Here is a 57112-nt window from a genome sequence, read left to right as displayed (position 1 = left end):
ATCGAGCACGTCCGCCCAGCGCTCGCGGTCCATTGAAGATGTGCCAATGTTGATCTGTGGCGCCTTTTCGAACGGCATTTCAGGGCCGTCCGCCCCGTCGCGGCGGTGATTGTAGCTGTGCATGTCGAGTACAACGAAGGAGCCGAACTGCTGTTCGACGCCGCGAAAATAATTCTCCAGCATCGCATAATAGGCATCATGTACGCCAAGCGAGGCCGCAATCGCGTCCTCCGGCAGCGGCCTTGACCAGACCTTCAAACCCCAAGCCTGTTCCGGAGTCAGATAGATTGCGCCGTCACGCGCCCGGTTGAGATCGATTTCGAAACGGGAGCGATGAAAGACGATGCGGTTTGGCAGGTCGCGGATGAAAAATTCGGTGAACGGGTCTTCCTCACGCAGCCGCTCCGCGTCGCTGAGACCAAGATGGTCTCCAAGCGCGTTGCGGATATGATGGCCGTTGTGGATGGCCGTGCCGACGATCGGCGAGGAGCCACGATGGGCTGTCCACCAATCTGCAGGGTCCGGAGTGACGGTGAAGTCCTGTATGGGGGACATGCTGTCCTTCTCGTTGGCGTGCGCCGCAGGGCTGCGGCTAAAGGCGCAAAGGCTGCGCTTTCAATCAATGAGTAAATGGGCACGGGGCCTTATTGTTCCATCGAAAGCTTCGAGGGTGACAACAATCAGCCTATGCGAGCAATATCCGACATGCCACTAGGCAGCTGTGAATTCAGGCGACTGTTTCGGCAGCTACCTTTGCCGGCTGGCGGAACGAGGCGATGGCCGCTTCGCAAGCCCGCATGAACCGCATCGACGGGCCTTCGCTGCCGGTGGCAAGCTTGCTCACCTGCGCGCCCTCCATCAGCATCGACAGCGTGTCGGATAGCAGCTCCGGTTCGCTGACGCCGGCATCGCGACAGAGCTGTTCGAGACGGCGGCGTTGCGCAAGCTTGAAGTTCTCGATCACCACATGGGCCGGATGCCCCTGCTCTTTCAGTTCGACGGCGGCATTGGCCAGGTCGCAACCATATTTGTTATCGGCCAGACATTGTGCCCGGGCTTTCACCCAGCTCTGCAGCTGCGCCATCGGATCCTTGGGATGGTCGGCTTCGAGCTGGTCCCAGAAGGCCGCCGCTTTGTCGGATGTGAACCTGAGTGTCTCGCAAATCAGGTCGTCCTTCGAGCCGAAATGACGGTACAGCGTCATCTTGTTGGTCTCGGCCGCCTCGGCGATCGCATCGACGCCAATACCGCGGATGCCGTGTTGCCGGAACAGCTCACAAGCCGTTGAAACGATACGGTCCCGCGGCGCCGGACGCGCCTGCACACAGTCACCTTTTTCCAGCCTTACATCGGCCGGTTTCGGAGACGATACGGATTTCGAATTTTTATCGGCAAAGCTTCTTGACATAGGTGTGACCGGTCGGTAACTATTCAGGTGTTACTTACTGGTAACACCACATGAAAACGATGTCAAGTTTGAGACACCGGATGGGACCCGCCCGCCGGAAAAGACGACGAACCCGAAGGAATACCCCAATGCACCAGGCAAACAGCGATCTGACGATCCACGAGGTCCTGACAGACCCGATGATCCGTGCCGTCATGCGTGCGGACGGCGTCACGACCAATGAAATGAAAACGCTCCTCTACTCCGCTGCCAGCGCGCTGCGCGAAATGCAGCCGGGAACGGTGAGCGCCAAAAATCATACGACCAACCTGCTTGCAGCGCCCAAGCGCCGCCTGCTGTCGATGGTACACCCGCTCGCTTCGCGCTCCGACTGCCTCCGCATGAGCGCGTAACGGAACTAAAGTTCTCCCGGCGCATCCCCCAAGAATGCGCACGCAAACCCAGCCGGGCACCTCCGCCGGCTGGGTTTTTCGTTATGAAGGGTTGCCGCTCAGACCTTGACGGCCAGCTCGGCAAAATCTTCCGTTCCGAAGTACTTGAGATAGCGTTCGACCTCGGAAGGCTCACCCGTCGCCTTGCGGGGATTGTCCGACAGTTTGACCGCTGGATGGCCGTCGGCATCGATCACCTTGCAGACGATGGAAATCGGGTTGAGGCCGCTGATCTGGGTCGGCGCGCATCCGGCAAAATCATTGGTCAGGTTGGTGCCCCAGCCGAAGCTCATGCGCACGCGTCCCTGAAAATGCTCGTAGGTTTCCAGGATCGTTTCGACATCCAGGCCGTCGGAAAAGATCAGCAGTTTTTCCTTGGGGTCGCGTCCCATCTTCTTCCACCAGGCAATGATCTTTTCGCCGCCCTCGATCGGCGGCGCGCTGTCCGGCCGGAAACCGGTCCAGTCGGCGACCCAGTCGGGCGCATTGCGCAGGAATGCCGCCGTGCCGAAGGCGTCCGGCAGGACGATCAGAAGGTTGCCGCCGTAAAGCTGGTTCCAGTCCTGCAGAACCTTGTAGGGTGCCGCCCCAAGCTCTGCATCGGTGCGGGCAAGCGCTGCCGCCACCATCGGCAGTTCGTGGGCGTTGGTGCCGAGCGCTTCCAGATCGGTATCCATGGCCAGAAGCACGTTGCTGGTGCCGGAAAAGGATTTGCCGATGCCTTCCTTCAGCGCCTCGACGCACCAGCGCTGCCACAGGAAGCTGTGGCGACGGCGCGTGCCGAAATCGGAAATCCGCAGGTCTGGATGGGTCTTCAACTGCTCGACCTTGGACCACATCTTGGCTTTGGCGCGAGCATAGAGCACATCCAGCGCAAATGGCCCCATATCCTTCATCGCCGTGCGGGAGCGCAGCTCGTTGATGATCGCCAGCGCCGGGATCTCCCACATGGAGGTGTGGGTCCACTTGCCGGGAAAGGTCAATTCATACTGACCGTGCTTGCGCGAAAGCTCGTAGTCCGGCAGCTGGAAATCGGCGAGCCAGGCGAGGAAATCCGGCGCGAAGATCTGCTTGCGGCCATAGAAGGTGTTGCCGGCGAGCCAGATCATTTCCTTCTTGGTAAACCGCAGGCCGCGGACATAATCCAGTTGCTCGCGCAGTTCCTGCTCGTCGATCTCGTCGGTCAAGAGAACCGTTTTCGTCCGGTTGATCACCGAGAAGGTCGCATCGACATCCGGATAGAGCCGCCAGATCATCTGCAGCATCAGGAGTTTGTAGAAATCCGTGTCGAGCAGGCTGCGCACGACCGGATCGAGTTTCCAGGCGTTGTTATAGACCCGGCGAGCGATGTCGGTCTTGGTCATGAATGGTCTCTCCCGCTCCGGCACTGCGTCCGGTTCTCCGCAACAGTCATGGCACGGCATTCGCCCCTGCCGCAACAGGCTGATGCAACAAAGCAATTTCCCTCAAGCCGTAAAAACCGGCCAGCCCTGATCGGACGCCGCAGCGCCGTCCGTAAACATCACATTGTAACATTAAAATATCACAAAATACCATTTATACAGTTGAAATTCTCACAGATATCGTTATATCTCACGGGTGAATAGGCCACGCGAAAGCATCCCGATGAAGCCCGAAGACCGGCGCCAGGCGATCATGGATATCCTGATGGAAACGGGCTCGGCTTCGGTCGAGGATCTGGCCGGCCGTTTTGCCGTCAGCAAGATGACCGTGCACCGCGATCTCGATGACCTCGAACAGGCAGGCCTTCTGCGCAAGGTGCATGGCGGGGCCTCTATCCAGTCGAGCCCGCAGTTCGAAAGCGATTTCCGTTATCGCGAGAAGATTGCAGCGGAGGAAAAGCGGCGGCTGGCACAGCATGCCGCCTCGCTGATCGAACCGGGCCAGATCATCATCATCGACGATGGATCGACGGCAGGCGGCGTTGCCGATTATCTCAAGGAGATCCGGCCGCTGACGGTGATCACCAACAATCTCGGCGTGATCAACAAGCTGGCAACGGTCGCCGGCATCGATGTGATCTCGCTCGGCGGCCAGTATTCGAAAAAGTTCAACGGCTTCTTCGGCATCACCACGGAGGAGGCCCTGCGCTCGCTGCGCGCCGATATGGCATTCCTGTCCAGCTCGGCCATTCATGGCGCATCCGCGTTTCATCAGGATCAGGAAGTGGTCCAGACCAAGCGGCAGATGATGCAGTCGGCGGCACGCAGCGTTCTGCTCGTCGATCACGGCAAGTTCGGCAAATCCGCCCTGCACTTTCTGACTGGGCTCGATGCATTCGGCATGGTGCTGACCGGCGCCGAAATCGAACCGTCCTTCGAGCAAGGCCTCAAGGAAGCCGGGATCAAGCTTCACAAGATCAGCGGAAAGACCGCGGAGGAAACACGATGACAAAGACATCCGTCTGGGTTGGAACCAGCTGGAAGATGAACAAGACGCTCGCCGAGGCGATGGTCTTTGCCGATGGGCTGGCGGAGGCTGATGCGGAACGAGACAACCGCGTCCAGCGTTTCGTCATCCCGCCGTTCACGGCCACGCGTCAGGTGAAGGAGCGGCTTGCCGCAACCAGCGTCAAGGTCGGCGCGCAGAACATGCACTGGGATGATGCCGGCGCCTGGACCGGCGAAATCTCGCCGGTCATGCTGAAGGATTGCAATCTCGATATCGTCGAGCTCGGCCATAGCGAGCGGCGCGAGCATTTCGGCGAGACGGACCGCACGGTCGGCCTGAAGACGGCCGCTGCCGTCCGGCACGGCCTGATCCCGCTCATCTGCATCGGCGAAACGCTGGCCGAGCGCGAGGCCGGCCAAGCCACTACGGTCCTGCGCCGCCAGGTCGAAGGCGCGCTCGCGCTGCTCGACGGCGCTGACAAGGTAAAGCCGGTGCTTCTGGCCTATGAGCCGGTCTGGGCGATCGGCGTCAACGGCATTCCGGCCTCTGCCGATTATGCCGATGAACGTCATGCGGAGATTGCCGAATGGGCGAAGGCAAGCCTGGGCGTTTCCGTTCCGGTTCTCTACGGCGGCAGCGTCAATCCCGGCAATTGCGAGGAGCTGATTGCCAAACCACATATTGACGGCCTGTTCATCGGCCGCTCGGCCTGGGACGTCTCAGGCTATCTCGACATCCTCAAACGCGTCGCATCGGCGCTCTGAAACAACAGTCAACGGAAGGATTAAAGCCATGAAAATCGCAATCGGCGCCGACAGCGCGGGCAAGCCGCTTCTCGACATCATCGAAGCCCATCTCGCCACCAAGAGCGGCCTTGAAGTCTCCAATCTCAGCCAGTCCGGCTTTTATGCCGACCTGTCCAAGGGTTTGGCCGAAACCATCGTCAACGGTCAGAACGACCGTGGTATCCTCATCTGCGGGACCGGCATTGGCGTCTCGATCTCTGCCAACAAGGTGCCGGGCATCCGCGCCGCCCTCACCCATGATACCTATTCGGCAGAACGCGCCGCCAAATCCAACAATGCCCAGATCATCACCATGGGCGCCCGCGTCATCGGCCCGGAACTGGCCAAGGCCATCGTCGATAAGTGGCTGGAATCCGAATTCGATCCGAACGGCTCGTCGGCAGGCAATGTCGAGGCAATCGACCGCCTCGACGCTGGCAAGTAACGGTCTGATCACACCGCTTCCGCAGGACATGTAGATCCTCCCTCAGGTCCTGCAGAATGAACGCCCGGCGAAAATGCCGGGCGTTTTCGTTTTTTTGGCAATGAGTCTCAAATCTGCACAAAAGCTGAACTGCGTTAATCTTCCCGCGCAAGTTTTTTATTGACCCCGCCGCAACCCTCGTTTCTGATCAAATTATGGCGCACAAGCAGCATTGATCCGGAGGGGCCTATGTCATTCCTGCAGTCGATTTTTCAACAATCTCCTGAAATTGCTCTGTTTCTTTCCCTGGCCGGTGGATATTGGATCGGCAAGTTCCAATTCGGAAAATTCCAGCTCGGCGGTGTCGCCGGCTCGCTTCTGGTTGCAGTCGTGCTCAGCCAGATCGGCATCACCATCGACAACGGCATCAAGGCCGTCCTTTTCGCGCTGTTCATTTACGCCGTCGGCTTCGAGAGTGGCCCGCAATTCTTCCGCTCGCTTGGACGCAAGTCGATCCGTGAAATCGTCATGGCTGCCGTGCTTGCCATCAGCGGGCTTGTGACCGTCGTCGTGCTCGCCAAGATGTTTGGTCTCGACAAGGGACTTGCAGCCGGCATCGCCGCCGGTGGCCTCACCCAATCGGCGATCATCGGCACCGCCAGTTCAGCCATCGGCAAGCTCGGCCTTGCCGCTGACGAAACGCAACGCCTGCAGGCCAATGTCGCGATCGGCTATGCCGTCACCTATATTTTCGGCTCCTTCGGGGCGATCATCGTCTGCGTCAACATCCTGCCCTGGTTCATGGGCCGCAGCATCCGGGACGAGGCGGTCAAGGCCGAGGCCGAGATGCTGGCGGGCGCCAAGGTCTATGGACCTGGGGAAACCCCTGCCCTTCCCGATCTCGTCGGACGGCTGTTCCAGGTTCGCCAGGCTGCTGGGCGCACGATCGCGGAAATCGAAAGGAGCGCAACCGGAGCAGCACTTGCCATCGAGCGGGTAAAGCGCGCGGGCGCCATCATCGGCGTCGAACCCGATCTCAAATTGCAAACCGACGACATTGTTCTCGTTGTCGGCCGCCGCGCAGGCGTGGTCGGCATGGCAGACACGATCGGGCCTGAAACCCAATCTTCCGACGGCATGGACATGGTCGTGGCGACGCGGGATGTCGTCGTCGGCAACAAGGAGTTTGCCGGCAAAACGGTTGCCGAGATCATCGAGGCGACCAAGGAGTTGCGCCACGGCGTCTTCGTGCTCCAGGTCAAGCGCGGCGGCAACCCGCTGACGCTCGTAGCCGATACCCGCATCGAGGCGGGTGACCTCGTCACCGTGCACGGATTGCAGGAAGACCTGCAGCGCATCGCCAAGCGGGTGGGCACCGTGATCACCCCCAGCGACAAGACCGATTTCGTCTTCCATGGGCTGGGTATCGTCATCGGTTTGCTGATCGGCCTTGCGGTCATCCGCATCGGCTCCATTCCGCTGACGCTCGGCAGCGGCGGCGGCGCGCTGCTCGCAGGCCTCGCCTTCGGCTGGTACCGCAGCCGAAACATGACGCTCGGCAATATGCCGACGGCCGCCTCGACATTGCTGCGCGATCTCGGCCTTGCCGGCTTCGTCGCTGTCGTCGGGCTGCAATCCGGTCAACAGGCCGTGCACACGATCGCGGCAAACGGCATGTCGATCTTCCTGATCGGCGTCGTCGTCACCATCCTGCCGCTGATCATCACCATGCTCGTCGGCCGCTACATCCTGCGCTACGACAATACCGCCATCTTCGCCGGTGCGCTTTCCGGCTCACGCAGCGCCAATCCCGCCTTTGGCGAAATCCTCGACAAGGCAGGAAATACCGTCCCCACCACACCCTTCGCCATTACCTACGCGCTCGCCAACGTCTTCCTGACACTGCTTGGCCCGCTCGTCGTCGCCTTCGTCTGATCCTGTGACTTAGCAAGGAGTGAACCTATGACCGACTATAGCAGCTTCGCCAAACTGAGCCCGTTCGAGCTCAAGGACGAACTGATCAAGCTGGCTTCGGCCAAGGAAAACCGGACCATGCTGAATGCCGGGCGCGGCAATCCGAATTTCATGGCCACCCTGCCACGCCGCGCCTTCTTCCGGCTCGGGCTTTTTGCCGCTGCGGAGTCCGAGCTGTCCTATTCCTACATGCAGAAATGGATCGGCGGCCTACCCAATATCGAAGGCATCGAGGCGCGCTTCGAGCGTTTCACGACCGAGAACCGCGATCAGGCCGGCGTTGCCTTCCTGCAGCGGTCGCTCAGCTATGTCCGCGACCAGCTTGGTCTCTCCGGCTCGCAATTCCTGCATGAAATGGTCGAAGGCATTCTCGGCTGCAACTATCCCGTCCCGCCGCGCATGCTGAAGATCAGCGAGCAGATCGTGCGCCAATATATCGTCAGGGAGATGATTGGCGGCTCGCTTTCGGCTGGTAGCGTCGATGTCTTCGCCGTTGAAGGCGGCACGGCGGGGATGACCTATATCTTCAACACGCTGAAGCAGAACGGCCTCGTCACCAAGGGCGACAAGGTGGCGATCGGCATGCCGGTCTTCACGCCCTATATCGAAATTCCGGAACTGGACGAATACGGCCTGAAGGAAGTGGCGATCAATGCCGATCCCAAACAGGGCTGGCAATATACCGACGAGGAACTGGAAAAGCTGAAGGACCCTGACATCAAGGTGTTCTTCTGCATCAACCCCAGCAACCCGCCGTCGGTGAAACTCGACGACCGCAGCCTCAACAAGCTCGCCGATATCGTCAAGAACCACCGCCCGGACCTGATCATCCTGACCGATGACGTCTACGGCACCTTCGCCGATGACTTCCGCTCGCTGTTTGCCATTTGCCCGAACAACACCATCCTGGTCTATTCGTTCTCGAAATATTTTGGCGCGACCGGCTGGCGCCTCGGCGTGATTGCCACCCACCAGAACAATATCCTCGATGGCAAGCTGCGGGAATTGCCCAAGACGACCAAGACCGCGCTGGACCGCCGCTATGGCTCTCTGCTGCCGGATGTCAGCTCGCTGAAATTCATCGACCGGCTGGTGGCCGACAGCCGCACCGTTGCGCTCAATCATACCGCCGGCCTATCGACGCCGCAGCAGGTGCAGATGGTCCTGTTCTCGCTGTTTGCGCTGATGGACGAGAACGATGTCTACAAATCGACCTTAAAGAAGGTGATCCGCAACCGTGAGGCCGCACTTTACCGCGAACTCGGAATTCCTGTCACCGACAACCCGAATTCGGTCGATTACTATACCTTGCTCGACCTGGAAGAGATTGCGCTGAAACTTTACGGCGCGGAATTTGCAAAATGGGTCAAGGCGGAATTCTCCACCAACGAACTGCTGTTCCGCATTGCCGACGAGACGGGGATCGTGCTCCTCCCCGGCCGCGGCTTTGGCACCCAGCAACCGGCCGGACGCGCCTCGCTCGCCAATCTCAATGAATTCGAATATGCGGCGATCGGCCGTTCGCTGCGCGCCATGGCAGACGAATATTACGCGGTGTTCAAGAAAAAGAAGACATAACCGGCTTGTTACAATTGCAAAAGGGCAGCCCGGCTGCCCTTTTCTATGCCCTGACCCAAGGCATCGAAGTCTTGATGTTTCCGACCGGAGAGACTGATCAGGAATTGAGCGTGTAGCCGTCCTGCGCCTCAGCTGCCAGACGGTCCGAATAACGCCGCATCATCTCGACCTGGACCTCCGTCTGGAACGACAGGACCTGATTGCGGACAGCGTCTTCACCGACGCCGAGATTGCTCAGGCGTTCGGCCAGTGCGCGGCATTCTCTTTTCCAATATTGCAGAGCTTCCTCGCCATGGACGTTTTCAAGCTCGCGCGCGCAGCGTCTGATGGTGCTGGCCTGTCCCGACAGGGGAAACGGTACGACCCGTTCTTCCGTTTCCGAAAAACGCACATCCTTCAACGCAGCACTCATCAGGCGGTTCTCCATGTTGGTGATTCTGATTTACAAAGCATATAGTTAACGCTTGGTATCCAGCGCCTGGCTTTGCTGGTTTTAGCGGCCGAAAAAGCCCTTTCAGCCGGAATGGAGTGTTCCATCCGGCTTATCCGTCATCTTGCACATCCCATTTACAATTCAGCCCCTCCCTCACCTCGCACCTCGTTTTTCGTGCGGGCAATCGTTTTCGCCACCTGCACGCAGGCTTAAAGCGCCGGTTCACGCTTGCAAAAATCATCCATATGTGAAAATCTTCTTTACATAAGAAAATTGGAGGTACGCTTGGATATGACAGAGCGAGACGGAATTCGCGCGGCAGGAACGCCATGAGCGCGACTGCACCCACCGTTGGCGTGTCCTCCACCCACCCTTCCGACATGCCGGAAGACCATGCTTCGCTTCCGGTCTGGAATGCTGAAAACTGGTTCTACGAGGATTGGCCGGCAGGACAGCGCATCCGCTCCTTGCGGCGCACGATGGCCGAAGGCGACAGCCACATGTTCAACATGCTGGTCACCGATATTCACCCTTATGTACAGGATCAGATGTTTGCCGAGCGCGAGGGCATTTTCGGCAAGCGGCTGATTGCGGGAGCCTTCGTGTTCTCAGCCGGCCTCGGGCTTGTCGCCACCAATTGCGTCAACGCCTTTTCCTATGGCTATGACAAGCTGCGCTTTATCAAGCCGGTCTTCATCGGCGACACGATCTACGCGATCCGCACCAATTTCGAGAAGACGCCGCGCTATAAGGACATGGGACTGATCCGCGCCAGCTATGAAATCTTCAAGGGTGAAGGCGAACTGGTGCTCTACTGCGAGCATCTGCAGACCGTGAAATACAAGAACCCCGCCGATTTTGCCGGCAAGACGGAAAAACAATAAATGCCAGCCGATACCGACCTACCCCTCGCCGGCCTGATCGTCGTCGATCTCAGCCAGTTCCTGTCCGGACCCTATTGCTCCCTAAGGCTGATGGATCTGGGTGCCCGCGTCATCAAGATCGAACGGCCGGATGGCGGCGACCTGTCGCGGCGGCTTTATCTCAGCGACACCGAGATCGGCGGCGATTCCACCATTTTCCATGCAATCAACCGCGCCAAGGAAAGCCTGTCCATCGATCTGAAGGACGAGAAGGATCTGGCTGCGCTGCGGACGTTGCTTGCCCAGGCCGATGTGCTGATCCAGAATTTCCGGCCGGGCGTGATCGAACGGCTGGGGCTGAATTACGAGGCCGTCAAGGCGATCAACCCACGCCTGGTCTATGCGTCGATCAGCGGTTACGGCGAGGAAGGCCCCTGGGTCAAACGGCCCGGACAGGACCTCCTGGCGCAATCGCGCTCCGGCGTGATGTGGCTGAACGGCGATGAAGACCAGGGACCTGTCCCGTTCGGCCTGGCGATCGGCGACATGCTGGCTGGTGCAGCACTTGCCCAGGGCATTCTCGCAGCGCTGGTGCGCCGCAGCGTCAAGGGCACCGGCAGCCATGTCGAGACCAGCCTGCTCGAAGCCCTCGTTGATTTCCAGTTTGAGGTGTTGACCACCCATCTCAACGACGGAAAGCGCTTGCCGAAACGGTCGAATTTCCGCAGTGCCCATGCCTATCTCTCTGCACCCTACGGCGTCTATGCCGCAGCCGACGGGTATCTTGCCATCGCCATGACGCCGATCCCGAAACTTGCCGACCTGCTCGGCATGGAGGAACTCGCGCCTTACCGCGACACCTCATCCACCTGGTTTACCGCCCGCGACGAGATCAAGGCGCTGATCGCCAAGCGCATCGCCACCAAGACGACGGATGAATGGCTGGCAATCCTGGAGCCGGCGGACATCTGGTGCGCCCGGGTGCTGAACTGGAACGAGCTTCTGGAAAGCGAAGGCTTTCAGGTTCTCGACATGCTGCAGACCGTGACCCGCGACGACAATATTTCCATCACGACGACCCGCTCGCCGCTGCGCGTCAACGGCGTGCGCGCCAAGGTCGATCGCGCCGCGCCGCGCATCGGCGAACATAGCCAGGCTATTCGCGAAGAGTTCGGCCTATGACCATCACACTCAAAGGCATGACCTGGAACCATCCGCGCGGCTACGATCCGATGGTCGCCTGTTCCAGCCGCTGGCTTGAGGACACGGGTGTCAAGGTCGAATGGGAAAAGCGGGCGCTGCAGGATTTCGAGACATTCCCCGTCGAAGAGCTGGCGCGGCAGTTCGATCTCATCGTCATCGATCATCCGCATGTCGGGCAGATCACCCATGAGAAATGCCTCTTGCCATTGGACGTAGCCGGGCGCGAGATCGAGCGAAATGCTCTGGCGGCAGCCAGTGTTGGGCAATCCTATCCGAGTTACACCTGGCAGGGCCGCCAATGGGCCTTTCCGATCGATGCGGCCACGCAGGTGCAGGCCTGGCGGCCCGATCTCATGGACACCCCACCCAAGAGTTGGGCCGAGGTGCTTGAGCTGGCACGGGCCGGCAAGGTTCTCATTCCGCTGCGCCCGCCCCATTCGCTGATGAGCTTTTACACGCTCTGCGGCAATCTCGGGCGGCCCTGCGCGGTCGAAGGTCCGGGGGACTTGGTCGATGTTGAAACGGGGGTACAGGTTTTTGAGATGCTGCGTGAAATCGAAGCTTTGATGGATCCGGCCTGTTTTGAAATGGACCCCATCGCCGTTCTCGAGCGAATGGCAGCACCCGAAGCAACCGCTGTCGCCGCGCCACTGATCTATGGTTATGTCAGCTATTCGGTGAAGGATTTCCGCCCACGCCTCATCCGCTTCGGCGACATTCCTCCTGCGGGTAAAAGCGGGCCGGTGGGCTCGGCACTGGGCGGGACCGGCATTGCCGTCTCGGCTTTTTCTGAAAACCCCGATGCCGCGATCGACTTTGCCTACTGGATCGCCAGCGGTGATGTCCAGAAAGCGGGGTATGCGGTAGCCGGCGGACAACCCGGCCATGCGTGGGCGTGGGAGGATGCCGCCGTCAACCTCGCCACCGCAGATTTCTATCGCGGCACCCGCGCAACGCTCGATGCCGCCTGGGTCCGGCCCCGTCATAACGGCTACATGGGCTTCCAGCAGGCGGCATCCGACCGCCTCAACGAGGGCCTGTTGCAGCGTCAATCCGCTAGGACGGTCGTCGGTGACATCAATCGATTGTTCGCGGAGAGCTTTTGATAAAAAGCAGGCCGGCGGATCACGCCGGCCGCCTGTTTATAGACGCCAAATCCTCTTGGCATTGCCCGACAGAAGCTGATCGCGCTCCGTTTGCGAACACCCGGCCAAAAGCGCATGCGTTGCAGCCGTCCAGGTCGACAGGCCGCCACCCAGCGTGCAGACCGGCCAGTCGCTGCCCCAGACAACACGCCCCCATCCGAACTGTGCGATCGTGTGCTCGACATAGGGACGCAGGGTTTCGACGGACCAGCTTTCCGCCTCCGCATAGGCGACGACGCCGGACATCTTGGCGGTCACATTCGGGCGTTTGGCGATCTCGCTCATATTGTCCCGCCACGGCTGGACCGCGCCGGACGCGATGGCCGGGACGCCGCAATGGTCGAGGATGAACTGAACGTCCGGCGCGAGATCGGCAAGCGCAATGGCGTTCGGAATCTGATGCGGCAGGACGCAAAGGTCGAAGGACAGGCCGGTTTCGCCAAGGCGCTTGATATTCTCGCGAAACAGTGCGCCTTCCGACACATCATCGGGCACGACGTGCAGCACGCGGCGAAAGCCCTTGACGAACGGGTTGGCGCGCTGACGTTCAAGATAAGCGGCAAAACCGGCCTCTTCCGGACGGCAGGCAGCGATTGCGCCGGTGATCAGGTTTCCAGGCTTTTTCGAAAGGCCTTGGATATAACCGATCTCGGCTTCGATCTCATTGGGATCGACATCGACTTCCATATGAAGTGCGGCCGCGATACCGCAGCGTTTCGCCTCGGTCGCATAGGTTTCGTAGAGAAAGTCATGATCCAGCGCCGGAACCCCTGACAGCCACGGATAGGCAAGTGCTGCCCTGTCGATCAGATGCAGATGGGTGTCGATGATCACTGGTCCGTTTCCTCCCCGGCGTCTCATTTAATTATTTCACATAGGAAGAGATCATTCAAATAAGAATTTTATCATTTCCCACATTGAAGCTTTCTCATTCCGAATGGTTCACGTCCGATCCGGCAAGCAGGGACAACTGGGCGGCAGTCTTTTGCAACAGCGCGATGCTTTCGGTTATATCAGGCGCAGACGGCGCGTTGACCAGAGCGATATAAGGGCAAGTCAATGCCGCAATACCGCGCCCGTCCGGTCCAAGGATCGGGGCAGACAGATTGTAGACGCCGGCGGTCTGGGCGCTGGCCATCATTTCATAACCGCGCTCGCGGATCCGGTCGAGCCGCTCGAAAAAATCGTCAGACAGCGGCGGTTCGGACTGGCTTTTGACATGCTCGGAGATCATCATCTGCCGCTCTTCCTCGCTGCGGAAGGCCAGTAGGACATGGCCTGATCCGGTGTCGAAAAGACTGATATGCGAGCCGACGCGGATCGAGATACCCCAGTAATCCGGGGCTTCCTGCTGCGCGATGACAACGGCGAAGCCACGGTCAAACACCGCCAGATGATTGGCCTGGCGGCTGCGCTGGGCAAGGTCTCGCATCAGCGGCGTTGCGTAGGATGCCAGTCGCCGGACAGGTGCGTGCAGTTGCGCCAAGCCGAACAGCTTCAGCGTCAGAGAATAACGATCGCCGTCGATCCGCGTGACATAGCCGCGCCGCACCAGCCGGTCGAGCATCCGGTAGAACTCGTTCGGGCTGCGCTCCAGCTTCTTGGAAATCTCGGCCTGCGTCAGTCCGCCATCGACGCCAGCCAAAAGCTCGAGAATATCGAGCCCCTTGTCGAGCGCTGGCGCGCGATAACGGTCGGATTCATCAGCGTCCATCAACACATCCCCCTGTGAATGAAACACTTCATATACGCATACGAGGCGCGCGACAAAGCAAAGTTGCGGCTTGACGCAACGGACCGTTTGCTGTTTGTATATAAATCAATTCCTCACAAATGAGGAATCCCTGCCATTGGGATGGTGAGGACGTGAGGAGGAAAAGTCATGAACAAGCTGCTTTCCGGCGTATCCGCCGGGGTAATGGTGTTTGCCTGCTCGGTCGCGGCGCAAGCTGCTGACCTGCCCGGCAAATTCGATGGCGTCACGATCGACGCAAAGCTCATCGGCGGCCAGCAATATGAAAAGCTCTACGAGCGCATCGGCGAGTGGGAAAAGGCGACGGGCGCCAAGGTCAACATTCTCTCGAAAAAGAACCATTTTGAGCTCGACAAGGAAATCAAGTCGGATATCGCCACCGGTGGCCTCAGCTGGTGCGTCGGCTCGAACCATTCGTCGTTTGCGCCGCAATATCCGGATATCTATACCGATCTGACGCCGCTGATCCCGGCCGAGGAACTTGCCAAATTCGTCCCGGCGCTGATTGCCGCCTCGACGCTTGACGGCAAGCTGGTCATGCTGCCGCGCGCCCAGTTCGACGTGTCAGCGCTCTATTATCAAAAGAGCCTCTATCAGGACGACGCCAAGAAGACGGCATTCAAGGCGAAGTACGGCTACGACCTGACACCCCCGGACACATGGGCACAGGTCACCGACCAGGCCGAGTTCTTCTCCGCGCCGCCGACTTTCTACGGCACGCAGTTTGCCGGCAAGGAAGAGGCGATCAACGGCCGCTTCTATGAGATGCTGGTTGCCGAAGGTGGCGAATATCTCGGCAAGGACGGCCGCCCGGCCTTCAATTCGGACGCCGGCGTGCGCGCGCTCGACTGGTTCGTCAATCTTTACAAGACCAAGGCCGTTCCGGCCGGGACCACCAACTATCTCTGGGACGATCTCGGCCAGGGCTTTGCCTCCGGCTCGATCGCGCTCAATCTCGACTGGCCTGGCTGGGCGAGCTTCTTCAACGACCCGAAGTCCTCCAAGGTCGCGGGCAATGTCGGCGTGAAGGTGCAGCCGGCCGGTTCGTCCGGCAAGCGCACCGGCTGGTCCGGTCACCATGGCTTCTCGGTCACGGAATCCTGCGCCAACAAGGAAGCCGCCGCATCGCTGGTCTGGTGGCTGACCAACGAAGACAGCCAGAAGCTGGAATCGGCGACCGGTCCGCTGCCGACACGCAGCGCCGTCTGGGATTTCAACATCAAGGCCGCCGAGGGCGACGCCTATAAGACCGAAGTGCTGCAGGCCTTCCAGGAAGCGGCAAAGAATGCCTTCCCGGTTCCGCAGACAGCCGAATGGATCGAGATTTCCAACTCGGTTTATCCCGAGCTGCAGGCTGCTATCCTTGGCGACAAGACCTCCAAGCAGGCGCTTGATGCGGCCGCCGAAAAGGCCACGGCCATCTTGCAGGATGCCGGCAAGCTTTGATTGAACTGATGCGGCGCCACGGCTGATGCCGTGGCGCCGCTTTTCATTTCCGGCGCAAATCAAAGGGCGCGACATGAAACTATCCAGATTATCGGCCCCGGTGCTGCTGCTGTTTCCGGCATTCCTGGTTCTGGCGGCCGTCGTCGTCGTGCCGCTCGCGCTATCCTTCTATTCGAGCTTCACGCCGTTTCGCCTCACAAAGCCGGAATCGCTCTATGTCTTCATCGGGCTGCGCAACTATATCACCGTCATTTCGAGCTGGGATTTCTGGGTCGCGTTCGGACGCACTGTCCTGTTCCTGACGATCGCGCTGAATGCCGAAATGCTGCTCGGTCTCGGCCTTGCGCTCTTGGTCTCCAAGGCCGTGCGCGGTCAGCGGCTGCTGCGCACGCTGATGATGTTTCCAATGATGTTTTCGCCGGTTCTCGTCGGTTTTCAGTTCAAGTTTCTGTTCAACGACAATATCGGCCTGATCAACAACGCCCTGCAATCGCTGGGGCTGACCGACCAGGCGATCCCGTGGCTGATCGACGGCAACCTGGCGCTATTTTCGATCACCGTTGCCGAAGTCTGGTCATCGACCTCGGTGTTCGCAATCCTCATTCTGGCCGGTCTTCTCGCCATGCCGCGCGATCCGATCGAGGCCGCCCATGTCGATGGCTGCACCCCGCTGCAAACTTTCCGCTATGTCACCTGGCCCTATCTGATGCCGTTTGCCTTCATCGCCATGACCATCCGCTCGCTGGATGTGGCGAGAGCCTATGACATCGTCAAGATCATGACCGATGGCGGCCCGGCCAAGCGCACCGAGCTTTTGTGGACGCTGGTCGGACGCACCGCCTATGGCGATGCCCGTATGGGGCTGGCCAATGCCATGGCCTATTTCGCCATCGTCCTGTCGATCCTCTTCACCGTCTATTTCTTCCGCAAGCTCGCAGCCGCGCGCCAGCAGATCGGAGCTGAGTGGTAATGGATATCAATTCGTCCCACCGCCTGCGCAAGCGGCTTTATGCGCTCGTCCATGTCATCACCCTGTTCGTGGCGATGCTGATCATCTGCCTGCCCGGCTTCTGGATCATCCTGTCGTCGCTGCGCCCGACCGTCGAGATCATGGCAAAGCCGCCGGTCTGGATCCCCCAGGATCTGTCGCTTGACGCTTATCGCTCGATGTTTTCAGGCGCAGGCCAGGGCGGCATTCCCGTCTGGTCCTATTTCCGCAACTCGCTGATCGTCTCCATCACGTCGACATTCATTGCGCTGGGGATCGGCATGGCCGGCGGCTACGCTTTTGCGCGCTACAAGTTCAAGGGCAAGTCGGCGATCTTCCTCGGGTTCATGCTGACCCGCGCCGTGCCCGGCATCGCGCTGTCGCTGCCTTTGTTCATGATCTTTGCCCGCACCGGCATCATCGATACGCATTTTGCGCTGATCCTGACCTATGTCGCGCTCAACGTACCCTTCACCATCTGGCTGATCGACGGCTTCTTCAGGCAGGTGCCGAAGGACCTGGCGGAAGCCGCCCAGATCGACGGCTGCACCCGCTGGCAGGCGTTCTGGCAGGTGGAATTTCCGCTGGCCGGTCCCGGCATCGCATCCGCTGGTATCTTCGCCTTTCTCATCTCCTGGAACGAATATGCGCTGGCCTCGCAGATCACCCGCTCGGTGAACTCCAAGACGTTGCCGGTCGGCTTGCTCGACTATACCGCCGAGTTCACCATCGACTGGCGCGGCATGTGCGCACTCGCCGTCGTGATGATCATCCCGGCGCTGACACTCACCTTCATCATACAAAAACACCTCGTCTCCGGCCTCACCTTCGGCGCGGTCAAAGGATAAATCATGGCTCCTGTCAGTCTGAAGAAACTGGTCAAGCGCTACGGCGCACTGGAAGTGGTGCACGGCATCGACCTCGAAGTGAAGGACCGTGAGTTCATCGCCCTGGTCGGCCCGTCCGGCTGCGGAAAATCAACGACGCTGCGCATGATCGCGGGCCTCGAAGACGTCAGCGGCGGCACGATCGAGATCGGCGGCAATGTCGTCAACGACCTGCCGCCCCGCGCCCGCAATATCTCGATGGTGTTCCAGTCCTACGCGCTCTATCCGCATATGACGGTGGGCGAAAACATGGGATTTTCGCTGAAGATCGCCGGGCGCCCAGCCGATGAAATCAAGGAGAAGGTGGCCGATGCCGCCGCCATCCTCGATCTCTCGCATCTGCTTGAGCGGCGTCCGTCGCAGCTTTCGGGTGGCCAGCGCCAGCGCGTCGCCATGGGCCGGGCTATCGTCCGGCGCCCGGACGTGTTCCTGTTCGACGAGCCGCTGTCCAATCTCGATGCCAAGCTGCGCACGCAGGTTCGAACCGAAATCAAGAAGCTGCATGCCCGCATGCAGGCGACAATGATCTATGTCACGCATGACCAGGTCGAGGCGATGACGCTGTCAGACCGTATCGTCATCATGCGCGACGGCCATATCGAGCAGATCGGCACGCCGGAAGAGGTGTTCAACCGGCCGCTCACCAAGTTCGTGGCCGGCTTCATCGGCTCGCCGCCGATGAACATGGATGATGTGACGGTGGATGATGGCAAGCTTGTCTTTGCCAGCGGCGCAACGCTGCCAATCCCACCGAAATTCCGCCAGAGCCTCACGGCCGGCCAGAAGCTGACATTCGGCCTGCGGCCGGACGATTTCTTTCCAACGGGCCATGGGCTCAATTCCGGTGATGCCGAGGCGGTCGCCGAACTGGAGCTGCCGGTGTCGATCACCGAGCCGCTGGGCAACGAAACATTGGTCTTTGTCGGTTTCAACGGCCGCGATTGGGTATCGCGCATGCTCAATCCGCGCCCCCTGCCCTCCGGCCAGTCCATCAAGATGAGCTTCGATCTTTCGCAAGCGCACCTGTTCGACCTGACCACCGGCAAGAGCCTGGTACCCTGAGGAAGCTTTGATGGCCCGTATAGAGAGAATTGAACTGCGCATGGTGGACCTTCAGCCGAAGGTGAAGCGGACCGATGCGATCCAGAGCTTTGTCAGCCAGGAAACCCCTTTCGTCACCATCACCGATTCCGATGGCGCAACCGGAACCGGCTATAGCTATACGATCGGCACAGGCGGCTCCTCCGTCATGCGGCTTTTGTCGGACCATCTCGTGCCGCTGTTGATCGGCGCGGATCCCGATTGCATCGAGGCGATCTGGCACAAGCTGGAATTTGCCACGCATGCCACCACGATCGGCCCGATCACGGCGCTGGCGCTCGCGGCTGTCGATACGGCACTCTGGGATCTGCGCGCAAAGAAGCAGAACCTGCCGCTCTGGAAGCTCGCCGGCGGCGCCCGCGACCGTTGCCCGCTCTACACGACCGAGGGTGGCTGGCTGCATATCGACAAGCAGGCGCTGGTCGATGATGCGCTGCAGGCGAAAGCCAAAGGCTTTTCCGGCTCCAAGATCAAGATCGGCCGCCCGCACGGTTCGGAAGATTATGACCGGCTGTCGGCGGTGCGCGCGGCCGTTGGACCGGCCTTCGAGATCATGACCGATTGCAATCAGGGCTTTGCCGTCGATGAGGCGATCCGGCGCGCTGGACGCCTGCAGGAACTGGATCTCGCCTGGATCGAGGAGCCGCTTCCGGCCGACGATCTTGACGGCCATATCCGGCTTTCGCGCTCGACCACGACGCCGATTGCCGTCGGCGAATCGATGTATTCGATCCGCCATTTCCGTGAATATATGCAAAAGGGCGCCTGCTCGATCGTTCAGGTCGATGTTGCCCGCATCGGCGGCATCACGCCATGGCTGAAGGTTGCGCATGCAGCCGAAGCCTTCGATATTCCAGTCTGCCCGCATTTTCTGATGGAGCTGCATGTCAGCCTCGTTTGCGCCGTACAGAACGGCAAATATGTCGAGTATATTCCGCAGCTCGACGACCTGACGGACAAGCGCATGGAGATCGTCGATGGCAAGGCGCTGGCACCATCCGAGCCGGGCATCGGCATTTCCTGGGATTGGGATGCGGTCAAATCGCGCTCGGTCGAAGAATTCACCCGCGAATTCCGGGCCTGACGGGAGACGGCGATGCAGCGCATGAGCATGGTGATCGGGCTTGAGCCCACCAAGATCGCGGAATACCGGCGGCTGCATGCAGCCGTGTGGCCGGAAATCCTGGACCTGATCTCGGACTGCAACATCACCAACTACTCGATCTTCCTGAAGGAGCCGGAAAACCTGCTGTTCGGCTACTGGGAATATACCGGCTCCGACTTCGACGCCGATATGGCGAAGATGGCGGCGCATCCGAAAAACAAGGAATGGTGGTCGGTCTGCATGCCCTGCCAAAAGCCGCTGTCCACACGCAAAGACGGGGAGTGGTGGGCAATGATGGAAGAGGTTTTTCATCATGATTGAGATGTTTGGCCGAATTCACTCACAGGGAAAGGGCAATCGCATATGGCCCTCGGCGTCCTCCCTCTTCTCCCCAGCGGGGAGAAGGTGGCGTGAAACGCCGGATGAGGGGGGCCGAAGGCCACCTCACCCTGGCTCCGGCTCCGCCGAAGCCCCCCTCATCGCCTCGCATCCGCTCGGCACTTCTCCCCGCTGGGGAGAAGAGGGAGATCGTTGCCCGGCGACTTCATTCCACATCAGCCGGTCGCCCTTTACCTCCCCCTTGAGGGGGGAGGTCGCACGGCACGCGCGGGTGGGGGTGATCGCCACAAGCTCTGCGTTCGCGGCCGTCACCCCACCCCGGACCTACGGTCCTGCCCTCCCCCTCAAGGAGAGGGTAACGACATGATCTTCGATCCCACAACGCTGCGCCAATGGTGGCCAAAGCCTAATGCCCCGCGTCCCATTGTTATTTTCGGCGCCGGCAGCATCGTTGGCGATGCGCATTTGCCGGCTTATAGGAATGCCGGTTTTCCGGTTGCGGGGGTTTACGATCCGGATTCCGGAAAGGCCCGTGTATTGGCGGAAACATGGGGCATCCGTGCGTTTGCGGATGAAAACGAAGCTCTCGCAGTCCAGGGCGCCATTTTCGACCTCGCTACGCCCCCCGCAACACATGCCGCCATCCTGTCGAAACTGCCGATTGGCGCTGCCGCGCTCATTCAGAAGCCGATGGGCGCGGACCTTGCCGCCGCAACCGAAATCCTGACGATCTGCCGCACGCGCCAGCTAAAGGCGGCCGTCAATTTCCAGCTGCGGTTTGCGCCGATGATGCTGGCTCTCAAAGATGCTGTCGATCGTGGTTTTCTCGGCGAGATCGTCGATTTCGACGCTTGGCTGGCGCTCGCCACGCCGTGGGGACTATGGCCTTTTTTGAAAGGTCTGCCACGGATCGAAATCGCCATGCACTCCATTCATTACTTTGATTTCATCCGGGGTCTGATCGGCAATCCACGCGGTGTCCACGCCAAAACCATGGGTCATCCCAACCATGACGTCGCCCAGACCCGCACGGCGGCCATTCTCGTTTATGGCGACAGGCTGCGCTGCGTTCTGTCCGTCAATCACGACCATGATTTCGGCCGCAAGTTCCAGGCCTGCGAGTTTCGCATTTCCGGCACCAAGGGCGCTGCCTATGTCAAGCTGGGCGTCAATCTCGACTATCCGCGCGGCGAGCCGGACGAGCTCTGGATCCGCCCTGCCGGTGGTGAGGAATGGATTTCCGTACCGTTGCAGGGCGCATGGTTTCCCGATGCCTTTGCCAATCGCATGGCCAACCTGCAGCGCTTTGCCACCGGCGAGGACGATGTCCTGATCGGCTCCGTCGAAGATGCCTGGCAAACCATGGCTCTGGTCGAGGCCGCCTATCAATCCAGTGCGCAGCCGGCGACGCCGCTTGCGCCCTTGCCGAGGTTTGAACCGTGAGCGAACAGATCATCCATTTCGAAGACTATGAAACCGGCTCCGTCAGGCTGACCACCGGCCGTACCATTACCGAGACCGATTTCGTCGTGCATGCCGGCCATACCGGTGATTTCTTCCCGCATCACATGGATGCGGAATTTGCCAAGACCCTGCCCGGCGGCCAGCGTATCGCCCATGGTACGATGATCTTTTCCATCGGCGTCGGCCTCACCGCATCGCTGATCAATCCCGTCGCATTTTCCTACGGCTATGATCGATTGCGTTTCGTCCGTCCGGTCCATATCGGTGATACCATCCGCACGCGCGTCACGATCGCGGCCAAGGATGACGACCCGAAACGGCCGGCATCCGGCCGTGTCACTGAACGCTGCGAAGTCATCAACCAACGGGACGAAGTCGTGCTCGCCGCCGATCACATTCTTATCGTCGAACGCAAGAAAACCTAAAAGAGGCTAATGACATGACCGCCAATCTGACCGGCAAGAAAGTCCTGATCACCGCTGCAGCCCAAGGCATCGGCCAGGCCTCGGCCCTCGCCTTCGCCCGTGCGGGTGCCACCGTCCATGCCACCGACATCAATGCCGAGGCGCTTGCTAAGCTCGGCAATGAGCCGGGTGTTACCACCCACATTCTCAATGTGCTGGAAGCCGATGCGGTCTCAAAGCTGGTCGCCGAAATCGGCGATATCGACGTTCTGTTCAACTGCGCCGGCGTCGTTCATGGCGGCTCGGTTCTGGAGATGAAGGATAGCGATCTCGAATTCGCGTTCGACCTCAATGTCAAGGCGATGATCCGCACCATCCGCGCCGTCCTTCCCGGCATGCTGGCGCGTGGCGACGGCTCGATCGTCAACATGTCGTCGGTCGCCTCCAGCATCAAGGGCGTGCCCAACCGCTTTGCCTATGGCGTCACCAAGGCAGCCGTCATCGGCCTGACCAAGGCCATAGCTGCCGATTATGTCGCGCAGGGCATCCGCTGCAATGCCATTTGCCCTGGCACGGTCGAAAGCCCGTCGCTGCAGGAACGCATGCGCTCGCAGGGCGACTACGATACCGCCCGCGCCGCCTTCATCGCCCGCCAGCCGATGGGCCGGCTGGGCACGCCGGAAGAGATCGCCGGCCTCGCGGTCTATCTCGCCGGCGCCACCTATACAACCGGCCAGGCCTACGCCATCGACGGCGGCTGGACGATCTAACGCCCTAAAACAGGAACACCCTTATGAAACTTCTTCGCTATGGTACACCCGGCGCCGAAAAGCCGGCCATTCTCGACGCCGATGGCGCGATCCGTGACCTGTCTGGCCATGTCGCCGATATCGGTGGCAAGGATATCGACCCGGCCACATTGGCCACACTGGCAAATCTCGATCTATCGACCCTGCCGCTGGTCGAGGGCACGCCGCGCATTGGACCTTGCGTTGCCGGAACCGGGAAATTCATCTGCATCGGTCTCAACTATGCCGACCATGCCGCCGAATCCGGCATGGCCGTTCCGCCGGAACCCGTGATCTTCATGAAGGCGACCTCGGCGATCGTCGGCCCGAACGATGACCTCGTCATCCCGCGCGGTTCGGAAAAGACCGATTGGGAAGTCGAACTGGGCGTGGTCATCGGCAAGACGGCCAAATATGTGTCCGAGGCAGACGCCCTCGATTATGTAGCCGGCTATTGCACCGTGCACGACGTTTCCGAACGCGCCTTCCAGATCGAGCGCTCGGGCCAGTGGACCAAGGGCAAATCCTGCGACACATTCGGCCCGATCGGCCCCTGGCTGGTGACGAAGGACGAGGTTGCCGATCCGCAGAATCTCGGGCTCTGGCTGAAGGTCAATGGCGAGACGGTGCAGAACGGCACGACGAAGACCATGGTCTACGGGGCGGCCTTCCTCGTGTCCTATCTCAGCCAGTTCATGTCGCTGCATCCCGGCGACATCATTTCGACAGGGACGCCGCCCGGCGTCGGGATGGGCATGAAGCCGCCACGTTATCTGAAAGCCGGTGATGTCGTCGAACTCGGCATCGAAGGTCTCGGAAGCCAGAAGCAAACCACACGGGCAGATATCTAGAGCCTTGGCCGGTGCGGGATCGCTCGCACCGGCCAGCTCCCATTCACGACCGACGCCGCCATCCATTCCGGAGCAAACCCATGACCCGCATCACCGATCTTCGCGTCTTTGACCTGCGCTTCCCCACCTCGCTGAGCCTGGATGGTTCGGACGCGATGAACCCCGATCCGGATTACTCGGCGGCCTACGTCACTCTCGATACCGATACGGACGGCCTTTCGGGCCACGGGCTGACGTTTACGATCGGCCGCGGCAATGAAATCTGCTGCGCGGCGATCAATGCCATGAAACATCTGGTCATCGGCGCCGAACTTGGCGATATCCTCGCGCATCCCGGAAAGTTCTGGCGGCATCTGACCGGCGACAGCCAGCTGCGCTGGATCGGCCCCGACAAGGGCGCCATGCATCTTGCCACCGGCGCCGTCGTCAATGCCGTCTGGGATTTGCTTGCCAAACAGGCCGGCAAGCCCGTCTGGCGCTTGGTCGCCGACATGCCGGCCGAAGAGATCGCCGATATCGTCGATTACCGCTACCTCACCGACGTGCTTACACGCGACGAAGCGGTCGCCATTCTCAAGCGCGCCGAAGCCGGTAAGGCCGAGCGTATCGCAACGCTCGAGGCGGAAGGCTATGCCTGCTACACGACATCCGCGGGCTGGCTCGGCTATGACGATGACAAACTGCGCCGCCTCTGCCAGGAAGCGATCGATGCCGGCTTCAACCATATCAAGATGAAGGTCGGCCGTGATCTCGATGACGACATCCGCCGCCTGCGTATCGCCCGCGAGGTCATCGGCCCGGATCGTTACCTGATGATCGACGCCAACCAGGTCTGGGAAGTCAACGAAGCCATCGAATGGGTGAACAAGCTCGCCTTTGCCAAGCCATTCTTCATCGAAGAACCGACCAGCCCCGACGATGTTGCCGGACACCGCAAGATCCGAGCAGGCATCGGCGCCGTGAAGGTTGCGACCGGCGAAATGTGCCAGAACCGCATCATGTTCAAACAGTTCATCGCCGAGGGCGCGATCGACATCGTGCAGATCGATTCATGCCGCATGGGTGGGCTGAACGAGGTGCTGGCCGTGCTGCTGATTGCCGCAAAATATGACCTGCCGGTCTGGCCGCATGCCGGCGGCGTCGGCCTTTGCGAATATGTGCAGCACCTGTCGATGATCGACTATGTCGCGGTATCCGGCACCAAGGATGGCCGGGTGATCGAATATGTCGACCACTTGCACGAACATTTCCTGGAGCCCTGCATCATTCAGGACGCCGCCTATATGCCGCCCCAGGCCGCCGGCTTCTCCATCGAGATGAAACAGGCATCCATCGAGCAATATCTGTTCAAGGGTTGATGGATCGGGGCGGCCTGGCCGCCCCTCTCAAGTCTCAGCCGTGTTTGCGGATAATACCGTAGACGATATGGCGGTTTTCACCGAATTCGACACGCGCCTCAACCGCGTTGCGGTCAGCACTGGCGTTGACGATGTTCCACATTTCCGCCTCTGAACGCAGCAGCAATGCCCAGTTCATGAAGGTTTCCATATAGCCGTCATCATCGACGTCGCGCGAGAAATTGGCGAACAGAAACACGCCGTTTGGCTTCAACATATCCAGGCAGGTCTGCGTCAACTTGATCGCCACCTTGTCGGCGAGATAATCGTAGAGACCTGCCGCATAAATGAAGTCGAACTTGCCAAGTGTGTGTGATTTTGTCAAAAGGCCGCGAACGGAGCCGTCGATCGCCTCGACGCAGGTGCCGTTGAAGTCGCGGACCATCGAGCCGACGCTGAGCGGGTCCTGATCGAGGGCCACCCAACGCTTGATCCGCTTTTCGCGCAGAGCAACAGAATTGTCAGCCTCGCGCAAATGGCCGGCCGCGACAGTCAGAATTTCCGTATCCGGACCTTTTTCCGTCGCGATTTCATCGACATAGCGTGTCAGAAGATCGCGCCGTTCGCGCACTGCAACCGGAGATGGCGACTGGCTGGTGTAACCGTAGAGTTCCTTGCCGAGCGGCGAAGCCTTGGCGATTTCCCCCGAAACGCTTGGATGGCCGTAGATGAAGTCGATCAACTGCGCATCGCCGGAATAACCACGCGGCTTCATGAACGACCAGCGCGTGAAGGGATCCTCATGGAAGAAATCGGCGACCGGATGGTTCTGCACGATCGGGATCAGTTCCTGCCAGACATTGTGATGATATTTGCGCCGCGTTTCATGAAGCGTGCCGATCAGGCGATGGATGATCAGCGCGGGGCTCTGCTCATCGGTGATCTGCTGCTGCGCAATCTTCAGCGCCAGCGCGACTTCCACGCGGCCGGTTGCAAGTTGCTCATAGTGAAGATCGGTTTTGGAGGATGAAAGTTCTGTGGTTATGGCCGCAGGGGTGATCAGGCTTTCGCCATCAAAGGCAATCTTAAATTGGGTCACTCGAGCCTCATGCGTTAACGGATCGTTAACACTATGGAGAAAAACGCGTGCAGTGCCAATCAAAATTGCACGTAACCGCATGTCATGGTTAACGTGCTCGCGTAACAGTTGGTTTGATCGCCCGAGCCTGCTAACCTACGGCAAATTCAGGAAAACTTAATGTACGTCGCCTACTGTGCCGAAAAGTGCTGTCTTTTCTTGATGGGCTGCCTCGCTTTCCTGCGCGTGCAAATATCGCGGGTTATGGTCGCAGCCGGAATTTCAGTTCAAGGGTGGAAGGATGCGACGCAACCCCATGGAACGTGCATGAAGCACACGCTGGCCGATGTAGTGGAGATCGACCTCAATGCTGAGCCGTTACGGCCGGCATCGGCGGAGCTTCGCACGCTCTACAAGGAGGAAGGCCAGAACATCCGCCGCCAGGATACGCGTCACGGCATGTGGATCGCGATCGCCGTCTACCTGCTGTTTTCGATCACCGACGTTCTTCTCGTTCCGGACGTCGCAGAATATGTGGTTGCATCCCGTTTCGTCATCGGGACCATTGCCTTCTTCCTGTTGGAAGCCGAGGTTCGCTGGAATGCCAGTGCGGATGTGATTGACACAACCTGCGCCGCCAGCCTGGTTGTTGCCTATGCCGGTTGGCTCTACCCGTCGTTGATGACGGCCGATACCGTCAGCATCTCCTATTACATGGTGTTCGGCGCAATCTTCATGATGAGCGTCAATCTGTTTTTCAGCTTCCAGTTCCGCCTGTCCCTGATTGCCTCAGCCATTATCCTGTTCATTTTCCTGGCTGCGTTGCAGTCTTTTCCGCTGATCGACCACTCCTACAAGCTTGCATTCGGAACATTTTGCATCTCCTGCTTCGTTTTCACCTCCTATGTGAACTGGAAACTGAACAGGGAGCGCTACAAGGTGTTTCTGAATGCTTTCGAGGCGAAGCTTCAGCAAAAAGAGGCGTCGGAGCGCGGCGATGCACTGCTCCGGTTATCAAATACCGACCCGCTGACCGGACTTGAAAACCGCCGCGCCATCGATCAACGGCTCAGGGACTACTGGAGCGACTGGCAGAGATATGGCACCAGTTTTGCGGCCATCCTCATCGATGTCGATTTCTTCAAAAAATACAACGATTGCTACGGCCATCAGGAAGGTGATCGATGCCTTATTCTGGTGGCCGATGCCCTTGCGGATTCGATAAAGCGCTACAATGGCTCGATCGGCCGTTATGGCGGTGAAGAGTTCGTCGTGCTTGCGCGCGTGGACACTCTGGAAGAGGTTGCCGATCTGGCGGAAAACATCTGCCAGACCGTGGAAAGCATGGGCCTGGTGCACCAGCAGCGCCGCGATGGCATGTCGATCGTCACGGTCAGCGTTGGGGCTGCGTTCACCCGGAGCCAGGCCGGCACGAAACTTGAAAAGATCATCCACGAGGCCGATCGCGCCCTGTATGCCGCCAAGGCAAGCGGACGCAACTGCGCGAAGCTGTTCGACCCCAATGATCCGCAAAGCAGCGATGAGAGCGAAAATATTGCGGCCCTCCTGAAAATCGCCACCGGTCAGAACCTCGTATCGCTGGTCTATCAACCGATCCGCAACGTTTCCACCGGCCGCCTCGAGGCGGTCGAGGCTCTGATGCGTTTGAAGATGCTGGATGGAACCGCCGTTTCTCCCGTTCTCTTCATCCCGATCGCAGAGCGAACCGGCGCCATCTTGAACCTTGGATATTGGGCAATCCGCAAAGTCTGTGCCGATCTCCTGATCGACAATCATGTCCGTGTCGTCAGCGTCAACGTGTCGCCAATCCAGCTGAAGACCCCCGGTTTTGCCACATCCGTGGCTGCCATCCTTGGCGATACCGGCGTTGCCGGCGGCAGGCTTGCCTTCGAGATCACCGAGGGCATCGAAATGGAGATGAATTCCGACATCCTGCACTGCATCAGCGATCTGAAGATGCTGGGTATCCGGATCTGGCTCGATGATTTCGGAACGGGTTTTGCCGGTCTCTCCTGGCTGCGTCTTATCGATTTCGATACCGTCAAGATTGATCGTTCCTTCCTGCACGACAGCAGCACCGCAAGGGGTAAGGCCATGCTGCAGGATATTATCGGGCTGGTGCGCAATCGCGGCCACAAAATCCTCGTTGAAGGTGTCGAAACCGACGAACAGCTGGAGCTCATGCGCGAATTTCGCATCGATCATGTTCAAGGCTTTCATGTCGGCCGGCCCGCGCCCCCGGAAGATTTTCACGCGCTTCCCCCGATTGACGATCAGGCGTCCCGGTTGCGAAGGCCAGCCTAGACTGCAAACAGGGCTCTGCGGGCTGGACAAGGCCCCCTGCCCTACCCGGCTTTCCGGTCCCCCGGCGCATTGGCCCGCATCAGCGCCATCAACATTGGCCCGAGGGAAAACTCGCCCTTTTCGGCTCTGCGAGTCAGATCGCGGAGATATCCACCGGCAGAATTGATCTGGCCGCCCCGCTCTAGGATGCAAGCCATCACGGCCGCCGCATTTTCAGGACCGAGAATTTCGCAAGCCTGATGATAGGCGCTGGGACTGACGCCCAACATCGAGCGCACCACCTCCGCGGCAGCCATCAGGTCACGCCAGCTGGAAATACCGCCGCCCGGCCCGTACATGGTGATATCCGGGCATGCCGACAGCACCATGTTGAGTGGGAACGCCTTGACCCGGTCATTCCCACCGTGCCGCCCGGTCACGGAATTTTCCTCCTGCTTCTTTTCGAGAGCAGGTTCAGATTCAGGAATACAGTCGGGATTTGAATTCTGTATGTGGCGCTCATTTTGGGGGGCATTGCCGCTTGTTTTTTGCTGATTAATCTGTGTTTCCAATCGGTTGGCCACCTCGTCGCGCAATGCCTCGATTTCGCCCAGCGCTACCGTCAGCTCAATCGCCCCTGGCTTGCGCGGGAGCGCGCCTAAAAGAGCGCTATAATGCAGATGCGTGCCTGTCCAATCGCCCGCAATCCCCTCCTCCAGCGCCGTTTCGATGAGCTTTGATAGGTCGCGGCTGCAGATGGTCAATCGCTCGCGCAGGCGCTGCGTATGCAGGCGCTCAGCAACAACCTCGTCTGCCAGCCGTTCGATATCATCGGCTCGTGCCAGAAGCGGTGCTAGGGAGAAGCCGAAGGCCTCGTCGATCGAGCCCGCCCGGTCACGGCGCGCATAGCGCTTGCCGTTGGCACTGTCCTTGCGCGACAGAAGCCCCGTCTCGACAAGCACCGCAAGATGCCGGCGCAACGTCTGCTCCGCCATTCCATGGGCACGCAATGATAGCTGCGCATTCGAGGGAAAGACGACGAGGCCGTTGTCCACCGACAGCTCATTCTTCGGATAAAAGCTCAAGAGAGCGTTCATAACCGCCAAAGCACGGTCGGTTATCTGAAGGCGCGAACGTGCCTCGCACAAACTGCGATAGAGTTTCCACTTGTCGACCGACTTTTCCGGCTCGATCTCTTGGGCCAAAACTTGATTTGCCACCATGGCAAGTGTCATCGGCCGCCGCCCAAAGGGCGTCGTCACACTTCCAACCTGCATTTTCTTCACCTTGTAAAAGGCAAAAGAAATTTGCTCACCAAAACGATGCCAAAGACTCTTGACTATGATTCGTGGAAATGTGATTCTCTAGCTGCGAAACTTATGAGAGGGGCTTCCACGACGGAAACGTTTGGGGGCCTTTTTCTTTTGCGATTCAGTCTCCTGTTCCTGTTGTCTCTTTCGATTGCACGAAATCGCCGTAAAGCGCGGAAAGCTTCCCTTCCACATAGGCGCCAAAATCCGGCTCGACCGTCTTGTCGAACACCAGTTTCAACGCGTCGCCCGTCTCGGATATTCTCACCGCCTTGCGGCCGGTACCGGCACTCCAAAACGCGCTTCGCGCCTTGTCCCTGCTCTCTCGCAACCGGTCGTAGACCGCCTGGAAGCGCGCGTCTGACGTCAGGCTGTCAAAACCTGCGGCGCGAAGTGATTCGAGCGCTCGCTGCCTCCGGCTCTCGTCTTCGATCAGATCGGCAAGCTCGGCCCAGCGCGTCCGGCCAAAGCCGGGGGCGGCACCAATTGCCTCGATAAGTTCGGCAGGCAGCCGGTTTACCAGCGCGATCATGCGCGACAGGGCAGCCTTATCGACACCCAAAGCGGACATGATGACATCGCGGCTGAAATTGCGTCCTTCCAGGCGTGAGGCAAAGAAGGCGCGTTCGATAAATGTCAGGTCTGTCCGCGCGTTGTTTTCCTGCCCCTGGCTGACAACGAGCTGTTCGTCAGTGAGATCGCGAATGACGGCGCGGATGGGGCCGCCGATCGTCTTGATGGCGGCCAGGCGGCGGTGACCATAGGCAACCTGAAAGCGCCCTTCCCTCTCCGGGTGCGGACGTACAAGGATAGGCACCTGCTGCCCATGTTCGCGAATCTGAGAAACCAGAAGCGCCTGGTCTTGCGAACTCACGCCGAGCCGATCGACAACAAACGAACTGTCGAGTACCGCCGTGTCGAGCTCGACGATCGCCTGCCCCTGAGCAAGCTGCTTCTCCAGCGCATCGACACGTTGTGCCTTCTCATGCACGCCACCCAGCGACTGGGATATGGCGCCAACGGGACTTGCCCGTTTCAACGGCTTTTCAAAACCAGCAAGCGGCCGCGAATTGGCAAACGCAGGCTCATTGTCCACCTGCGGGCTCACATCGGATTCGATCAGGTTAAAAACATTCTTGCGCGCCACGTGTTACTTCCTTCCCCATGTTCGCTTGATCAGATCCTCTATTTCCGTGTTCACGGCCGTGAGGGATTCGAGCGCCCGGTCATAGGTACCTCTGGTGAACTGGTTCCTGTCCACTTCATAAAGCGTCTGCTTGGTCAGCCCAGCATCGGAAATCGCCGTCGATTTGACCATCGAATTTTCCAGAACCCGGTTTCCGAAAATCGAGCGCATGAAGCCTGACATCTGCGATTGCGGACCGTCGTTCGGCTCATACCGCGTCACGAGATAGCGCATCCAATCATAGTCCATCGAACCGCCGGCTTCTTCGACGACCGACAGCAGATCCCCGGTCATATGAAGGAACTGGCTCATCGACATCACGTCCAGCATCTGCGGATGCACAGTGATGAGAACTGCCGTCGCCGCGCAGAGCGCTGAGAGCGTCAAGAAGCCCAATTGCGGCGGGCAATCGATCACCACAATGTCGTAGGCGCTTTCGATCTCGGCGAGGCATTCGCCGATACGGGCAAAGAACATCGAATCCGATTGATGCCGGCCGGCCAGAGCCTTGGGGGTTTCATGCTCGAACTCCATCAATTCCAGATTTCCCGGAATGATATGGAGATTGGGCGTATAGGTCGCCCGTACGATGTCCGTCACGTCCCGCCTGGCGCCATCATAACGGATCGCACCGTAAAGCGTTTCATTTTCGCCGACGTCGAATTCCGGCTGATGCCCAAACAGCGCCGAGAGCGATGCCTGCGGATCGAGATCGATGGCAAGAACCCGGTAGCCGCGCAAAGCGAGAAACTGTGCAAGATGCGCCGATGTCGTGGTCTTTCCCGAACCGCCCTTGAAGTTCATCACGGAGATGACCTGGAGCTTTTCACCCTCGCGCCGATGACGGACATATTTGCGAGGCCCCTTCCCGCCTTCGTCGAGAAGATAACGGAGGTTTTCGATATCCTGCACCGAATATTGACGGCGGCCATTGGCCAAGGGCTCAGGCCCATGGCCGTCCGCCACGATCTGACGCAAATATCCCTGGTGGATACCAATGAAATCGGCAGCCTCTGCCGGTGTGAACTGGCGAATATTCTTTTGCGCTGTGGGCGGGAATGTGCGCTGTTGGTGCGCCTGCAACTGGCGCGACAATTCTTCGGCATCAGAGGCGATCAGAGAGCGCAGGCTCTCACCATTTTTATTGCCTGCGATGTTCAACATATTGGCCCCGACTCAATCCGCGCTTATTATTTGATTAGCGCATAAAATGCGCTGATCTCATTAGGCCCGATTCTATCCGGCGTGGCAAAGTCTTTTTCGTTAACGACAGATTAACCAACAGCATCCGGATTCGGGAAGCTGTTGTTGTACAAGTACAACTTCTTTGGAGCGACACCGCTTCGGTGCGGTTAGCAGCGGTTTCCCCAGAATGATTGATTGGCCGCGAGATGGATCACGCCCTGGTTGACCATACGAAAACAACCGGACGAAACCGATCCACCTATGCTTCAAAACTCAGGGTTCCCCCCCATTGGCAACCCGACGGCCTTTTACTGCAACGTTTCGCACGGCGCCGTCTACGACAGAGGGCCACTCACGATCAAGATATTGTACAAAACGCATCGTGATGCAGTCGTGTTTGGCGAAGTCATCCGGATGCATTGGTGTGCCATTTTTTTCTAGGTACGCAGGTGATGCGCAAACTATTCTCCTATCTTCCCCGAGCGACTTCGCTGTGGCAAACCCGCCCTCCAGTCCCAAAGCAAAGGAATTTGGTGCGCTCACTGCAAGAATGGATCAAAAAGGTAGGCAACGGTGCTTGTTCATTATGGGGCGCTAGCTCTTAGATGATGCCCTCGCTAAGTTGCGCCAAAGCGATTGATGCTGTGCGCAGCTATTTGAATGTCATCCGCAACCAATGTGGATGTACGTTACACAGTCCGCCTCCGTTGCTCGCTACGGATACTCTCGCCCGGAGTTACCTAAGTAGCTGAAACTACTGAAATCCAACTGAAACTGTTGATCGTTCCTATCAAGGCGAGCAAATTTCCGAGTCGCCGCGGGCGTGAGCCGTTCATGGGGGGGTGCGAGCAACCGCAAGTGCCTCGACCATGATGGCAAGTCTCTGAAGATCGTCATGGTCAAGAGTTCGCAGTGCAGCCTCGATGCGTTCTTGAAGTAGATGCTCCTTGCTTTCAGTCCGTTTTTCGACTGTCGAACCTACCAGTTCGTCCACGCTGACACCCAAAACTCTTGAAATACGAATTAACGTCGCTAGGTCCGGCTCCCGCCGTCCACTGACGTAATTGCCATAGCGGCGATCGCTCAGGTCGGCACGGCGAGCCACCTCGGCATTCGAAATACCGAGTTTCGCGGCGCGTAAGCGTAAGTTTCTAGCAAATGGCTCCATCCCCACAATTTGTTCATGACAAACCACACGGGTCCATGTACGATATGTTGGTATCAAAACCAACAATATGTAGGATAAATGGAACTGCGCCAACTCACCTACTTCGTCGCTGTTGCCGAGGAGTTGCATTTCGGCAGGGCGGCAGTACGGGTGCATATCGCCCAGCCGGCCCTGTCGACGCAGATCCAGGCGCTGGAGCGGGAGCTGGGCGTGCAGCTGTTTGTCCGTTCGACACGGCGGGTAGAGCTTACGGTTGCCGGCGAGACATTCTATAACCGCAGTGTGCGGATTTTGAGCGATATCGATATGAGTGCGCAAGCGACGCGTTCGGCTGCCGGCAAGACCGTGCGCAAGATCCGGATCGGCACGATCTATCCAGCCACCATCGGCGTGCTTCCAACCTTTCTGTCGAAGATCGCTCGTAAACATCCCGACATCCAGCTGCAGATCCAGAGCGGCTCGACCAGCGATATCATCCGCAGCCTGGAATCCGGCCAGATCAACCTTGGCTTCATCCGGCCCGTGGAGAACATCGGAAGCCTGCGGTTCTTCTCCATGGCGAATGATGAATATCTGCTCGCTGTGGCCAAGGAAAGCCGTCTTGCCAATCTGGCAGAGATCGACATCGAAGACCTGCGCGATCAAAAGATCATCTCGTTTTCGCGCCAGAACCTCTCCTATACAGAGCGGTACTTTGCCGAGATGTTTGCCGAGCACGATCTGGCCCGCAATATCGCCTATAGCTGCGACGACACCTTCGCGCTGATCTCGTTGGTATCAGCAGGCCTTGGCATTGGCTTTGCACCGCAATGGACGAGAGATTTCCCAACCGCAATTTCGAGCTTCGAAAGGTGAGGGGGGTGGATTTCAAGATTGGCATGGGGGTTGCCTGGAATATGAAAGATCCAACGGCCTCGCGGGACGATATCATCGATATTGCCCGCTCGCTGGTCCGGCATCAAAGACCCCCGGCTGAGCTTCGGTGATATGGTGCGAGCCAAGATGCAGGCGCCGAAGCATCCAGCGATCATCAACGACAACTCAGAAGCGGGAGACTATAGTAGTGTGCGCACCAACGATCCACGAAGCTGCATCAAACGGACCTTTGCACCCCCAGCCAGGGTGATCTGTCTGATGAGGACATCATTACTCAGGCACACGCTGTTTATCGAACTGAAACACCAACCGCGCGATCCCGTACTGTGCGTTGGACGCATGGTTCGAGGACAAGGAGGGCAAATTTCGCCGCTTCGCAGGGGGTACTTCGCAGGCTCAGGAACTAGTCGCTCCAGGCTTGCTATTCGCTTGGCTAGCTGGCGGACCTACCACATTGTGCCAAGGCAAAGCACTATGTTCTATAGCTGATGTTGACCTGCGGCGCCGGCGGCGCTTCTCTAATCGGCGGGATGAGGTCAAGCTCTTTTGCGCTTTTCCAGGGCTGGCCGCAGCAATATAGCCGTCCACAATAGTCTCCTTTGCGGTTAGACGGCTCAGCGAGACACCGATACCTCTCTGCATAGGGCAACGATTTCGCAACCGTAGCTGCTGGTCAGTTCAAAGAGGGTCAGTTTGCCAATGAGGATTTCCGCGCGCTTTTCATCGATTGCTTTGCCGTATGCATCGTGGAAGCGTTCGGCTGCTGATTGATGAGGGGACGGGTACAAGGCTGAAAGTCGATCTTGGGTAATATCGGTACATTTGGAGAGGCGTATGTCGAATATAATGTTGCCCAACTGAAAGTCAGTCGCGACAAACGCCACCGTGTCGCTGAGCGTCAATGAGAACTGCTGTCCATCGACCATCTTCAGACCTAATTTCACGACATCGTCCTCGACCGTGATGCCCGTCAGCCCACCATCATGGAACCACGGGTTTTGAAGAAAACCAAGTTCGTCTAGGTGGTAATCCAAGGGCAACTCCCGATTTCAAACGGATGATGCCTAGCGCAATTTGCCCAGAACGCAACGTCGCTTCTGGGGCATTTTCCAGCCGAAAGCGCCGCTATATAGAAGTAGTCGTCTCCTGCGTATATCTTGGCTAGCGTTCAACGTCTTTTCGCGGCCCGCGCTTCTCTCCGGGATCGGCACTAAGCCCTCCCACGATGGGGTTCTGTAGATGATGTGGTCCAATCTATGCTGCATCCTGATGACGGATCATCGGAATAAACGCCGCCACGAACTCACATCACCATCGTCCGCGAAGGACGTCTTCCGCCGCTACGCGGAACCCTGAATTCGATTCTCTCGCTCGCCTTTGTGGCTGACCGTCATGCCGCTACGGTTGAGACAGTGTCCTCCCTTGTCCAGCGGAATTCCGAGCCATCCACCCACATGCGGTGCATGACGACCGCGAGACGGCGGGCCAATGCCACCTTGGCTTTCTTGCTGCCGTGCCGCTTGGCAATGTTCATGGCCCATGCCTTCAGCCAGCACCATTTCACCACACGCGTCATCATCGACTGAGCGGCCTCGTAGAGCAGCTTTCGCATCATGGCATCCCCGCGCAGGGAGACGTGGCCGACCCGGCTCACTTCGCCGGATTGTTTCAGTACGGGCGTAAGACCCAATATCGCTCCGACTGATCGAGAATGACGAAACCTGCTGGGGATATCGATCGTCGAGACATAGGCGAGTGAGACGACCGGCCCGACGCCTGGCACCGTCATCAGCCGCCTGCAAACGTCATCCTGCTTCGCCTCAGCTAAAACCCTCTTTTCCAGTTTGGCGAGCCCTTCTCGCAACTTGCGTCGTCCGGCGAGCAGTGGCTCCATGATTTCCGCTAGCTCAGGGTCGTGTTCGACGAGCTCGAGTATCCTTCTCTCGAACGTGCCGCCCGAGGCGTGGCCAACCTTCAGTCCGAAGTTGCGCAAAAGCACACGCATCTCGTTCTCCAAGTCTATCGCTTTTTCCTGCAGCAACGATCGGGCCCCTAACAAGGCGCGGCGCTTCTGGCTGGTGAGCGTCTTCACATGCACGTCCTTGAACAGGCCGACCCGCATCATATGGGCAATGCCGCGCGCGTCGTTCCGGTCGCTCTTGTTCTGTTGCAGAGCGTCAAGGAATGCCTTGGTGTGTCGCGTCTCGATGCAAAAAACCGGAAAGCCCGCTTTTGCCAGCCCTTCAAACAGCCATTGCGACAACGGTCCAGCCTCAATACCCACTCTCTCCAAGCTGACTGCCGGATCACTCAGGATGGCTACAAGGTCCTCCGGGTGAGAGACCACCTTCCGTTCCCGGCATAGTTTCCCGCTTTCATCAACGATACAGACGCTTGTTTCTTTGACCGAGACATCGAGGCCGGCGTAATGTTTCATGACTGCGCTCCTCTGCGTGATGGTTGTGCCTGATTCCGACAAACCACTTTATCATCGGCAGTACGGTACAACCCCATTCCGGATAGGATGAGATGGGGCACGGAGCCGATTAGCCCATCTGTGCTAATAGCCTGATTGCTCCCGTAGTTCTTCTCCAAAAATGATGAAGCGGTTGGCACAGTCGATTAGCTGTTCCAGAACGTCGTGAGGAAAAATTACAGCGGGTTCAATGGAACAGACCTGCGCGCTATCCTGGCAAGCGCGATTGTCTGGTTGGTTGGCCCGGCACATGCAAAACCCACATCGCTGCCGCCCTAGCGGAATACGCGCTCCTTTTCCAGCACTTCATTCCTGGCGCTGACGCTCGATTGACTGACGCCGAGAGGCTGGTGGCGGCGAAAATTGAGATATTCCGCCGCCGGCGTCAGGATCAATTCTGTACAGGGATGCTTCCGTCGACCAGGGAAGCGATTGCCGTGTTCCTGGCGATGAGCACGAGCGTCCGCATATGATTGTAAAGCCACTTTCGATCTCAACCAGCTGCGAGACCGGGGAAATGTATTACACCGAAGGGGTTCTGTCCGATCAGATCGGCATTGCGCTCGCTCTGAGTCACAAAGACATCTCCAACCCGTCCCCGCTCGATCAGGCGAGACTGGCAGTTGCAGGTTCGGTAGGTCCTGTCGCCAGTTGTTCCAACGCATTCACTCCGCGGTGAGCGAAGTCCGCCGGGGGCGAACGCTCGCGTCGCCGAGGGTTTTCACAAACTCATGAAGTGGCTTTTATTCTAGTTCCACATGCACTATTATGCAATCTCGGGTTGATTTTTGAGCGCATATAATTGTAAACGTCGAGGGGCTCTAGTGATCTGTTCCACCTGACGACCAAATCGGAGTGAAAAATGCAGCATTGGCTGGACAAGCTGACCGATCTTGCGGCGATACAGGGCGACGAAAGCATCCTCACGCAGGGCCTTTCCGACCTCACCCACCACTTTGGCTTCACCGGCTACGCCTATCTGCACATCCAGCACAAGCACAGCATTGCAGTCACCAATTATCATCGCGAGTGGCGGTCGACGTATTTCGAGACGAACTTCGATAAGCTCGATCCGGTCGTCAAGCGCGCGAAATCCAGAAAGCAAGTTTTTGCGTGGTCCAGCGAACACGATCGCGCAAGGCAATCGAAGGAAGAGCGCGCCTTCTATGCGCATGCTGCCGATTTCGGCATCCGCTCCGGGATAACCGTTCCGATCAAGACTGCCAACGGCTCGATGTCGATGTTCACTCTAGCGTCGGAAAGGCCAGCAATCGATCTCGACCGTGAGATAGACGCGGTCGCGGCCGCCGCTGCCGTCGGACAGCTCCATGCCCGCATCTCGTTCCTTCAAACCACTCCTACCGTGGAAGATGCCACCTGGCTCGATCCTAAAGAGGCGACCTATCTAAGATGGATCGCCGTCGGCATGACGATGGAGGAGATTGCTGATGTGGAGGGCGTCAAATACAACAGCGTCCGCGTCAAGCTTCGCGAGGCGATGAAGCGCTTCGATGTCCGGAGCAAGGCCCATCTTACGGCGCTGGCAATTCGCAGAAAACTGATGTGAGAGCGCCGGTGGCCGAGTTGCTCACCATGTATGGCCATGAATCCGGATTAGTTAACGGTCGGGATGTAGCCGAGCATGCTGATCAGGGTACTCACTGCGCTCATCTGCGCGTGCATCTCGATGCTGGCCTCAATGTAACGAAGATGCTGTGGGCCACCGGTCAATTCCTCTGACCTGTAGCTTTCCGGCAGTGCCGGCAAAGGAGAGAGAAGCTGCTGCCCAGAGCAGAAGCCCAGGCCAGAGATCGGCGGCATAGAAGTTGGCGACGCCCGGCGGCAGCCCACGCGAGGCAGCCAGAAAATATCCGGCCGACACGAGCAACGCGGTCAGTCTGGACGGCGACATCGCCCAGAGCGCCGGAAACAACACAGCAACCGGAAGGGTCAAGACATGGCCGCTCCAGGCAGTCCAGCCGCAAGTGACAGATACCGCGATGAGCAGGCAGGATCGCCGCCAGTTATGGATCGAATGTGAGGACCGGCCGCGCCAGGCCGAGAAGGCCCGTGTCGGGAACCGGTCCAAAATACCGACTATCATAGGAGCTCGCAAAGGATGAGTGAAGAAACAGATATCTCAGTGGCACGATGCCGGTTTTGAACGGTGTGATCGCCCTGCCCTCGCCATCGCTCGCGCGAACGATCGATGAGGCGAGAGGCCTACCGTCGACAGTGACATTCGCGCCTATTTCCACATGCTGTCCGGGAAGCGCCGCCACTGTCTTGATCAGCGGCGCATAGCCACCCGGGCAGAGGCCACGCCTGACATAGCCGCGGCGCCGTGCTTCCTCGAATGAAGCGGTTGCCGGTGGGCAGATGAACACGAGATCGCCGGCTTCGACCGGACGCTGCAGGACCACGATACGCCAGAGCCCAAGCGGCTCGCTCGGCGTCAGATTCAACCGAAAGCCGCCCATATAGGCGATTGCCGCTAGACCAGCGATCATCCCGGCCGCGGCGGCCAGGGCCAGGAGGAGCGGCCGCCTCATTGTTTCATCACCGGCGTCTGGCGCTGGGCGAGACGCAAATCCTCGGCTTGCCGCAGGGTCTGGACGGTGCGCTCGTGAGCGGCGAGTTGCTGGGACGTGCGCATGATCGGCCAGGCTTCCTTCAGACGCTCCTTCTGCTCGGGCTGCATCCCTTCGGAGAGTTTGTCGAAGAGCTTTCCGGATGGTTCGCGCGCGGCATTGGTGAGCAAGGTACGCTCGCCGAAGCGTTCGGTGACGGCTTGGTTGAACCCGTCAATTTCCAGTTTGGTTTCCCGACTGCTCAGTGCATAGGCCATGGCCGCCGGCAGATCGTTGCGGTCGATCGCATCACGCACGCGCTCCAGCACCACATGTGCTGCCGGCGAGAGCGCCGGGATGTCGATCGACACGCGCTGACGCAATACCTGTTCATCCGCCTGCAGCCGCTGCACGGCGGTCTCGCGCATCCTCAGATACTGCTCAAGATCGCGCTTCAAGGCCGGAACATTGAGGTCCGCAACGCGACGGTCCTCGCGCTCTGTCCTGCTGGCAAGAACGCCTGTCTTACCCCTGAGCGGTCCGATCGACGCCGGGGCGGTCGTCAGCGTCTGAAGCGCCAGTTTCGCCGTTTCCTTATCCACTAGCACCGCATCGAAGTTCATTGCCCGGAAGGCGGTCTCGGGATCGGCAAAGACGTAAGCAAAACGGGTCGAAACCTCTTCCCATTGTTGTCTGAGGGCTGGATCGGTGTCGAGCTTGTTCTCTACCGTATCGGCGACGGAAACGGAAAATGTCTTGATGCCTGCGACCATGGGCACGGCCTCCTTCATCGTTTGGGTTTCTGGGGGATGGTGCAGACCGAGGCGCTCTGCAAAGACGGCAAGGCGCTGGCCAAGCTCGACCAATTTCGTCCTCTGGCGCAGCGTCCAGTCGAGCCGGTCGCGGACAAGTGTGCGGGCCACCTGGACGATGTTGAGCCCGCGACTTTCAGCGAACCGCAGCGCCTCGCGGTAGAGTTTTCCGCGCTCGTAATCGAGCGTGGTCTCCTTGGCATTCTTTCGGGAGAGTACCTTGGCAAGGCCGCCCTTGAAGGCGAAGGACCGGCGTCCGTAGTAAAGCTGCAAATCCTCGCGATGACGGGTCATCGCCACATAGGTCAGATGCCGGTCCAGCGAGAGGCTTGCCAACACCTTTACACGGTCGACGGTCGCGCCTTGGCTTTTATGAATCGTGGTGGCGTAACCATGATCGAGATTGCTGTAGAAGCGTTGCTCGACGATAACCTGCCGGCGCTGATCACCCTCTCCGACGACCGCAACGATCCTGTTCGATGCGGCCTCGATGACATGAGCGATCATGCCGTTTTTGGCGCCGAGCGAGGTCTCGTTCTTCAGGAAGACGATCTGATCGCCCACGTCGAACTGGCGAATGCCGTCAGCCGTTTTGAAGACATGGCCCTCACCGACAATGCCGCGTTCGACGAGTTTTTCACGGGCCATGATGTTGAGCATGCGCACGTCGCGGCGCAGATGCGCGAGGATCAACGTTGTCTTCGACTGATCGTAATCGTGGTTCCAGTCACCGATCAGCCGCTCGACCGCCTCGGCCTTGAGGCGCGTTCCCGTGATCCTGACATTGGCATCATAGGCGGTCAGCGCCTTTTCCACGTTGCCTCGGGCCAGATCGAGCGATGCCTTGCGCATCCAGTCCTCGCGCTGGCGATAGATCGTCTCGAGTTCGGCATAACCGATGCGGTCAACGATGGCGCGGAAGGCGGCCCCCGCCTCGATCGGCTGAAGCTGTTCGGGATCGCCGACGAGAACGATCTTGGCGCCGCCCCTGACGACGGCATCGACAAAGCCGGCCATCTGTTTTGAGGCGACCATGCCGGCCTCGTCCAGAACGAAGACGGTTTTGTCATCGAGAACGTCGCGACCACGGTTCCAGCGCAGTTCCCATGACGCGAGCGTCCGGCTCTGGATCCCGGCTTCCTTCTCAAGCCCCTCCGCCGCCTTGCCGGCAAGCGCGCCGCCAACCACACGATATCCGGCCAGTTCCCACGCCTCACGGGCGGCTTTCATCATGGTCGTCTTGCCGGCGCCGGCACGCCCGACCACGGCGGCGATCCGGGCGGGACCGGCGATCCGCTCGATCGCAGTTTTCTGCTCGTCCGACAACCGCTCATGCCGCCGGAACGTTGCGTCCAGAGCGGCATCGGAGACAGCTTGACCGTCCCGGTTTGACAGCCAGATTGCCTGCCGCACCATCGTCGCTTCCAGCCGGATCATCGCACGGGTCGAGTAACGGGCTGGCACCTTTTCTCCGGTCGCGAACTCGATCGTGTCACGCTGCAGCCGGAGAACCTCGGGGTTCAGGATGATGCGTAACATCAGTTGCTGGAAAACAGCCGGGTCATCGACATAACGATGCAGAACCTTCGCGACATCGCGTTCATCGAAGACGCTCTTCTCTCGCGTGATCAGGTCGAGCACGATGGCTGGATTGCGCAGGATACGACGCACGTTTTCCGACCGCCGCTGTTCGTTCAGTTCGATCCGTTCGAGCTCTGGCCGAACACCCTGTTCTTCCGCCTTCCGCGCGATGGCTTTCGCCCCGACGCCGAGATGAATGGTGGGTTCAAGCTCGATGGCCTGCTTCTCATAGGAACGGCCGTCGATACGGAGATCGATGCCGCCGAGCCCCAGGTGATGATTCAGCCGCTCGAACCATCCATCGCGTAAGGAATTAAAGTCGTCGGTCGAACCCGCCCAGAGCTCATAGAGGATTTTCCCGGACTTCGTGCGGACCGGCTGGCCATCCTCGCCAATCACCGCCACCTTCTTCGATCCGAACCCGTCCTCGGTCAGTGGGCGCAATGTGGTCATCAAGTGGATATGCGGATTGCCGGGATTGTCATGGTAGACCCAGTCCGCGACCATACCTTTTGCGAGGATATGCTTGTCGACGAAGTCCCGCACCAGGGCGATGTTCTGCTCGGACGACAGCTCCAGTGGAAGCGCTATGGTCAGGTCGCGAGCGAGCTGCGCATCGGAACGCTTCTCGAAGGCCTCGATCTTGTTCCAGAAGGCTTCCGAAGCTCCGGCGACAGAGCGATCTGCGACCAGGGCACGGACCCATTTCGGAGCATCGGCAGGGAGGACGAACTCCTCGTGCAGCAAGCCCTTCTTGCGGGTGTAGTCGATGGTGCGGGCCTCACGCTCGTACTCCATCTTTGCGCAGTGCCGGTAGGCCGCAGACAGCACGACGCTGCGGCCTGATCCGCGGCTGACGATGCTGGCTGAAAAGTGGGCGATGGCCACGGCGCAAAAAACTCCCGGTTCGCACGTCGTTCATCCGGAGCGGCACGACCAAGTCAGCCAGTGTCGAGGCCTCTAAGCAAAGCGTCGCATCAGCGACGTATAATTGCGCCCTTGGATCCGCTCCTTCGGAACGGCGGGATCATCCTCCAAAGTGTCGGCTTTGCCGACGTGCAGATCTGCACATTCCTTCGGATGTGCTTTTGGGGAAATCTTGCAACGGAACAGCGCCGCCAAGATTTCCAGGGAGATGCGACCGGAATGAAGAAACCATCATCGAAGATCAGGGAAGAAATCGCCAGATTGCAGGATCAGCTGAGACAAGCGGAAACACGCGAGGCCGAGCGCATCGGCCGGATCGCGTTGAAGGCCGGCCTCGGTGAGATCGAGATCGAGGAAACCGAGTTACAGGCTGCGTTCGAGGAGATCACTAGGCGGTTTCGCGGAGGCAAAGGAAGTGCGACCGGGAAGAGAAATGTCGGCGACGGCAGGACCGCCGGCGAGACGGTCACGACGATCGAAACTGGCGCGCCTGCGGGCAGGCCTGGTGAGGCTTGAACGCATGGCCCGCACAATGACGGCTGACGCGCGAAAGAAAGACACCCGCGAAAAAATCGAACTCGGTGGCCTCATCGTCAAGGCAGGACTGCGTTACGAGAAGCGGGCACTACTGCTCGGCCTGCTGATCGATGCCAGTCGTCGCCTCAAGGGCAACGATACGGAGCAATCGCGCCTGACAGTGATAGGCGCGGAGGCGTTCGCTCATGACGGCGAGTAAGGTGTTCCTCGCCGTCATCCCGGCGACGACGATGATCGTCGTCGTGGTTTTCATGCCGGGGATCGAACACTGGCTGGCCGCGCTCGGCAAGACGGCGCAGGCCAAGCTGATGCTCGGGCGGATCGGCCTTGCGCTGCCCTATGCGACCGCGGCTGCAATCGGCACGATCTTTCTGTTCGCGGCAAATGGCGCTGCGGGTATCAAGGCTGCAGGATGGGGTGTCGTCGGCGGAAATGGAGTGTCAATCCTCATCGCTCTCCTGCGCGAGGGGGTTCGCCTGGCCGGGATAACTAGTGACATCCCGAAAGGACAATCCGTGCTCGGATATGCGGACCCCGCAACGATGCTGGGCGCATCGACAACGTTCCTCGCCGGCGTCTTCGCACTGCGCGTCGCGATGAAGGGTAACGCAGCATTTGCCAAAGCCGCACCACGGCGGATCGGCGGAAAGCGAGCGGTGCATGGCGAGGCCGACTGGATGAAGGTGCAGGAGGCTGCAAAACTTTTCCCCGATCCAGGCGGCATCGTCGTCGGCGAACGTTATCGCGTCGATCGCGATAGCGTTGCGGCAGTGTCGTTCCGCGCCCATGATCCGTCGACCTGGGGCGCGGGCGGCAACAGACCGCTCCTATGCTTCGACGGCTCCTTCGGCTCCTCGCATGGCATCGTCTTCGCCGGCTCCGGCGGTTTCAAGACGACGTCGGTCACGGTCCCGACGGCGCTCAAGTGGGGTGGCGGCCTCGTCGTCCTCGACCCGTCGAGCGAGGTCGCGCCGATGGTATCGGAGCATCGCCGCAAGGCTGGCCGAAAGGTGATCATTCTCGATCCCTCGGCGTCAGGCGTCGGCTTCAATGCGCTCGACTGGATTGGGCGACACGGCAGCACGAAGGAAGAGGACATCGTCGCCGTCGCGACCTGGATCATGACCGACAATCCGCGATTGGCATCTGCCCGTGACGACTTCTTCCGGGCATCGGCGATGCAGCTTCTGACGGCCCTCATCGCAGACGTCTGCCTGTCCGGTCACACGGACGAGGAAGACCAGACGTTGCGCCGTGTGCGGACCAACCTGTCGGAGCCTGAACCACAACTGCGGGCGCGTCTGACAAAAATCTACGAACAGTCGCAATCGGATTTCGTGAAGGAGAACGTCTCGGTGTTCGTCAACATGACGCCGGAGACGTTTTCCGGGGTCTACGCCAATGCGGTGAAAGAAACCCACTGGCTGTCCTATCCGAACTATGCCGCCCTCGTCTCGGGTGACAGTTTCTCGATCGACGATCTCGCTGATGGTGGGACAGACATCTTCATTGCGCTCGATCTAAAGGTCCTCGAAGCCCATCCGGGACTGGCGCGTGTGGTTATCGGATCGCTGCTCAATGCCATCTACAATCGGAACGGCGATGTGAAAGGTCGCGCTCTCTTCCTGCTCGACGAAGTCGCCAGGCTCGGCTATCTGCGAATCCTCGAAACCACCCGCGACGCCGGACGCAAATACGGCATCACGCTGACGATGATCTTCCAGTCCATCGGCCAGATGCGCGAGGCCTATGGCGGGCGGGACGCGACGAGCAAATGGTTCGAATCCGCGTCGTGGATCTCGTTTGCCGCGATCAACGACCCTGATACTGCCGACTATATCTCTAAACGCTGCGGCGATACGACGGTCGAAGTCGACCAGACAAACCGCTCGTCAGGGATAAAGGGATCGTCGCGTTCACGCTCCCGGCAGCTCAGCCGCCGTCCACTGATCTTGCCGCATGAGGTGCTGCGCATGCGCGCCGACGAGCAGATCGTGTTCACATCAGGCAATCCGCCGCTCAGATGCGGACGCGCCATCTGGTTTCGGCGCAGGGATATGAGCGCGTCCGTCGGAGAAAACCGGTTTCATAAGCTAGCACAGAAGGGGTGAAGAGCTATAAGGCCGCTCCAACGACAGACACTGAGGAGACATGAAAGTGAGACTTTTTACGGCAATTGCCAGCCTATCGCCCTTAGCCATTGGCATCCTTGCATCTGTTGCCTCAGCGTCGCCAAGCAGCGCAAGTGAAACCTTCTCGATGTGCAATGGCGGCCATAGGATCACCTGCGTGGTGGATGGAGATACCTTCTGGTTTCGAGCGGAAAAGATCAGGATCGCCGACATCGACACGCCGGAGCTCAGCCCGCCGAGATGTGAGCGCGAACGCGAGCGAGGTCTTGCGGCGAAACAGCGTCTGCTCGAGATTCTCAATTCGGGTCCGCTCTCGTTCAAGGCGACCGCCAGAGATGAGGATCGCTTCGGACGCAAGCTCAGGATCGTCTACCGCGAGCGACGATCGGTCGGCGATATTCTCGTCGCCGAAGGCTTGGCTCGGAAGTGGGAAGGATCGCGACGGAGTTGGTGCGAATGAAACGGACCAAGGATCAACGTTGTGAATCGATAATGCCCGTCCGATTCAAAACTGTCATTGGACGGCAGATTCCAAACGCGCGATTCTGCGGGCATGATCACGCAGCCCTACCACCTCTACGTCGAGCGTATCGCGCCGGAGAAGAACATGGCTCGCTTTTACGCGCTAGCTGTTCAGCCGACACTGTTTGGCGAGGTGTCTCTAGTCCGCGCTTGGGGCCGGATTGGAACGCGCGGACAGCAGATGGTGCATCTGTTCGACAATGAGAGCCAAGCCGTCAGCCTGTTCCTTGATGTTCTCAGGGAGAAGCGCAAACGGGGCTATCGGCCTAAACGACCTGTGGACATCAAGCGGATCTGACCCTCATCCCCATTGTCGCCGATGACAATCCGGTCAGAACCTGACACGGATTTCGCATTATTTAATTTGCGAGGAATTTTTCATGACCACCACCAATGAAATTGCCGACAAGATTGCGGCCGACAACGGACTGACAAAGGTTCAGGCCAAGGGCATCGTTGAAGCCGTGTTCCAGGCCATCGCCGATGCCGCAGGCTCCGACGCTGAAACCTCAATCCCAGGCTTCGGAAAGTTTAAGGTGAAGGCATCGCCGGAGCGCGAGGGCCGCAATCCCGCGACCGGAGAAAAGATGACTGTTGCGGCTTCGAAGAAGCTGACCTTCGCGCCGGCCAAGGCGCTCAAGGATGCACTGAACAAGTGATTCTTGATGGAGAGCCCCGCCCTGCGGCGGGGCCTCCAGTCTCAGTCCCGGTTCGAGCGGGACCAGATGAGGGAGAGGCCTTCCTCGCCTTCGACCTCGATCAGCGTTGCGTAGATCGGGGCCGGAAAGCTCGGGTCGTCGGGTTTGAGACCGAGGTAGTTGCGGCCCTCGTTGGACTGCTTGGACCAGGCGGCTCCGATTTCGATCCGGCCGACGAAGACGCGGTGGCTGGGAGCGTTTTCGCCGCTGGAGCGCGTATCGGAAACGATGCGGACGTTTTTGGTCTGGAGGGAAAGAGTGACGATCTCGCCGCTGAAGTCGTTGCCGGATTGTTGGAAGGTTCCGATGGTAGCCATTGTCATTCTCCTGACTGAGTTTGCCGAAGCCGCCCCTTGCGGCCTCGATAGCGGTCGTAAGACGCCAATCAGGCCGACTGCATCCCAAGGGCCGCAGCGCTAAGCGTAGGACGGCGAAAGCCGGACTTGTTGCCTCGCGAGGAATGCGGCGACGACGCAGGGGAAGAAGTTCGGCGAAGCCGTTGCAGGATCAGGACAGATTGGCGTCAGACCAGCCTGAAGAGAGGTCGCAAGGGGCCGCTCCGGACACCGGTCTCTCACGAGAACGATGCTGGACAACGATCTTCCAACCATGGACCGGCACTGGTGGCGCATCGAATTCGCCTTTAGAACCTTCGGTCTGAGCCCGTTTCTTGATCCGCGCGCCCTGCACGTATCAACCTCATATCCGGTCGCCGTTTCAACGGCCGCACCACAATCCCGCCTACGGCGGCTAGGGCTCAGGAGGACGAGACCATTCTCGATGACGGCATTTGAAGCCAAGCCGCGATGCGGTCGTCCACCTGGTTCCGGCGAGGCTGATCAGGCCTGTGCCGAACTGGTATGCGCTTAAACGGTCACGGTCTGACCACCGCGCCCTCGATCACGACGCCCGCGCTGGCATATTTCCACAACGCCACAACCAGCTTGCGCGCCAGTGCCGTGATCATCACCTTCTTGAAGCGGCCGCCATTTTGCGCGACTCGTTCATTGAACCAACGGCTGAGCGTTGAGGCGGGCTGATGCCTCAACCAAAGCCAGGCCATCTCCAACAGGGTCGATCTAAGCCGAGGGTTCCCGGACTTGCCAATGCCCTGCTCCCGGTCAATCGATCCGCTCTGCCAAGGCGTTGGCGCAAGCCCCGCGTAGGCGGCGACTTGCCGCCGATTGTCGAACCGTCGAAACAAGCCCTCACCCCAAAGGACTGCAGCAAACTCTGGCCCGATACCCACGACCTTCGACAGCAATACCACTTCGCGAGCCGACTGCCGTTCCTCCGCAAGCATGTCGTCACGTTCTGCCTCAACCTCCTTGATCTGGTCGATCAGCAGTTCCATGCGGGTCATCTCGCGCAAGACCTGCCGTTTCATGTGTAGCGGCAAAGCTCGCCCATCGCCCGTACGAAGCGTCTCCAACTGTTCGCGGCGATCACGTCGCAGGGGATCGTAGTCAGTGATCCCCTGCGAGAAGAGCAGACCCTTGATACGGTTGCTGTGTCGAATACGCTCTTCCATCAGAACTTTCCGCTCCCGGACGATGCGACGGCGATCTTCTTCATCCGGGGTCGGCACGCGCAACATCGAGCAGACCCGCGGCTCTCCCCGCTTGAAGGCGAGCAACGCTCGGATCAAACTCTCGCCGTCTAATCTATCGGTCTTCACCCGCCGCTTGCGTCGTGATGTTGCAATGGAGGCCGCGTCAACGACATGGCTCTCGTAGCCCTCTGCCGTCAGCGCGCGGTGGACCCAGAATCCATCGAGGCCGGCCTCCTGTATAATGACGAACGGATAATCGGAGCCGGTTCGGTCGTACGCCCTTCGCCGCAACATAGTGAGTTGGGCAAAAAGGCCGGTGATATCGCCACCGGCAATAATGTGACGAGACATCTTCTCACCGGCGCCGGGTGACATCGAGGTCAGTAGCCACGTCTTTTTGCTCAATTCGATCGAGGTGAAAATCGCCCCGAGCTCTCTTTGGGGAGTTCCTGCTGCATAAACACCATCCTGCGACATCGTCCTGCTCCTTTCTGCAACGGCATTGACGTCAACCAGATCAAAACAGATCGCCGCCATTACTCATAGGATCTCGATGGCAGTCGATAGGACCGGGGACGATCGGCCCGCACCTGAAAGGCCGAAACGGAGTGGAGGACGGCCAGGGAGAGGCTTTCTTGCCTCGCGAGGAATGGCTGCTTGCAGTCAGGGGAAGAAAACGAGCCGGCCGTTGCGGATGCCGATCGAGCCGAGCACCGCGAGGCGGTCTTTGGTCAGACATGCCCCATCGAGACCGCAGTGGACGTGCCAGCTGGCGGATCAAGGGATACACATTGGCATCATCGGGTGGCGACCAATGGAATGGATGCATAGCGCCCACAAGCCCCAAACACTTGGTCGAAGCCAACGACTGGATTTGGGAGGTTCCCGGGAACGCTGCATTGCTTCTTAGCGCTGGTGGTTGTGGTGCCATGCCTGGACGGGTGACAAGACTGAGACGTGCTCACTCCCCACTCCCAGCTTCAGACAGACCACACCCTGGACCAATCCAGGGCTTCAAGCCGCTCGAAGTTTTCCGCCGTGCAACCGGTTCCTTTAAGCCACCAACGGCCAGATCGCGAAGAGCAACCTGGCCGCAAATCGACTTTACCAATTTTAGTTCTGGCCTTGTGTGACATCCGCAAGCGGCGCGGCGTCACCCTCGAGCGCAAGGCATGCGCCGGGCCATGCACCTTCATCCGCTCCCAGCACCGTCTGAAGCCAGGCGAGCGTCAGGCGCCTCAAAGCTTCCAGCGCGTCGGGTGCCTCGATTTCTGTTTCCTTAGCGTCAAGCCCGGCGATCCCGCCAAGCCCGTGTCCGACGCGGTGCATCGTCAACAGGGCCTCTGCGCCCGGCGCATCGTGAAACGCATCCGCATGCCATTCAGGGCCACGCGTTGTGAAATGCGGATTGTCCGTATCACCGCAGACGACAAGGCTGCGTGTCGTCAGCGTCGAAAAATCAACGTCGAAGAACGGAAACCGGGCAGCGTTCTCCTCGATCATATCCTTGCCGCCTCGCCCCGGAGTCGTCATTAGAATGCCTGCCGAGATACGCGGATCGGAGAAATCCTCACCATTCAGCTGCGCGCCTAGCAGGAGCCCGACGGTGTGACCACCGAAAGAATGACCGGCCGCACCGATGCGCGAATGATCCATCCGGCCCGCAACGGCGGGCGCCTGCCGTTCAACCTCGGATAATTGGTTGAGGATCGCCTTTATCTCCTCGACGCGCTCGCGCCAGAAAAACGGCGCGCCGGGGGCATCCGAAGGCAAGCCACCGACGCGCGAACTCGCATGCGTCGGCTGGATGACCGCGAAACCCCGTTCCGCCCAGAACTGGGCCAGCGGGGCGTAACCGTCTTTTGACGGGATGTAGTTGGAGGGGCCGAACCCATGCGACAGCAGCACGATGGGAAGGTTGCCGCCGGTCGCAGGCGCGGTCAGACGCAGTTCCAGCGGTTGGCGGCCGACCATCGGCAAACGGATTGGGGTATAGGCCACAGTGAGCGTGGCCTCGGGCGTGGGAATATGTTTGGCGAGATCGATCAGATTGTTCACGTTCGGGTCCTTAAACATTGATTTTGGGGCGGTCGTCTTCAGGCCAGCGAGTGGCCTGCGTCGCGGAACCAGGTTTTCGCATCGGTGCCAGCGGGCGTTTTCATCGGTGCATCCGGTTCCGTCACGGCGCGCCAGACGGCGTCTGCGACATCATCCGGCGTCGTGAATTCTGTGCCGGAGCGTAGTGTTGTCAGGTAGTCGTGAACGAATGCGCTGTATGGCTCGGGGATATCCATTCCCATACGTGCGACGGCATTTTTGCCGAACCCGGTCGTCGGCGCCGAACCCGGCAGAACAAGTTTCGCTCGCACCCCGAACAGAGCGGTCTCCAGAGCGAGACTTTCCGTGAAAGCGTTCAGCGCTGCCTTGCTGGCACTGTAGACGGAGAGTGCGGCCAGCGGCTTGATGGTGACGCTGGAGCTGACGTTGACGATAACGCCTGAGCGACGGATACGCATCTGTGGAAGAACGGCTTTGGTCATCGCCATCGCGCCGAACACGTTCGTTTCAAACAGTTCGCGGATTTTCGGCATCTCGGCGCCTTCCAGTACATTGAGCATGCCGACGCCGGCATTGTTGACCAGAGCATCGATCGGCCCGGCCGCTTCGACCGCCTTCGTGATGCTGTCGGCGCTGGTCACGTCCAGCGCCAGTATCTTAAGTTTTTCGCTGTGGGGCATCAGATCGGTCTGCGGCGTGCGCATGGTCGCCACCACGTCCCATCCCTCCGTCACAAACGTTTGCGCGATGGCGAGACCGAAACCGGATGAGCAACCGGTGATGAGGATGTTTGGCATGTTCTGTCTCCTGACGATTAACTTGCCAGAAGATGGACCTGCCGTCGCGGACTTGCTATATTTGATTGTCCAAGAATTTTTAGTCTGAGTCCGAAATCATGAGCGATCCAATTGCCCAAGTCGTTTCCCTGCTCAAGCCAATGCCGTCGATCTCAAAGCTGGTGACGGGTGGCGGTCAGTGGCTCGTCGAGCGCACGGAACTTGGAAGCCCCTTTTACTGCGCGGTAGTAGAGGGCCATTGCCGGATGACGATCGCCGGTCGTGAGCCAATTTTGCTGACAGCCGGCGACTTCGTGCTGGTTCCTGAAATCTTCTCGTTCACGATGAGCAGCCTAGAACCGCCGCCGCGCGGAGCGCTTGCCCAGCGTCTTGAAACCAGCCCGGGCGTCTTCCGGCTCGGAGACCCGGAAGCGCCTGCGGAAATCAAGGCGATGGTCGGCCATTGTGCCTTTGGCTCGGATGACAAAGCTCTTCTCGTCTCGTTGCTGCCGGAGATCATCCATGTTCGAGGCGAAGACCGGCTGGCGATATTGGTCCGGATGATAAATGACGAAACGAGAGCCGACCGTACCGCCCGCGAGATGGTGCTTCACCGGTTGCTGGAGGTACTGTTGATCGAAGCTTTGCGATCAACGAGAAGCGCTGCGGCCCCGCCCGGTCTCCTGCGCGGCATGGCCGATCCTCTGCTGGCACCGACCTTGCGCCAGATCCACGCGGATCCAGGTCGCAGCATGACGGTAGAAACACTTGCGCGGGATGCCGCCATGTCCCGGTCGACCTTCTTTGATCGTTTCCGGAGGGAGGTTGGCGTCGCCCCGATGGAATACGCGACCGGTTGGCGCATGGCGCTGGCGAAGGCGTTGCTCCGCGAGGATGTCGCCACGGCGGAGATTGCGCAACGCGTCGGCTATGGATCGGCAAGCGCCTTCAGCGTTGCGTTTAGTCGGCATGTAGGAATGCCGCCCGGCGCTTATTCGCGCGTAAACACTGCTGGCCAACGCTAGCGCGACTGAAAAATTGGAACGTTCGGTCCGTCACTTGCCGATGTAGGCCGCCAGTTCATCGGGCGTTCCGTTGGGAAAAGCCCGCTTCAGAAAATCCAGGAAGGCGGAGACACGGGCGCTCAACAGTCGCCGCGACGGGTAAAGCGCCCATAGCGCGATCTCGGAGCCCTCGATATCGCCCCAGTGCAGCAAAGTGCCGTCGGCCAGATCGTGGCTCACCAGCGAAATCGGCATACGAGCAGCGCCGACGCCCGTTCGCACGGCGTCCCGAACCATGATAAGCGAGGATAGGGCGAGGATGGGCTCGATCCAGATTGTGGCGGGTCCTTCTGAAGTCACGACGCTCCAGGTCTGCCGATCGCCCGCCCCGCGCACGACACCTGGCGCCGAGAGATCAGCCACTGGGCGGGGAAGGTCGGGGCTTGCCACGACGACCAGACGATCATGCAGAAAGGCTCGGCCGACCAGACTTTCGTCCGGGTCCGGATTGACACGGATGACCAGGTCATAGCCTTCCTCGATCATGTCTACGGCTCGGTCCTCTGTGGTGACTTCCAACCGCACGTCGGGATATTTCAATGCAAATCCCGCCGCGATCCTGCCCATGGCAGTCTGCGAAAACAGCAGTGGCGCGCTGATGCGCAACCTGCCGCGCGGCTTGTCCCCGCCGGCCGCGATGGTGGCCGCCGTTTCGTCGAGCTCCGTCAGCAGAGCGGCTGTCCGCTCGTGAAGGGCGCGTCCTTCCTCGGTGAGTTTCAGGTTGCGCGCGCCACGTTCAAACAGCCGAAGCTGAAGGGCAGCCTCCAGTTCGGTCACTCGTCGAGACAAGGTCGCTTTGGGACGGCCGGACGCCCGCGAAGCTTTGCCGAAGCCACCGTGACGCGCGACAAGGTTGAAATCGGCAAGAGCGACGAGATCCATGATCGTTCCACCTGTGAGACGAACTGTCTAATTTAACAGTCTATTGGTTTAACAATGAACCAGTCATATTCCGGGTGTCAAGCAATACCAACCCGGAGAAAATCCCATGACCATTCTCGTTACCGGCGCCACCGGCAATATCGGCGGCCAAGCCATCCAGTACCTTGTCGACAGCGGCGCTGATGTCCGCGCTCTCGTCCGCGACCCCTCCAAGGCCAATTTCCCGGCAGGCGTTGCCGTCGCCAAAGGTGACTTCCTCGACGTCGACTCCCTGCGTTCCGCCTTCGACGGTGTGTCGACACTCTTCCTGCTGAACGCTGTCGCACCAGACGAGTTCACCCAGGCTTTGATCGCCCTCAACGTCGCCCGCTCGGCTGGCATCGAACGGATCGTCTACCTGTCGGTCATTCACCCGGACGTCTACGTGAACGTGCCGCACTTCGCCGGCAAATTCGGCGTCGAGCGGATGATCGAGCAGATGGGGTTCAACGCCACCATCCTGCGCCCGGCCTACTTCATCCAGAACGATCTGACGATCAAGGACGTCATCACTGGCTATGGCGTCTACCCGATGCCCGTCGGCGACAAGGGCCTTGCTATGATCGACGTCCGCGATATCGCGGAGATTGCTGCAATTGAACTGCTGAGACGCGAAAGGGCCGCACAGCCGCTTCCGACCAATCGCATCAACCTCGTGGGTCCTGACACACTCACCGGCACGGATATAGCTGCTATCTGGTCGGACGTTCTGGGCCGTCAGATCAACTATGGCGGCGGTGATACGGCAGCTTTCGAACAGAACCTCAAGCAGTTCATGCCGCCGTGGATGGCCTATGACATGCGCATGATGGGCGAGCGCTTCCTGACTGATGGCATGCTGCCCGAGGGCGGCGATGTCGAGCGCCTGACGACGCTTCTCGGCCGTCCGCTTCGCTCTTATCGAGACTTTGCCTCGCAAACCGCTGCTTCTGCCTGACGCAGGCGCCCACAATTTTAAACAAGGACGATCATCATGATCTATTCGACCGCAACAGTCCCGGTGAATCCGGAAGGCGAAACAAAACTCACCAGGGAGCAGGTGTGGAAGGGCCTGGAGCTGAAGGCGCGCGATGCGCGCCTCTTTCTCCCGCCCGGCCTCTGCACCCGCTGCGACGTCGTCGAGGAAAGTGCGACCCACTTCGTGCGCGAAGCCACCATTGCTGGCTCTGACATCAGGGAAATCATCACGCTTGAGCCGCAGAGCAAGGTCACCTTCTTCCAGGCAGGCGGCCCACGCGAGGGCGCCATCGTCAATGAGCTATTCGAGGACGAAGCCGGCGCGCTGCAGCTGAAGTTCTACTGCTACCTCGGCCTACGCGGCAAGCAGCCGAATGGTCCTGAGGAGCAGGCCGAGCAGACGCAGTTCGACAGCGACAAGGGCTACAAATCGGCCCTCGTATCGACGCTGAAGCGGACCCGAGAACTGCTCGCAGGGGGCAGGCTCTGATTACCGATCACAACAACCAAACCCGGGCTACCTCCTGAGAGGAGCCCTGCCTTTCAAGAGGACCCGATCATGACCACCTCCATCACTGACATAGATTTCTCCGCCGCACCGAAGATCGTGGTCCTCGGCGCCACCGGGCCAACCGGCCGCCACATCGTCAGCCAGGCCCTCAGCCGCGGCTACGATGTCACCCTCCTGGTGCGCTCGCCGGAAAAGGCCGCGGACATGAGGGGAGCGAAGATCGTCGTTGGAGACGCCCGTGACGAGAAGGTGTTGCGCCAGGCCGTCAAGGGTCGCGATGCCGTCATCAGCGCACTTGGAACACCCGCAAGCCCGTTTCGTGAAGTCACCCTTCTCTCGACTGCAACCCGAGCGGTCGTCAATACCATGAAGGCAGAGCACGTCTCGCGTCTCATCACCATCACCGGAATGGGCGCGGGGGATAGCGCAGGCCATGGCGGGTTTCTGTTCGACAAGCTGATCTTCCCGCTGCTTTTGCGCAAAGTATACGCCGACAGAAACCGCCAAGAGGCCATCATCAAGGGCAGCGATCTGAATTGGACCATTGTCCGTCCTTCAGTTCTCAACAACAAGCCTAGGCGCACCACGATCCAGACGCTCACGAGCTTGAACCAGTTCCGCGGAGGCTCCATCTCGCGCGAAAACGTTGCGACCTTCGTGCTGGATCAAGTCACCACGGATCATTGGCTGCGCAAGACGCCGTTGATCACCTGGTAGTGTTCGCCCGAAAAGCGCGCCGAAATGATGCCAGAACACGGGGTTACGTTCCTTCAAGCCAAGAACGCATAGCTGCACTGCACAAAAATTAAGTGCAACGCGATGAAAATTCGGGCATACAGGCTTCAGCTGATGCACATGGCGGCTCCTCCCAGTTCCGCCGCAGCAGCTGTTCCCCTCTGGAGGTCCATGACCTTCACACTTTATGGGCCGCGGTTTTCCGTCGGCCCTTTTTTCTTTTTCCGAACCAGGTTGTAGGGACGGTACCGGACGCTGGTGAAAAGCGGGGCCGAAGCCCCGCATCCGGCTATTCGAATGCTGACATCTGGGCAGTGGCGGCTTGTCTGTCGACCGAGTTGGCAGGCTGCTCGACCGTGCGCTAGTAAGGCTTCCAGGTTTCGCCTGTGATGTCCTCGTAAGCCGAGACAGCACCTTCGGCGGCCATTCGAAGCACGTGGGCCTGCAGGCCCATATCGGCTGCGAACTCGCGCTTGCGCTGGGCTCGGCTGTCGAAGCCAACAGGGCCGTCGAGGTCCTCATCTCTGGTATCGTTGGAAAGCTTCGTGGTGAGATCGCGGGCTTCGGTGACCGCGCGGCTGTAGAATTGCCCGGCGCCGTAGGCTGAGCCGACGAAAGATCCGACGATGCGCTGCATGTGGATCTGCATGGCCTTTTCGGCGAGGCCGTCTTTCAGGGCATCGGCGCTTTCGATCAACTGGCCGCTGTGGAGATCGCGGATCCCGTCGCTGTCGATGAGGGTAAGGCCGAAGCTTTCGGAGATGCGCAGTGCCTGAGCTGTGTCGGGGCGATGGCCTGCGGAATGGACGCTCGCAGTTGAGGTTTAAGCACAACACCATCGCGGCAGGAAGAGCCTCGCGACTGCCAAGCCACTTTGACCTTTCCATGATTTGTCAACGTGATATTTGCAATAGTGGCATACGTTAAAGTGCGCTTGAAATCTACTTTGAAATCATGCCATAATGTCTATGATGAATGAACAAACGACGCCAAAGCTAAAGTATCTTATCCAGTCGGTTCCGCCCGGCTTTCTTGTCGATTCGGCTTGGACGGCACGCCATGCGATCTCACGGCAGTCCGTGTCGGCGTATATCAAACAGGGTTGGCTCGAGCGGATCGCGACAGGCGTCTACCGACGCCCATTTTCGGCAAGAGAAACGACGCAAGCCGTCACGGGTTGGAAAATTCCCTTGTTATCCGCGCAATGGATCATGGGACATGCATTCCACGTGGGAGGTCTGACCGCGCTTGGATTGCGCGGGCATTCCCACTACCTGCAGCTCGGCGGCGATACGCGCGTCTTTCTCTATGGCTCCGATATACCTGACTGGCTACTGACACTGACAATCGATGCCAGGTTCATCCGGCGAAGTCATGGACTGTTCTCCAACGAGAACAACGGCGTTGAGGATAGCGAATTCAGCCTCTCCGATAATCCAGATGAGGAACTGGCCATGAGCCCGTGGCGATGGCCTATCAAAATGTCGTCCGCAGAGCGGGCGATACTGGAGGTGCTCGATGAACTTCCAAAGAACGAGAGCTTTCACAACATCGATATGATGTTTGAGGCAATGGTCAATTTGCGTCCGAAAATGTTGACGACGCTGTTGACCCAGTGCCGCAGTGTAAAGGTGAAACGCCTTTTCTTCGTCTATGCCGACAAGCATGCGCATGCGTGGCTCAAGCATATCGACAAATCGAAAATCGATATGGGACGTGGCGATCGGGCACTTGTCCCAGGCGGCCGGCTTCACCCCGTTTATCGCATCACAATCCCTGCAGACCTGGTGCCAAAGGAGATTATCGATGGCGCGTGATCGCTATATGCGGCAGGTCGAGCTGCTGGTCAGGACGTTGCCCTACATCGCTCGGCAGGATGTATTCGCGCTCAAGGGGGGAACCGCCATCAACCTGTTCTACAGGGATATAGTCGCCACCGGAACTGATTGTAAGGACGCAGACGAGGTGTTTGTGAAAGCGCCTTGGATAGCAAAGCGGGGGTGCGGATAAAAACTTGGACTGTTTTAAATGCTCAGGCCGAGGCTCTTACGATATTC

Annotated in this window: 53 protein-coding genes and 5 pseudogenes (1 of these 58 cut by a window edge); 35 read left to right on the top strand and 23 right to left on the bottom strand. The window is 59.3% G+C overall.

Translation table 11 applies throughout. The features are described from left to right. Together ASD32_RS06185 and ASD32_RS06180 are read right to left on the bottom strand one after the other, a co-directional pair. A protein-coding gene (locus ASD32_RS06185; RefSeq protein ID WP_060637147.1) for an N-formylglutamate amidohydrolase crosses the window boundary here: on the bottom strand, positions 1-555 show its 5' portion. Its footprint begins 267 nt before the window's first position; the window shows 555 of its 822 coding nt (coding positions 1-555); its start codon is at positions 553-555; its stop codon lies beyond the left edge, outside the window. Between the two features lie 172 nt (positions 556-727). Beyond that, positions 728-1408 (bottom strand): TetR/AcrR family transcriptional regulator, encoded by a 681-nt coding sequence (locus tag ASD32_RS06180; RefSeq protein ID WP_060637146.1) that lies wholly within the window; start codon positions 1406-1408, stop codon positions 728-730. A gap of 128 nt (positions 1409-1536) precedes the next feature. Between ASD32_RS06180 and ASD32_RS06175 the strand changes: the two genes are divergently transcribed. Then, a complete protein-coding gene (locus ASD32_RS06175; protein ID WP_060637145.1) occupies positions 1537-1800 on the top strand; it encodes a hypothetical protein in 264 nt (87 codons plus the stop codon). A gap of 98 nt (positions 1801-1898) precedes the next feature. Here the strand turns inward: ASD32_RS06175 and pncB are convergent, their stop codons facing one another. Beyond that, entirely contained in the window at positions 1899-3203 is a 1305-nt protein-coding gene (gene pncB / locus ASD32_RS06170; protein WP_060637144.1) for a nicotinate phosphoribosyltransferase, read from the bottom strand. A 262-nt stretch (positions 3204-3465) separates the two neighbouring features. On the opposite strand from pncB, the gene ASD32_RS06165 reads away from it, so the two are divergent. The 5 genes from ASD32_RS06165 (at position 3466) to ASD32_RS06145 (ending at position 9012) form a co-directional block, all read left to right on the top strand. After that, entirely contained in the window at positions 3466-4251 is a 786-nt protein-coding gene (locus ASD32_RS06165) for a DeoR/GlpR family DNA-binding transcription regulator (RefSeq protein ID WP_060637143.1), read from the top strand. After that, positions 4248-5015, top strand: coding sequence for a triose-phosphate isomerase (locus ASD32_RS06160; RefSeq protein ID WP_060637142.1), 768 nt, complete (start codon positions 4248-4250; stop codon positions 5013-5015). Before ASD32_RS06165 ends, ASD32_RS06160 begins: the two co-directional genes overlap by 4 nt. A gap of 28 nt (positions 5016-5043) precedes the next feature. After that, on the top strand, positions 5044-5481 hold the full coding sequence (locus ASD32_RS06155; RefSeq protein ID WP_060637141.1) for an RpiB/LacA/LacB family sugar-phosphate isomerase: 438 nt from the start codon (positions 5044-5046) through the stop codon (positions 5479-5481). Positions 5482-5709: 228 nt separating this feature from the next. Further along, positions 5710-7395, top strand: a complete 1686-nt coding sequence (gene aspT / locus ASD32_RS06150; RefSeq protein WP_060637140.1) for an aspartate-alanine antiporter — start codon at positions 5710-5712, stop codon at positions 7393-7395. A gap of 27 nt (positions 7396-7422) precedes the next feature. Further along, positions 7423-9012 (top strand): bifunctional aspartate transaminase/aspartate 4-decarboxylase, encoded by a 1590-nt coding sequence (locus ASD32_RS06145; RefSeq protein WP_060637139.1) that lies wholly within the window; start codon positions 7423-7425, stop codon positions 9010-9012. A gap of 97 nt (positions 9013-9109) precedes the next feature. Here the strand turns inward: ASD32_RS06145 and ASD32_RS06140 are convergent, their stop codons facing one another. Further along, positions 9110-9424: a DUF6074 family protein gene (locus ASD32_RS06140; protein WP_060637233.1), complete on the bottom strand. Its 315-nt coding sequence runs from the start codon at positions 9422-9424 to the stop codon at positions 9110-9112. A 350-nt stretch (positions 9425-9774) separates the two neighbouring features. Here ASD32_RS06140 and ASD32_RS06135 point away from each other — a divergent pair, with 350 nt between their 5' ends. Genes ASD32_RS06135 through ASD32_RS06125 form a run of 3 tightly spaced genes read left to right on the top strand, consistent with a single transcriptional unit; the run spans position 9775 to position 12617 of the window. After that, entirely contained in the window at positions 9775-10329 is a 555-nt protein-coding gene (locus ASD32_RS06135) for a MaoC family dehydratase (RefSeq protein ID WP_060637138.1), read from the top strand. Then, positions 10330-11490, top strand: a complete 1161-nt coding sequence (locus tag ASD32_RS06130) for a CaiB/BaiF CoA-transferase family protein (protein WP_060637137.1) — start codon at positions 10330-10332, stop codon at positions 11488-11490. Continuing rightward, entirely contained in the window at positions 11487-12617 is a 1131-nt protein-coding gene (locus ASD32_RS06125; protein ID WP_060637136.1) for an extracellular solute-binding protein, read from the top strand. The genes ASD32_RS06130 and ASD32_RS06125 overlap by 4 nt, the downstream gene beginning before the upstream one ends. A 36-nt stretch (positions 12618-12653) precedes the next feature. On the opposite strand, the gene ASD32_RS06120 is transcribed toward ASD32_RS06125, so the two are convergent. Further along, positions 12654-13490 (bottom strand): amidohydrolase, encoded by an 837-nt coding sequence (locus tag ASD32_RS06120; protein ID WP_060637135.1) that lies wholly within the window; start codon positions 13488-13490, stop codon positions 12654-12656. Between the two features lie 94 nt (positions 13491-13584). Further along, positions 13585-14370, bottom strand: a complete 786-nt coding sequence (locus ASD32_RS06115) for an IclR family transcriptional regulator (RefSeq protein ID WP_060637134.1) — start codon at positions 14368-14370, stop codon at positions 13585-13587. Positions 14371-14538: 168 nt separating this feature from the next. Here ASD32_RS06115 and ASD32_RS06110 point away from each other — a divergent pair, with 168 nt between their 5' ends. From ASD32_RS06110 to ASD32_RS06060, 11 genes are all read left to right on the top strand, one after another. Then, entirely contained in the window at positions 14539-15855 is a 1317-nt protein-coding gene (locus ASD32_RS06110; RefSeq protein ID WP_060637133.1) for an extracellular solute-binding protein, read from the top strand. Positions 15856-15928: 73 nt separating this feature from the next. Beyond that, on the top strand, positions 15929-16825 hold the full coding sequence (locus tag ASD32_RS06105) for a sugar ABC transporter permease (RefSeq protein WP_060637232.1): 897 nt from the start codon (positions 15929-15931) through the stop codon (positions 16823-16825). Then, the gene (locus tag ASD32_RS06100; RefSeq protein WP_060637132.1) at positions 16825-17691 is read left to right on the top strand and encodes a carbohydrate ABC transporter permease; all 867 of its coding nucleotides are present in this window, start codon (positions 16825-16827) and stop codon (positions 17689-17691) included. Before ASD32_RS06105 ends, ASD32_RS06100 begins: the two co-directional genes overlap by 1 nt. Positions 17692-17694: 3 nt before the next feature. Beyond that, positions 17695-18792 carry a sn-glycerol-3-phosphate ABC transporter ATP-binding protein UgpC gene (ugpC, locus tag ASD32_RS06095; protein WP_060637131.1) on the top strand — a complete coding sequence of 366 codons (1098 nt, stop codon included), beginning with the start codon at positions 17695-17697 and terminating at the stop codon, positions 18790-18792. 10 nt (positions 18793-18802) lie between these two features. Then, positions 18803-19915 carry a mandelate racemase/muconate lactonizing enzyme family protein gene (locus ASD32_RS06090; protein ID WP_060637130.1) on the top strand — a complete coding sequence of 371 codons (1113 nt, stop codon included), beginning with the start codon at positions 18803-18805 and terminating at the stop codon, positions 19913-19915. Positions 19916-19927: 12 nt separating this feature from the next. Then, positions 19928-20257, top strand: coding sequence for an L-rhamnose mutarotase (locus ASD32_RS06085; RefSeq protein WP_060637129.1), 330 nt, complete (start codon positions 19928-19930; stop codon positions 20255-20257). 381 nt (positions 20258-20638) lie between these two features. Further along, positions 20639-21718, top strand: coding sequence for a Gfo/Idh/MocA family oxidoreductase (locus ASD32_RS06080; protein WP_060637128.1), 1080 nt, complete (start codon positions 20639-20641; stop codon positions 21716-21718). Then, positions 21715-22164, top strand: a complete 450-nt coding sequence (locus tag ASD32_RS06075) for a MaoC/PaaZ C-terminal domain-containing protein (protein ID WP_060637127.1) — start codon at positions 21715-21717, stop codon at positions 22162-22164. The genes ASD32_RS06080 and ASD32_RS06075 overlap by 4 nt, the downstream gene beginning before the upstream one ends. Before the next feature lie 14 nt (positions 22165-22178). Further along, the gene (locus ASD32_RS06070; protein WP_060637126.1) at positions 22179-22913 is read left to right on the top strand and encodes an SDR family oxidoreductase; all 735 of its coding nucleotides are present in this window, start codon (positions 22179-22181) and stop codon (positions 22911-22913) included. A gap of 23 nt (positions 22914-22936) precedes the next feature. Beyond that, on the top strand, positions 22937-23782 hold the full coding sequence (locus tag ASD32_RS06065; protein WP_060637125.1) for a fumarylacetoacetate hydrolase family protein: 846 nt from the start codon (positions 22937-22939) through the stop codon (positions 23780-23782). Between the two features lie 80 nt (positions 23783-23862). Further along, positions 23863-25140, top strand: a complete 1278-nt coding sequence (locus ASD32_RS06060) for an L-fuconate dehydratase (RefSeq protein ID WP_060637124.1) — start codon at positions 23863-23865, stop codon at positions 25138-25140. A gap of 34 nt (positions 25141-25174) precedes the next feature. Here ASD32_RS06060 and ASD32_RS06055 read toward each other — a convergent pair whose 3' ends face one another. After that, positions 25175-26218: a class I SAM-dependent methyltransferase gene (locus ASD32_RS06055; RefSeq protein WP_060637123.1), complete on the bottom strand. Its 1044-nt coding sequence runs from the start codon at positions 26216-26218 to the stop codon at positions 25175-25177. A gap of 306 nt (positions 26219-26524) precedes the next feature. On the opposite strand from ASD32_RS06055, the gene ASD32_RS06050 reads away from it, so the two are divergent. After that, the gene (locus ASD32_RS06050) at positions 26525-28522 is read left to right on the top strand and encodes an EAL domain-containing protein (protein WP_060637122.1); all 1998 of its coding nucleotides are present in this window, start codon (positions 26525-26527) and stop codon (positions 28520-28522) included. A 41-nt stretch (positions 28523-28563) separates the two neighbouring features. Here ASD32_RS06050 and repC read toward each other — a convergent pair whose 3' ends face one another. The 4 genes from repC to ASD32_RS06030 form a co-directional block, all read right to left on the bottom strand. Beyond that, a complete protein-coding gene (gene repC / locus ASD32_RS06045) occupies positions 28564-29778 on the bottom strand; it encodes a plasmid replication protein RepC (protein ID WP_060637121.1) in 1215 nt (404 codons plus the stop codon). 154 nt (positions 29779-29932) lie between these two features. After that, a complete protein-coding gene (repB, locus tag ASD32_RS06040) occupies positions 29933-30958 on the bottom strand; it encodes a plasmid partitioning protein RepB (RefSeq protein WP_060637120.1) in 1026 nt (341 codons plus the stop codon). A 3-nt stretch (positions 30959-30961) separates the two neighbouring features. Beyond that, positions 30962-32161 carry a plasmid partitioning protein RepA gene (gene repA, locus ASD32_RS06035; RefSeq protein WP_060637119.1) on the bottom strand — a complete coding sequence of 400 codons (1200 nt, stop codon included), beginning with the start codon at positions 32159-32161 and terminating at the stop codon, positions 30962-30964. 853 nt (positions 32162-33014) lie between these two features. Beyond that, positions 33015-33443, bottom strand: coding sequence for a helix-turn-helix transcriptional regulator (locus ASD32_RS06030; protein WP_348270735.1), 429 nt, complete (start codon positions 33441-33443; stop codon positions 33015-33017). Between ASD32_RS06030 and ASD32_RS06025 the strand changes: the two are divergent. Next, positions 33429-34336, top strand: a pseudogene (locus ASD32_RS06025) (LysR family transcriptional regulator). The gene ASD32_RS06030 and the pseudogene ASD32_RS06025 overlap by 15 nt on opposite strands. 504 nt (positions 34337-34840) lie before the next feature. On the opposite strand, the gene ASD32_RS06020 reads toward ASD32_RS06025, so the two are convergent. Together ASD32_RS06020 and ASD32_RS06015 are read right to left on the bottom strand one after the other, a co-directional pair. Then, on the bottom strand, positions 34841-35260 hold the full coding sequence (locus ASD32_RS06020) for a hypothetical protein (protein ID WP_156383076.1): 420 nt from the start codon (positions 35258-35260) through the stop codon (positions 34841-34843). A 356-nt stretch (positions 35261-35616) separates the two neighbouring features. Beyond that, positions 35617-36663, bottom strand: a complete 1047-nt coding sequence (locus tag ASD32_RS06015; RefSeq protein ID WP_060637116.1) for an IS110 family transposase — start codon at positions 36661-36663, stop codon at positions 35617-35619. A gap of 901 nt (positions 36664-37564) precedes the next feature. Here ASD32_RS06015 and traR point away from each other — a divergent pair. Then, a complete protein-coding gene (gene traR / locus ASD32_RS06010) occupies positions 37565-38269 on the top strand; it encodes a transcriptional regulator TraR (protein WP_060637115.1) in 705 nt (234 codons plus the stop codon). Between the two features lie 47 nt (positions 38270-38316). On the opposite strand, the pseudogene ASD32_RS06005 reads toward traR, so the two are convergent. The 4 genes and pseudogenes from ASD32_RS06005 to traA all read right to left on the bottom strand — a co-directional run. Further along, positions 38317-38463: pseudogene (locus ASD32_RS06005) on the bottom strand (transcriptional repressor TraM); the annotation flags it as partial. Positions 38464-38467: 4 nt separating this feature from the next. Beyond that, a pseudogene (locus ASD32_RS30605) lies at positions 38468-38710 on the bottom strand (conjugal transfer protein TraB); the annotation flags it as partial. A gap of 16 nt (positions 38711-38726) precedes the next feature. Continuing rightward, entirely contained in the window at positions 38727-39254 is a 528-nt protein-coding gene (gene traF / locus ASD32_RS06000; RefSeq protein WP_060637114.1) for a conjugative transfer signal peptidase TraF, read from the bottom strand. After that, on the bottom strand, positions 39251-42553 hold the full coding sequence (traA, locus tag ASD32_RS05995) for a Ti-type conjugative transfer relaxase TraA (protein WP_060637113.1): 3303 nt from the start codon (positions 42551-42553) through the stop codon (positions 39251-39253). Before traA ends, traF begins: the two co-directional genes overlap by 4 nt. Positions 42554-42811: 258 nt before the next feature. Here traA and traC point away from each other — a divergent pair, with 258 nt between their 5' ends. The 6 genes from traC (at position 42812) to ASD32_RS05965 (ending at position 46442) form a co-directional block, all read left to right on the top strand. Beyond that, positions 42812-43108, top strand: coding sequence for a conjugal transfer protein TraC (gene traC, locus ASD32_RS05990; RefSeq protein ID WP_060637231.1), 297 nt, complete (start codon positions 42812-42814; stop codon positions 43106-43108). A gap of 4 nt (positions 43109-43112) precedes the next feature. Then, the gene (locus ASD32_RS05985) at positions 43113-43328 is read left to right on the top strand and encodes a type IV conjugative transfer system coupling protein TraD (protein ID WP_060637112.1); all 216 of its coding nucleotides are present in this window, start codon (positions 43113-43115) and stop codon (positions 43326-43328) included. After that, a complete protein-coding gene (traG, locus tag ASD32_RS05980; protein WP_060637111.1) occupies positions 43315-45240 on the top strand; it encodes a Ti-type conjugative transfer system protein TraG in 1926 nt (641 codons plus the stop codon). Before ASD32_RS05985 ends, traG begins: the two co-directional genes overlap by 14 nt. A gap of 40 nt (positions 45241-45280) precedes the next feature. Beyond that, a complete protein-coding gene (locus ASD32_RS05975) occupies positions 45281-45721 on the top strand; it encodes a thermonuclease family protein (RefSeq protein ID WP_060637110.1) in 441 nt (146 codons plus the stop codon). Positions 45722-45814: 93 nt separating this feature from the next. Beyond that, positions 45815-46081, top strand: coding sequence for a WGR domain-containing protein (locus tag ASD32_RS05970; RefSeq protein ID WP_060637230.1), 267 nt, complete (start codon positions 45815-45817; stop codon positions 46079-46081). Between the two features lie 82 nt (positions 46082-46163). Then, complete coding sequence (locus ASD32_RS05965) at positions 46164-46442, top strand: HU family DNA-binding protein (RefSeq protein WP_012648969.1); 279 nt, start codon at positions 46164-46166, stop codon at positions 46440-46442. A gap of 41 nt (positions 46443-46483) precedes the next feature. Here the strand turns inward: ASD32_RS05965 and ASD32_RS05960 are convergent, their stop codons facing one another. The 4 genes from ASD32_RS05960 to ASD32_RS05945 form a co-directional block, all read right to left on the bottom strand. Beyond that, positions 46484-46798, bottom strand: a complete 315-nt coding sequence (locus tag ASD32_RS05960; RefSeq protein WP_060637109.1) for a DUF736 domain-containing protein — start codon at positions 46796-46798, stop codon at positions 46484-46486. 557 nt (positions 46799-47355) lie between these two features. Beyond that, positions 47356-48510: an IS110 family transposase gene (locus ASD32_RS05955; RefSeq protein ID WP_060637229.1), complete on the bottom strand. Its 1155-nt coding sequence runs from the start codon at positions 48508-48510 to the stop codon at positions 47356-47358. A gap of 636 nt (positions 48511-49146) precedes the next feature. After that, on the bottom strand, positions 49147-50091 hold the full coding sequence (locus ASD32_RS05950) for a dienelactone hydrolase (RefSeq protein ID WP_060637228.1): 945 nt from the start codon (positions 50089-50091) through the stop codon (positions 49147-49149). A 38-nt stretch (positions 50092-50129) separates the two neighbouring features. After that, a complete protein-coding gene (locus ASD32_RS05945; RefSeq protein WP_060637108.1) occupies positions 50130-50888 on the bottom strand; it encodes an SDR family oxidoreductase in 759 nt (252 codons plus the stop codon). A gap of 98 nt (positions 50889-50986) precedes the next feature. Here ASD32_RS05945 and ASD32_RS05940 point away from each other — a divergent pair, with 98 nt between their 5' ends. Next, positions 50987-51892: an AraC family transcriptional regulator gene (locus ASD32_RS05940; protein ID WP_060637107.1), complete on the top strand. Its 906-nt coding sequence runs from the start codon at positions 50987-50989 to the stop codon at positions 51890-51892. 30 nt (positions 51893-51922) lie between these two features. Here ASD32_RS05940 and ASD32_RS05935 read toward each other — a convergent pair whose 3' ends face one another. Continuing rightward, positions 51923-52813 carry a LysR family transcriptional regulator gene (locus ASD32_RS05935; protein WP_060637106.1) on the bottom strand — a complete coding sequence of 297 codons (891 nt, stop codon included), beginning with the start codon at positions 52811-52813 and terminating at the stop codon, positions 51923-51925. A gap of 106 nt (positions 52814-52919) precedes the next feature. Here ASD32_RS05935 and ASD32_RS05930 point away from each other — a divergent pair, with 106 nt between their 5' ends. From ASD32_RS05930 to ASD32_RS05920, 3 genes are all read left to right on the top strand, one after another. After that, on the top strand, positions 52920-53789 hold the full coding sequence (locus ASD32_RS05930) for an NmrA/HSCARG family protein (protein ID WP_060637105.1): 870 nt from the start codon (positions 52920-52922) through the stop codon (positions 53787-53789). A 36-nt stretch (positions 53790-53825) separates the two neighbouring features. Then, a complete protein-coding gene (locus tag ASD32_RS05925; RefSeq protein WP_060637104.1) occupies positions 53826-54299 on the top strand; it encodes an SRPBCC family protein in 474 nt (157 codons plus the stop codon). Between the two features lie 69 nt (positions 54300-54368). Then, positions 54369-55037: an SDR family oxidoreductase gene (locus ASD32_RS05920; RefSeq protein WP_060637103.1), complete on the top strand. Its 669-nt coding sequence runs from the start codon at positions 54369-54371 to the stop codon at positions 55035-55037. 307 nt (positions 55038-55344) lie between these two features. Here the strand turns inward: ASD32_RS05920 and ASD32_RS05915 are convergent. Continuing rightward, positions 55345-55842: pseudogene (locus ASD32_RS05915) on the bottom strand (hypothetical protein); the annotation flags it as partial. A gap of 175 nt (positions 55843-56017) precedes the next feature. On the opposite strand from ASD32_RS05915, the gene ASD32_RS05910 reads away from it, so the two are divergent. After that, complete coding sequence (locus ASD32_RS05910; protein ID WP_348270734.1) at positions 56018-56872, top strand: type IV toxin-antitoxin system AbiEi family antitoxin domain-containing protein; 855 nt, start codon at positions 56018-56020, stop codon at positions 56870-56872. Continuing rightward, positions 56862-56984: pseudogene (locus ASD32_RS29435) on the top strand (nucleotidyl transferase AbiEii/AbiGii toxin family protein); the annotation flags it as partial. The gene ASD32_RS05910 and the pseudogene ASD32_RS29435, both read left to right, overlap by 11 nt. Positions 56985-57112: the final 128 nt, after the last annotated feature.

It is taken from the genome of Rhizobium sp. Root483D2 (genome assembly GCF_001426685.1).
GTDB lineage: Bacteria > Pseudomonadota > Alphaproteobacteria > Rhizobiales > Rhizobiaceae > Pararhizobium > Pararhizobium qamdonense.
This window is presented reverse-complemented; position numbering and strand designations above follow the sequence as displayed.

Excerpts from the sequence above, each read along its gene's own strand:
- ASD32_RS05930 (WP_060637105.1), top strand. The coding sequence starts at position 52,920 with ATGACCATTCTCGTTACCGGCGCCACCGGCAATATCGGCGGCCAAGCC.
- pncB (WP_060637144.1), bottom strand. The coding sequence starts at position 3,203 with ATGACCAAGACCGACATCGCTCGCCGGGTCTATAACAACGCCTGGAAA.
- ASD32_RS05920 (WP_060637103.1), top strand. The coding sequence starts at position 54,369 with ATGACCACCTCCATCACTGACATAGATTTCTCCGCCGCACCGAAGATC.
- ASD32_RS06110 (WP_060637133.1), top strand. The coding sequence starts at position 14,539 with ATGAACAAGCTGCTTTCCGGCGTATCCGCCGGGGTAATGGTGTTTGCC.
- ASD32_RS06050 (WP_060637122.1), top strand. The coding sequence starts at position 26,525 with ATGAAGCACACGCTGGCCGATGTAGTGGAGATCGACCTCAATGCTGAG.
- ASD32_RS05955 (WP_060637229.1), bottom strand. The coding sequence starts at position 48,510 with ATGTCGCAGGATGGTGTTTATGCAGCAGGAACTCCCCAAAGAGAGCTC.
- ASD32_RS05975 (WP_060637110.1), top strand. The coding sequence starts at position 45,281 with ATGAAAGTGAGACTTTTTACGGCAATTGCCAGCCTATCGCCCTTAGCC.
- traR (WP_060637115.1), top strand. The coding sequence starts at position 37,565 with ATGCAGCATTGGCTGGACAAGCTGACCGATCTTGCGGCGATACAGGGC.
- ASD32_RS06125 (WP_060637136.1), top strand. The coding sequence starts at position 11,487 with ATGACCATCACACTCAAAGGCATGACCTGGAACCATCCGCGCGGCTAC.
- ASD32_RS06160 (WP_060637142.1), top strand. The coding sequence starts at position 4,248 with ATGACAAAGACATCCGTCTGGGTTGGAACCAGCTGGAAGATGAACAAG.
- ASD32_RS06065 (WP_060637125.1), top strand. The coding sequence starts at position 22,937 with ATGAAACTTCTTCGCTATGGTACACCCGGCGCCGAAAAGCCGGCCATT.
- ASD32_RS05960 (WP_060637109.1), bottom strand. The coding sequence starts at position 46,798 with ATGGCTACCATCGGAACCTTCCAACAATCCGGCAACGACTTCAGCGGC.
- ASD32_RS06135 (WP_060637138.1), top strand. The coding sequence starts at position 9,775 with ATGAGCGCGACTGCACCCACCGTTGGCGTGTCCTCCACCCACCCTTCC.
- ASD32_RS06090 (WP_060637130.1), top strand. The coding sequence starts at position 18,803 with ATGGCCCGTATAGAGAGAATTGAACTGCGCATGGTGGACCTTCAGCCG.
- traF (WP_060637114.1), bottom strand. The coding sequence starts at position 39,254 with ATGAGGCGGCCGCTCCTCCTGGCCCTGGCCGCCGCGGCCGGGATGATC.
- ASD32_RS06100 (WP_060637132.1), top strand. The coding sequence starts at position 16,825 with ATGGATATCAATTCGTCCCACCGCCTGCGCAAGCGGCTTTATGCGCTC.
- ASD32_RS06115 (WP_060637134.1), bottom strand. The coding sequence starts at position 14,370 with ATGGACGCTGATGAATCCGACCGTTATCGCGCGCCAGCGCTCGACAAG.
- ASD32_RS05985 (WP_060637112.1), top strand. The coding sequence starts at position 43,113 with ATGGCCCGCACAATGACGGCTGACGCGCGAAAGAAAGACACCCGCGAA.
- ASD32_RS06180 (WP_060637146.1), bottom strand. The coding sequence starts at position 1,408 with ATGTCAAGAAGCTTTGCCGATAAAAATTCGAAATCCGTATCGTCTCCG.
- ASD32_RS05940 (WP_060637107.1), top strand. The coding sequence starts at position 50,987 with ATGAGCGATCCAATTGCCCAAGTCGTTTCCCTGCTCAAGCCAATGCCG.
- ASD32_RS06140 (WP_060637233.1), bottom strand. The coding sequence starts at position 9,424 with ATGAGTGCTGCGTTGAAGGATGTGCGTTTTTCGGAAACGGAAGAACGG.
- ASD32_RS06105 (WP_060637232.1), top strand. The coding sequence starts at position 15,929 with ATGAAACTATCCAGATTATCGGCCCCGGTGCTGCTGCTGTTTCCGGCA.
- traG (WP_060637111.1), top strand. The coding sequence starts at position 43,315 with ATGACGGCGAGTAAGGTGTTCCTCGCCGTCATCCCGGCGACGACGATG.
- ASD32_RS06060 (WP_060637124.1), top strand. The coding sequence starts at position 23,863 with ATGACCCGCATCACCGATCTTCGCGTCTTTGACCTGCGCTTCCCCACC.
- ASD32_RS05970 (WP_060637230.1), top strand. The coding sequence starts at position 45,815 with ATGATCACGCAGCCCTACCACCTCTACGTCGAGCGTATCGCGCCGGAG.
- ugpC (WP_060637131.1), top strand. The coding sequence starts at position 17,695 with ATGGCTCCTGTCAGTCTGAAGAAACTGGTCAAGCGCTACGGCGCACTG.
- ASD32_RS05945 (WP_060637108.1), bottom strand. The coding sequence starts at position 50,888 with ATGCCAAACATCCTCATCACCGGTTGCTCATCCGGTTTCGGTCTCGCC.
- ASD32_RS06130 (WP_060637137.1), top strand. The coding sequence starts at position 10,330 with ATGCCAGCCGATACCGACCTACCCCTCGCCGGCCTGATCGTCGTCGAT.
- repA (WP_060637119.1), bottom strand. The coding sequence starts at position 32,161 with ATGTTGAACATCGCAGGCAATAAAAATGGTGAGAGCCTGCGCTCTCTG.
- ASD32_RS06165 (WP_060637143.1), top strand. The coding sequence starts at position 3,466 with ATGAAGCCCGAAGACCGGCGCCAGGCGATCATGGATATCCTGATGGAA.
- ASD32_RS06085 (WP_060637129.1), top strand. The coding sequence starts at position 19,928 with ATGCAGCGCATGAGCATGGTGATCGGGCTTGAGCCCACCAAGATCGCG.
- ASD32_RS06080 (WP_060637128.1), top strand. The coding sequence starts at position 20,639 with ATGATCTTCGATCCCACAACGCTGCGCCAATGGTGGCCAAAGCCTAAT.
- ASD32_RS06175 (WP_060637145.1), top strand. The coding sequence starts at position 1,537 with ATGCACCAGGCAAACAGCGATCTGACGATCCACGAGGTCCTGACAGAC.
- ASD32_RS06015 (WP_060637116.1), bottom strand. The coding sequence starts at position 36,663 with ATGAAACATTACGCCGGCCTCGATGTCTCGGTCAAAGAAACAAGCGTC.
- ASD32_RS05965 (WP_012648969.1), top strand. The coding sequence starts at position 46,164 with ATGACCACCACCAATGAAATTGCCGACAAGATTGCGGCCGACAACGGA.
- aspT (WP_060637140.1), top strand. The coding sequence starts at position 5,710 with ATGTCATTCCTGCAGTCGATTTTTCAACAATCTCCTGAAATTGCTCTG.
- ASD32_RS06145 (WP_060637139.1), top strand. The coding sequence starts at position 7,423 with ATGACCGACTATAGCAGCTTCGCCAAACTGAGCCCGTTCGAGCTCAAG.
- repC (WP_060637121.1), bottom strand. The coding sequence starts at position 29,778 with ATGCAGGTTGGAAGTGTGACGACGCCCTTTGGGCGGCGGCCGATGACA.
- ASD32_RS06070 (WP_060637126.1), top strand. The coding sequence starts at position 22,179 with ATGACCGCCAATCTGACCGGCAAGAAAGTCCTGATCACCGCTGCAGCC.
- ASD32_RS05935 (WP_060637106.1), bottom strand. The coding sequence starts at position 52,813 with ATGGATCTCGTCGCTCTTGCCGATTTCAACCTTGTCGCGCGTCACGGT.
- ASD32_RS06155 (WP_060637141.1), top strand. The coding sequence starts at position 5,044 with ATGAAAATCGCAATCGGCGCCGACAGCGCGGGCAAGCCGCTTCTCGAC.
- traC (WP_060637231.1), top strand. The coding sequence starts at position 42,812 with ATGAAGAAACCATCATCGAAGATCAGGGAAGAAATCGCCAGATTGCAG.
- ASD32_RS05910 (WP_348270734.1), top strand. The coding sequence starts at position 56,018 with ATGTCTATGATGAATGAACAAACGACGCCAAAGCTAAAGTATCTTATC.
- ASD32_RS05925 (WP_060637104.1), top strand. The coding sequence starts at position 53,826 with ATGATCTATTCGACCGCAACAGTCCCGGTGAATCCGGAAGGCGAAACA.